51 protein-coding genes and 3 tRNA genes (2 of these 54 running past the window's edge) are annotated in these 57,671 nt (G+C 66.2%); 35 read left to right on the top strand and 19 right to left on the bottom strand.

From position 1 onward, the window contains the following. From AU192_RS24890 to AU192_RS24865, 6 genes are all read right to left on the bottom strand, one after another. A protein-coding gene (locus AU192_RS24890; protein WP_064400212.1) for a hypothetical protein crosses the window boundary here: on the bottom strand, positions 1-556 show its 5' portion. 263 nt of this gene lie to the left of the window's left edge; only the first 556 of its 819 coding nucleotides appear in the window; the start codon lies at positions 554-556; the stop codon falls past the left edge of the window. A 140-nt stretch (positions 557-696) separates the two neighbouring features. After that, a complete protein-coding gene (locus tag AU192_RS24885) occupies positions 697-1,752 on the bottom strand; it encodes a phospholipase effector Tle1 domain-containing protein (protein WP_064400189.1) in 1,056 nt (351 codons plus the stop codon). Between the two features lie 27 nt (positions 1,753-1,779). Continuing rightward, positions 1,780-2,454, bottom strand: a complete 675-nt coding sequence (locus AU192_RS24880; RefSeq protein ID WP_064400188.1) for a hypothetical protein — start codon at positions 2,452-2,454, stop codon at positions 1,780-1,782. 21 nt (positions 2,455-2,475) lie between these two features. After that, on the bottom strand, positions 2,476-2,898 hold the full coding sequence (locus tag AU192_RS26190) for a DUF2510 domain-containing protein (protein WP_064400187.1): 423 nt from the start codon (positions 2,896-2,898) through the stop codon (positions 2,476-2,478). Between the two features lie 96 nt (positions 2,899-2,994). After that, on the bottom strand, positions 2,995-3,708 hold the full coding sequence (locus AU192_RS24870) for an MBL fold metallo-hydrolase (RefSeq protein ID WP_064400186.1): 714 nt from the start codon (positions 3,706-3,708) through the stop codon (positions 2,995-2,997). A 34-nt stretch (positions 3,709-3,742) separates the two neighbouring features. Beyond that, the gene (locus AU192_RS24865; RefSeq protein ID WP_064400185.1) at positions 3,743-4,603 is read right to left on the bottom strand and encodes an NYN domain-containing protein; all 861 of its coding nucleotides are present in this window, start codon (positions 4,601-4,603) and stop codon (positions 3,743-3,745) included. Positions 4,604-4,736: 133 nt separating this feature from the next. Here AU192_RS24865 and AU192_RS24860 point away from each other — a divergent pair. The 15 genes from AU192_RS24860 to AU192_RS24790 all read left to right on the top strand — a co-directional run bounded on the left by AU192_RS24860 (position 4,737) and on the right by AU192_RS24790 (position 15,032). Further along, positions 4,737-4,809, top strand: a tRNA-Thr gene (locus AU192_RS24860). 33 nt (positions 4,810-4,842) lie between these two features. Beyond that, a tRNA-Met gene (locus AU192_RS24855) sits at positions 4,843-4,916 on the top strand. Between the two features lie 38 nt (positions 4,917-4,954). Next, positions 4,955-5,122 (top strand): 50S ribosomal protein L33, encoded by a 168-nt coding sequence (rpmG, locus tag AU192_RS24850; protein ID WP_059101288.1) that lies wholly within the window; start codon positions 4,955-4,957, stop codon positions 5,120-5,122. 51 nt (positions 5,123-5,173) lie between these two features. Further along, positions 5,174-5,650, top strand: coding sequence for a (3R)-hydroxyacyl-ACP dehydratase subunit HadA (gene hadA, locus AU192_RS24845; protein ID WP_064400184.1), 477 nt, complete (start codon positions 5,174-5,176; stop codon positions 5,648-5,650). After that, positions 5,637-6,065 (top strand): (3R)-hydroxyacyl-ACP dehydratase subunit HadB, encoded by a 429-nt coding sequence (gene hadB, locus AU192_RS24840; RefSeq protein WP_064400183.1) that lies wholly within the window; start codon positions 5,637-5,639, stop codon positions 6,063-6,065. The genes hadA and hadB overlap by 14 nt, the downstream gene beginning before the upstream one ends. A gap of 2 nt (positions 6,066-6,067) precedes the next feature. Then, positions 6,068-6,631: a (3R)-hydroxyacyl-ACP dehydratase subunit HadC gene (gene hadC / locus AU192_RS24835; RefSeq protein ID WP_064400182.1), complete on the top strand. Its 564-nt coding sequence runs from the start codon at positions 6,068-6,070 to the stop codon at positions 6,629-6,631. 267 nt (positions 6,632-6,898) lie between these two features. Continuing rightward, a tRNA-Trp gene (locus AU192_RS24830) sits at positions 6,899-6,971 on the top strand. Positions 6,972-7,046: 75 nt separating this feature from the next. Beyond that, positions 7,047-7,460: a preprotein translocase subunit SecE gene (secE, locus tag AU192_RS24825; protein WP_064345533.1), complete on the top strand. Its 414-nt coding sequence runs from the start codon at positions 7,047-7,049 to the stop codon at positions 7,458-7,460. A gap of 41 nt (positions 7,461-7,501) precedes the next feature. Then, positions 7,502-8,326, top strand: a complete 825-nt coding sequence (gene nusG, locus AU192_RS24820; protein WP_064400181.1) for a transcription termination/antitermination protein NusG — start codon at positions 7,502-7,504, stop codon at positions 8,324-8,326. A gap of 86 nt (positions 8,327-8,412) precedes the next feature. Beyond that, the gene (gene rplK, locus AU192_RS24815) at positions 8,413-8,841 is read left to right on the top strand and encodes a 50S ribosomal protein L11 (RefSeq protein ID WP_064345535.1); all 429 of its coding nucleotides are present in this window, start codon (positions 8,413-8,415) and stop codon (positions 8,839-8,841) included. A 101-nt stretch (positions 8,842-8,942) separates the two neighbouring features. After that, complete coding sequence (rplA, locus tag AU192_RS24810) at positions 8,943-9,656, top strand: 50S ribosomal protein L1 (RefSeq protein WP_064400180.1); 714 nt, start codon at positions 8,943-8,945, stop codon at positions 9,654-9,656. Positions 9,657-9,842: 186 nt separating this feature from the next. Then, positions 9,843-11,651: a PE-PPE domain-containing protein gene (locus AU192_RS24805; protein WP_064400179.1), complete on the top strand. Its 1,809-nt coding sequence runs from the start codon at positions 9,843-9,845 to the stop codon at positions 11,649-11,651. 72 nt (positions 11,652-11,723) lie between these two features. After that, a complete protein-coding gene (gene rfbA / locus AU192_RS24800) occupies positions 11,724-12,593 on the top strand; it encodes a glucose-1-phosphate thymidylyltransferase RfbA (RefSeq protein ID WP_064400178.1) in 870 nt (289 codons plus the stop codon). Then, positions 12,593-13,591, top strand: a complete 999-nt coding sequence (gene rfbB / locus AU192_RS24795) for a dTDP-glucose 4,6-dehydratase (RefSeq protein ID WP_064400177.1) — start codon at positions 12,593-12,595, stop codon at positions 13,589-13,591. The genes rfbA and rfbB overlap by 1 nt, the downstream gene beginning before the upstream one ends. Positions 13,592-13,604: 13 nt before the next feature. Further along, positions 13,605-15,032 carry a sugar nucleotide-binding protein gene (locus AU192_RS24790; protein ID WP_064400176.1) on the top strand — a complete coding sequence of 476 codons (1,428 nt, stop codon included), beginning with the start codon at positions 13,605-13,607 and terminating at the stop codon, positions 15,030-15,032. A gap of 3 nt (positions 15,033-15,035) precedes the next feature. Here the strand turns inward: AU192_RS24790 and AU192_RS24785 are convergent, their stop codons facing one another. The 7 genes from AU192_RS24785 to AU192_RS24755 form a co-directional block, all read right to left on the bottom strand. Beyond that, positions 15,036-17,801, bottom strand: a complete 2,766-nt coding sequence (locus tag AU192_RS24785; protein ID WP_064400175.1) for a helix-turn-helix transcriptional regulator — start codon at positions 17,799-17,801, stop codon at positions 15,036-15,038. A 120-nt stretch (positions 17,802-17,921) separates the two neighbouring features. Next, positions 17,922-18,221, bottom strand: a complete 300-nt coding sequence (locus AU192_RS24780; protein ID WP_064400174.1) for a hypothetical protein — start codon at positions 18,219-18,221, stop codon at positions 17,922-17,924. 61 nt (positions 18,222-18,282) lie between these two features. Further along, positions 18,283-19,179, bottom strand: coding sequence for a cyclopropane mycolic acid synthase family methyltransferase (locus tag AU192_RS24775; protein WP_064400173.1), 897 nt, complete (start codon positions 19,177-19,179; stop codon positions 18,283-18,285). Between the two features lie 145 nt (positions 19,180-19,324). Continuing rightward, entirely contained in the window at positions 19,325-20,194 is an 870-nt protein-coding gene (locus AU192_RS24770; RefSeq protein ID WP_064400172.1) for a cyclopropane mycolic acid synthase family methyltransferase, read from the bottom strand. Positions 20,195-20,318: 124 nt separating this feature from the next. Continuing rightward, complete coding sequence (locus AU192_RS24765) at positions 20,319-21,221, bottom strand: alpha/beta fold hydrolase (protein WP_064400171.1); 903 nt, start codon at positions 21,219-21,221, stop codon at positions 20,319-20,321. Further along, complete coding sequence (locus tag AU192_RS24760; RefSeq protein ID WP_064400170.1) at positions 21,222-22,589, bottom strand: ABC1 kinase family protein; 1,368 nt, start codon at positions 22,587-22,589, stop codon at positions 21,222-21,224. A 150-nt stretch (positions 22,590-22,739) separates the two neighbouring features. After that, positions 22,740-23,738 (bottom strand): oxygenase MpaB family protein, encoded by a 999-nt coding sequence (locus AU192_RS24755; protein WP_064400211.1) that lies wholly within the window; start codon positions 23,736-23,738, stop codon positions 22,740-22,742. Positions 23,739-23,841: 103 nt separating this feature from the next. Here AU192_RS24755 and AU192_RS24750 point away from each other — a divergent pair, with 103 nt between their 5' ends. Next, a complete protein-coding gene (locus AU192_RS24750; RefSeq protein ID WP_064400169.1) occupies positions 23,842-24,438 on the top strand; it encodes a TetR/AcrR family transcriptional regulator in 597 nt (198 codons plus the stop codon). Here AU192_RS24750 and AU192_RS24745 read toward each other — a convergent pair. The 3 genes from AU192_RS24745 to AU192_RS24735 are packed head-to-tail and all read right to left on the bottom strand — an operon-like array spanning position 24,419 to position 26,496. Then, positions 24,419-25,336, bottom strand: a complete 918-nt coding sequence (locus AU192_RS24745) for an alpha/beta fold hydrolase (protein ID WP_064400168.1) — start codon at positions 25,334-25,336, stop codon at positions 24,419-24,421. The two genes, AU192_RS24750 and AU192_RS24745, sit on opposite strands and share 20 nt — an antisense overlap. A 16-nt stretch (positions 25,337-25,352) precedes the next feature. Next, on the bottom strand, positions 25,353-25,958 hold the full coding sequence (locus AU192_RS24740; protein ID WP_064400167.1) for a DinB family protein: 606 nt from the start codon (positions 25,956-25,958) through the stop codon (positions 25,353-25,355). A gap of 1 nt (position 25,959) precedes the next feature. Then, on the bottom strand, positions 25,960-26,496 hold the full coding sequence (locus tag AU192_RS24735) for a DinB family protein (protein ID WP_064400166.1): 537 nt from the start codon (positions 26,494-26,496) through the stop codon (positions 25,960-25,962). A gap of 61 nt (positions 26,497-26,557) precedes the next feature. On the opposite strand from AU192_RS24735, the gene AU192_RS24730 reads away from it, so the two are divergent. After that, on the top strand, positions 26,558-27,514 hold the full coding sequence (locus AU192_RS24730; protein WP_064400165.1) for a helix-turn-helix transcriptional regulator: 957 nt from the start codon (positions 26,558-26,560) through the stop codon (positions 27,512-27,514). Here the strand turns inward: AU192_RS24730 and AU192_RS24725 are convergent. Further along, positions 27,504-28,055: a nucleotidyltransferase family protein gene (locus AU192_RS24725; protein ID WP_099048048.1), complete on the bottom strand. Its 552-nt coding sequence runs from the start codon at positions 28,053-28,055 to the stop codon at positions 27,504-27,506. The two genes, AU192_RS24730 and AU192_RS24725, sit on opposite strands and share 11 nt — an antisense overlap. Before the next feature lie 60 nt (positions 28,056-28,115). Between AU192_RS24725 and AU192_RS24720 the strand changes: the two genes are divergently transcribed. The 4 genes from AU192_RS24720 to AU192_RS24705 are packed head-to-tail and all read left to right on the top strand — an operon-like array spanning position 28,116 to position 34,584. Beyond that, a complete protein-coding gene (locus AU192_RS24720; RefSeq protein ID WP_064400210.1) occupies positions 28,116-28,883 on the top strand; it encodes an endonuclease/exonuclease/phosphatase family protein in 768 nt (255 codons plus the stop codon). A 42-nt stretch (positions 28,884-28,925) separates the two neighbouring features. Then, positions 28,926-33,101, top strand: coding sequence for a glycoside hydrolase family 38 N-terminal domain-containing protein (locus AU192_RS24715; RefSeq protein ID WP_064400163.1), 4,176 nt, complete (start codon positions 28,926-28,928; stop codon positions 33,099-33,101). Beyond that, the gene (locus AU192_RS24710) at positions 33,098-33,664 is read left to right on the top strand and encodes a DUF7158 domain-containing protein (protein WP_064400162.1); all 567 of its coding nucleotides are present in this window, start codon (positions 33,098-33,100) and stop codon (positions 33,662-33,664) included. Before AU192_RS24715 ends, AU192_RS24710 begins: the two co-directional genes overlap by 4 nt. Continuing rightward, positions 33,664-34,584 (top strand): ROK family protein, encoded by a 921-nt coding sequence (locus AU192_RS24705; RefSeq protein ID WP_064400161.1) that lies wholly within the window; start codon positions 33,664-33,666, stop codon positions 34,582-34,584. The genes AU192_RS24710 and AU192_RS24705 overlap by 1 nt, the downstream gene beginning before the upstream one ends. On the opposite strand, the gene AU192_RS24700 is transcribed toward AU192_RS24705, so the two are convergent. Continuing rightward, entirely contained in the window at positions 34,585-34,947 is a 363-nt protein-coding gene (locus AU192_RS24700) for a winged helix-turn-helix transcriptional regulator (RefSeq protein ID WP_064400160.1), read from the bottom strand. Positions 34,948-35,015: 68 nt separating this feature from the next. Here AU192_RS24700 and AU192_RS24695 point away from each other — a divergent pair, with 68 nt between their 5' ends. The 9 genes from AU192_RS24695 to AU192_RS24655 all read left to right on the top strand — a co-directional run bounded on the left by AU192_RS24695 (position 35,016) and on the right by AU192_RS24655 (position 51,442). After that, positions 35,016-35,453 carry an anthrone oxygenase family protein gene (locus AU192_RS24695; RefSeq protein WP_064400159.1) on the top strand — a complete coding sequence of 146 codons (438 nt, stop codon included), beginning with the start codon at positions 35,016-35,018 and terminating at the stop codon, positions 35,451-35,453. 322 nt (positions 35,454-35,775) lie between these two features. Next, a complete protein-coding gene (gene rplJ, locus AU192_RS24690) occupies positions 35,776-36,303 on the top strand; it encodes a 50S ribosomal protein L10 (protein ID WP_064400158.1) in 528 nt (175 codons plus the stop codon). A gap of 97 nt (positions 36,304-36,400) precedes the next feature. After that, positions 36,401-36,793, top strand: a complete 393-nt coding sequence (gene rplL, locus AU192_RS24685; RefSeq protein WP_064400157.1) for a 50S ribosomal protein L7/L12 — start codon at positions 36,401-36,403, stop codon at positions 36,791-36,793. 180 nt (positions 36,794-36,973) lie between these two features. Next, a complete protein-coding gene (locus tag AU192_RS24680; protein ID WP_064400156.1) occupies positions 36,974-38,059 on the top strand; it encodes an ABC transporter ATP-binding protein in 1,086 nt (361 codons plus the stop codon). 9 nt (positions 38,060-38,068) lie between these two features. Continuing rightward, a complete protein-coding gene (locus AU192_RS24675) occupies positions 38,069-40,399 on the top strand; it encodes a molybdopterin-containing oxidoreductase family protein (protein WP_064400155.1) in 2,331 nt (776 codons plus the stop codon). Between the two features lie 58 nt (positions 40,400-40,457). Next, positions 40,458-42,434, top strand: coding sequence for an alpha/beta hydrolase family protein (locus AU192_RS24670; RefSeq protein ID WP_064400154.1), 1,977 nt, complete (start codon positions 40,458-40,460; stop codon positions 42,432-42,434). A gap of 399 nt (positions 42,435-42,833) precedes the next feature. Next, positions 42,834-46,319, top strand: a complete 3,486-nt coding sequence (gene rpoB / locus AU192_RS24665) for a DNA-directed RNA polymerase subunit beta (protein WP_064400209.1) — start codon at positions 42,834-42,836, stop codon at positions 46,317-46,319. A gap of 35 nt (positions 46,320-46,354) precedes the next feature. Then, positions 46,355-50,311, top strand: a complete 3,957-nt coding sequence (locus AU192_RS24660; RefSeq protein ID WP_064400153.1) for a DNA-directed RNA polymerase subunit beta' — start codon at positions 46,355-46,357, stop codon at positions 50,309-50,311. 135 nt (positions 50,312-50,446) lie between these two features. Continuing rightward, positions 50,447-51,442 (top strand): calcium/sodium antiporter, encoded by a 996-nt coding sequence (locus AU192_RS24655; RefSeq protein WP_064400152.1) that lies wholly within the window; start codon positions 50,447-50,449, stop codon positions 51,440-51,442. Positions 51,443-51,551: 109 nt separating this feature from the next. Here AU192_RS24655 and AU192_RS24650 read toward each other — a convergent pair whose 3' ends face one another. Further along, the gene (locus AU192_RS24650) at positions 51,552-52,547 is read right to left on the bottom strand and encodes a YihY/virulence factor BrkB family protein (protein WP_064400151.1); all 996 of its coding nucleotides are present in this window, start codon (positions 52,545-52,547) and stop codon (positions 51,552-51,554) included. Positions 52,548-52,617: 70 nt separating this feature from the next. Between AU192_RS24650 and AU192_RS24645 the strand changes: the two genes are divergently transcribed. The 5 genes in view from AU192_RS24645 to AU192_RS24625 are tightly spaced (at most 55 nt apart) and all read left to right on the top strand, a layout consistent with a single transcriptional unit that may run on beyond the window. Then, entirely contained in the window at positions 52,618-53,373 is a 756-nt protein-coding gene (locus tag AU192_RS24645) for a deoxyribonuclease IV (RefSeq protein WP_064400150.1), read from the top strand. A gap of 55 nt (positions 53,374-53,428) precedes the next feature. Then, positions 53,429-54,658, top strand: a complete 1,230-nt coding sequence (locus AU192_RS24640; protein WP_082695129.1) for a phosphatase PAP2 family protein — start codon at positions 53,429-53,431, stop codon at positions 54,656-54,658. Between the two features lie 37 nt (positions 54,659-54,695). Then, positions 54,696-55,922: a cation:proton antiporter gene (locus AU192_RS24635; protein ID WP_064400149.1), complete on the top strand. Its 1,227-nt coding sequence runs from the start codon at positions 54,696-54,698 to the stop codon at positions 55,920-55,922. Positions 55,923-55,976: 54 nt separating this feature from the next. After that, the gene (locus tag AU192_RS24630) at positions 55,977-57,605 is read left to right on the top strand and encodes an acyl-CoA dehydrogenase family protein (RefSeq protein ID WP_064400148.1); all 1,629 of its coding nucleotides are present in this window, start codon (positions 55,977-55,979) and stop codon (positions 57,603-57,605) included. After that, positions 57,602-57,671, top strand: the 5' portion of a protein-coding gene (locus AU192_RS24625) for a crotonase/enoyl-CoA hydratase family protein (RefSeq protein WP_064400147.1). Its footprint extends 869 nt past the window's final position; the window shows 70 of its 939 coding nt (coding positions 1-70); it begins with the start codon at positions 57,602-57,604; the stop codon falls past the right edge of the window. The genes AU192_RS24630 and AU192_RS24625 overlap by 4 nt, the downstream gene beginning before the upstream one ends.

The raw sequence follows: 57,671 nt of genomic DNA, 5'->3' as shown, positions 1-57,671 counted from the left end.
TCTGCTTCTCCTGGCGGGCGAGGTCGTGCGTGGTCAACAGCTCCAGCCGCTCGACCGGATGCAGCGTCGACCAGTCCAGCACCGCCGTGGACCGGTACCGGTGGCGCGAGCCCTTCTTCTTGGCGTGCCCCTGCCGGTCGTAGTAGGTGACCGCGCCGTCGAACCGGGATGCGATGGCCTCGCCGAGTTCGCGACGGTCCAGCGCCGAATCCCAGACGATGCGCCATTCCTGTCCGGGCGCCAGATACGGGATCTCGGCGGGCAGGTTCAGCGGCGCGATGTCGACATAACGGTCGTCGTAGACGTTCTCGTACTTGGCCACCGTCGGCGGATGCGCGAAGTCGAACCGGATGTTGTAGGCCGGTGTCCGGCCGAAGTTCTTGACCACGAGCTCGATCAGATGCCAGTCGTTGGCCGCCGGCTCCATGAACATCGCCACGTTGGGCGCCATGAGCTCTTCGCTCTGCCGCCGTCCCCGCTGATACTGCCGCCAGGCATAAACCAGGGCGGCGATTCCCACCACGACGGCGAGCCAGGCGGCCAGCGCCGTCCACATGCCGGCCGAGAGGCCGAGAACCCCATCCGCATCCACGCACCGCTGTATATCACGCAGCCGCGGATCACACACCCTTTGCCAATTTGGCGTGGGCGTCGATTAGAAAGCCCGCTGCGGACGATCTTGACCGGCGTAATTGGTCAGGATCGGCTCGCTGGGCTCAACTCCGCGGTATTGCTGACCAGCTCGCCGAACGACGCTGCGAACCCGATGTCGGCCATCGCTTTCTCGGCCGTCGCGCCCCTCGGACTGACCAGTCGCTCACCGCGTGCCGCCCAGTCGCGGTCCGACCACGTCACGCGGGCCGGTAAGCGCTTCCAATACTGCGGATGCTCGCGCAGGTACAACTCGACACTGGAGTGCACGGCCGCCTCCTCGGGGAGCTTGCGGAGCGAGATCGTGTGGGCGGTTTCGGCGAGCGCGTCGTACTGACCGGGTGCGGGCAGCGTGTCCGTGCGCTCCTCGGAAATCGCCAGCCCAGCGCTCAGCGCGCCGTCGATCAACCAGTCGAAGCTGATGTCGGCCAGCGATCTGCACGCCCCCGGCCCTCCGGCGACGTCGCAGTGGGCGCCGCGGAACCACACCTCCTCGATGCGCTCCGACGCCGAGGTCGTCAACCGTTCGCCGGGGCGCCCGTCGATCGCGACCGCGTGCCTGCCGGATTCGACGTTGGGCATCGGGGCCGGCATCGACCGGTGCGTCAAGCCCGGGATGCTCACCGCGTCCCAGATGCCCAAAAACCGGACGGCGACGGGGATTTCGCGCTGCTGCTCCAACTCGGTGGCGATTTGTGTGACGCGCGTCCAGTCCTGCTGGTCGCGGCCGGTCCGGGGCAGGGCATACGCGCCGAGCACGAAATCCGTCAGCTCCGGAAGCACCCCGACGGTGGCCAGTAAACGGGTCAGGCTCTGGGCGCAGTAACCGCCGCGACCGACGCCGAACAGATAGATCGGGTCGCCGGGTTCCCAATTGTCGACCAGGAAGCGATACGCCTCGGCGATGGCGCCGCGAGCGTCGTCGGCCGCGGCTCTGAACGGCCGCAGCGTCATCCCGGAGTTCGCCCTGACTCCCGGGTGGTACCAGATGAGCTGGTCGGAGACGTCGTCGAGCAGACGAATGAGTCGATGCGCGTTCGTCGCGGTTCCAGGGTCGGGATAGCCACGAGTGCGGTCGAAGCACAGCACTAGCTTCTTCATCTTGGCCCCCGGCCCGAATAATTGACGCTAGGGTCTACAAGTTTGCCCCCGTGCGGCCATCTTGTCCAGAAATTCGCGCCTTTTAACCGTTATGCCGCAAGCACCTGCGAAAACGTCGGGCGCCAAACCGTCGGCGGAGTTCATGTCACAGTTGCCGAACGGTGGCGCACCCTCCGGTAGACCGCCGCCATATCCGGTGCCGTCGGTGTACTGATGCGCCACCTTTCCGGGATACGGAGGGTTGTATCCGTAGGCGGCGACCACGACCCGAAGCCCCGGCGGCTTGTGCGGCCACAGGGTGTTCAAGTCGCCGACGTTGCCGTATCCGATCACCTTCGCCGTGCTGCCGACGAACGCGCCGATCTCGCGGCAGCTGGCGTTGATCTCCGCCGAGCGGTCGCCGCGGATCTGGCCGCCCCACGACTCGACGTCGAGCATCACCGCCATCCTCGGGTGCGGAGTGCCCACCTGGTCGCGGAACGTGGCCACAGTCTCGCGCCAGTTCGGTCGCCACACGAAGTACACGAGGAAAAATGTCAGACGCCCGTCGTCGGCACTGCGGCGGCACCAGTCGTAGTTGTTGCGCCACTGACGATCTCGATACGTCCCATCGTTGGAGCGGATGCACAACACCGGGTACTGATAGCTGTCGTCGACTCCGGCCTGCCATTCCGAGACGTCGGCATAGAGCGTGTCCGCCATGTCGGCTAGTCTGTCGGAACGCTACGTCAACGGGGTTTGCACACCCGGGCTCAACGGATCGGCGTGTACCTCGATGAAGCCAGGCACCGTTCCCGTCGGCACGTCGTAGGCGAGGCCGACCAGCGCCTCGGCGCCGGAATCGATCTCGACGAATCCGCCGCCCACATAGAACATCGCCTCGTCGTCGATGGAATAGACGGTGTTTCCGGCGTGCAGCTTCTGCAGGGCGCCGCACACGGCGAGGTAGCGGGTGAGCAGTGTGCGGTTGTCGTTGGAGCGCGGTTCGGCGCGCATCCGTGGTTCGATGGCCGACGGCGGCTCTGCGGGCTGCGACGTCGGGTCCGGCGAACGGTGCTCGGTCCACGTCGAACCGTCCCAATACCGTTGGCCGCCAGCGCCGTCGGGGTCGGGATACCAGCCTGCGGGGGTGGGTGGTCTCGTCATCGCAGGCGATCCTCCCGATAGGCGCCGAGCAAACGGGAGATTAGCGCAGCAGCATTCTGACCGGCGCTTTTCGCACGTCAGACCGGTACCGTCGAGTCAGCCGCCCATCAGCATGCGCCACTGGTCGAGGTTGCTGGCCCGGTAGACGTAGTTGGTCTGGCGCACCTCCGACAGGGAGGCGCTGGGCTCGGCGGAGTACCAGTGGCCGGGGAACACCGTCGGGTCGCCGGACAGTTTCGCCAGCGCCTGCAGGCTGCGGAACATGTCGTCGACGTTGCCACCGGGGAAGTCGGTGCGTCCGCACCCTTCCAGGAACAGGGTGTCACCGGCGACGAGCCGCCCGTCGAGCAAGAAGCACTGGCTGCCCGGAGTGTGGCCGGGCGTATGCAGCAGTTCGATGTCGATGTCGCCGACCTTGACGACGTCGCCGTGCTGGTGCGAGGTGAGCTCGCTGCGCGCAATGCCGGTTATCTTCGAAACCCAGTCGGCCTCAAGCTGGTTGACGTGCACCGGCACGCTCGTGCGCTCGAGCAGTTCGGCGAGCCCCTTGAGTTCGAAACCCATCATCGAACCGCCGACATGGTCGGGGTGGTGGTGGGTGACCAACACGCCGGACAGCCGCATGCCGTCGGCCTCCAGCGCGTCAACCAGATCGCCTGCGGCGTAGGCGGGGTCGACGATCACCGTGTCGCCGGTCTCGCGGTCGCCGATCAGGTAGGCGAAGTTGCGCATCTGCTGGGCGATCATGTCACCGGCCGCGAAGTCGCGACCGGACAACAACTGACGGAAGTAGAGCCGATCCGAAGCCATGACCGTCAGCGTATCTGGGCCCGGATTTCGGGACTCAGTCCTGGCTGCGCAGCCGCACCATGCGGATGGTGCTGCTCTCGTCGAGTTCGACCAGGTCGGTGTGCGAGCGCAGGAAGTCGCTGAAGGACTTGAACCCGAGGGACTTCTCCGAGAACGACGGATCCATGCGCCTCATCTGAGCCTTGACCGCCGAATTGTGCAGCCAGTCGGAGTCGTCCTTGCCGTGCGCGATGCGCAGCGCCCGCTCGAGCAGCGCGGTCCCGGCGGCCTGCGGATCGGGCTGTTCTGCGTCCTGCTCGGCGTCGGCCTTGGTGCGTCGCCGCTTCGGGGCTTCCGTCTTGACCGCCGGAACGCCGGGCAGCGCGTCGTAGGAGACGTACTCGTCGCAGGCCGCGGTCAGCGACCGGCTGATCGATCCGGTGATGCCGATGCCGACGACGTAGCGTCCGAGGCGTTTGCACCGCTGTGCGAGCGGGATGTAATCGGAGTCGCCGGCGACTATGACGACGTGGGTCAGGTCGGGCAGCCGGAACATGTCCTCGACGGTGTCGACCGCGAGCCGGATGTCGGCCCCGTTTTTGCTGTACGCGGCGGCCGGGAACAGCTGCACCAGGTCGACTGCGCGCCCGACGAGCTGGTCGCGGTAGTCGGCGTTGACGTCGGTTGACCAGTCGGCGTAGGCCTTGGTCAGCACCAACGTGCCGAACGACGACGCGTAGTCGATGATTGCGCCGACGTCCACGGTTGCCTGCGTCAGCCGACCCGGATTCTTGTGAAAGCCCGCAGCCTTATCACGCTGGAACGAGTTGCGCCCGTGGATCTGGTCGTACCGCGAGATCACGATGTTGTCGAAGTCGAGGTACACCGCTACACGGGTCGCGCCGGGTTCGGTCACTGTTCCGTCCTATCACTGTCCGACTAGAGTCAGACAGTAACGGTTGCGGTGATCAGCGGTTTGGCGCGGCAATCGGCGAGAATGTACCCTCTTTAAGGCTCGCGCCGCGGTGCGCGAACCTCGAAGTAGGCAGGCCCCCTTAGCTCAGTCGGCAGAGCGTTTCCATGGTAAGGAAAAGGTCAACGGTTCGATTCCGTTAGGGGGCTCGGTGAGCGGGCGGACATCCGCCCGGATCCCGGGGCGGTGTAGCTCAGCTGGTTAGAGCGCACGACTCATAATCGTGAGGTCGGGGGATCGAGCCCCCCCACCGCTACAGGCAGCATCGAACGCGTAAACGAAGGACGAAGAACCGTGGCCTCCAGTACCGACGTACGGCCGAAGATCACTTTGGCGTGCGAGGTGTGCAAGCACCGCAACTACATCACCAAGAAGAATCGCCGTAACGACCCGGACCGGCTCGAGATCAAGAAGTTCTGCCCGAACTGCGGCAAGCACCAGCCGCATAAGGAATCGCGCTAAGACGAGTCAGCCCGTAGGCGTTGCCCGGGGTGCTAGGTAGGTTCACTAACTGTGTCTTTGTCCGAGCGGATCGTCGGGATGCAATACCGCTACCCCGACTACTACGTCGTCGGTCGCGAGAAGATTCGCGAGTACGCGGTCGCGGTGAAGAACGACAATCGCGCATTCTTCGACGAGGACGCCGCGGCCGAACTCGGTCACAAGGCGTTGCCCGCACCGCTGACATTCATGAGCGTCCTTGGGTACATGGCGCAGATTTCGTTTTTCGAGCACGCCAACGTGGGGATCAAAGACGCCAAGATCGTGCAGGTCGACCAGGTGGTCAAGTTCGCCAAGCCGATCTTCGCGGGCGACAAGCTCTACTGCGAGGTGCAGGTGGACTCCGTGCGGCAGGCCCACGGCACCGACATCGTCGTATTGAAGAACATCGTCACCAACGAAGCCGGTGACGTCGTGCAGGAGACGTTCACGACCCTGGCGGGTCGGACGGGTGACGGAGAAGAGGGTTTTTCAGATGCCACTGCGTGAGTTCGCCTCGGTGAAGAAGGGCGACGAGCTTCCCGAGAAGGTGATTCCGCTGACGCGGCAGGACCTCGTCAACTACGCGGGGGTGTCGGGTGACCTCAACCCGATCCACTGGGACGACGACATCGCCAAGCAGGTCGGGCTGGACACCGCGATCGCGCACGGCATGCTGACCATGGGCCTGGGCGGCGGATACGTCACCGAGTGGGTCGGCGACCCGGCGGCGGTCACCGAGTACAACGTGCGGTTTACCGCTGTGGTGCCCGTGCCCAACGACGGCATCGGGGCGGAGATCGTCTTCAACGGACGCATCAAATCCGTTGAGCCCGAGACGAAGTCGGTGACCATCGCGCTCTCGGCAACCACCGGCGGCAAGAAGATCTTCGGTCGTGCGGTGGCCGTTGCGAAGTTGGCGTAGCCGTGGCCCTCAAAATCGATATCAAGGGCATGGTCTGGGAGTACCCGGAGCCGTACGTCGTCGGCACGGAACAGATCCGCCAGTACGCGAATGCCGTCAAAGCCCACGATCCGCAGAGCCACAGCGTGGAGGCCGCCAAGGCGTCCGGCCATGACGGGCTCATCGCGCCGCTGACGTTCATGTCGATCTTCGCGGTCATGATCCAGCGGCACTTCTTCCAGCACAACGACGTGGGCTTCGAAACCATGCAGATCGTGCAGGTCGACCAGAAGTTCAAGTTCCATCGTCCGATACAGGCCGGCGACGAACTGACCGGGACGCTGGAGATCCAGTCGGTGGACGAACGCTTCGGTGCCGACATCGTCACCACCCGCAACAAGCTGATCGACCGGCATGGTGAGCTCGTCATGGAGTCGTTCACCACGCTGATGGGCCACGAGGGCGACAACTCGATCTCGGCCGGCTGGGATCCGGAGACGGGGCAGGTCGTCCGCAAGCCCGTCGTCCATGATCCCGTCGAGGATCCCGATGGTGCCGAGAGCGTGAACGGCGAGGCGTCTGCTTGATGACCGGCCCGCCGGTCGAAGCTTGATGACCTGCCCGCCGGTCGAAGCTTGATGACCTGCCCGCCGGTCGAAGCTTGATGACCGGCCCGCCGGTCGAAGCTTGATCGGCTCGCCGGTGGATTAGTAACTCGGACGGGTGGCGCGCTACACTCGGTCCTCGGGGTTTTCCCAGTCCAGCGCGCTGTCCGTCGGTTTGAAGATCGGCCGATCGGGGAGCGCGCGAATTGTGTGAGCCCCGAACGGGTGGCCTGTGGAGTGCCACTCTGAAGGGGCGTAGCTCAACTGGCAGAGCAGCGGTCTCCAAAACCGCAGGTTGCAGGTTCAAGTCCTGTCGCCCCTGCTCAACTGAATACTCGACAAGTGTGGACACTGGAAGGTGACCCACAAACCAGATGACCAGACAAGGGAGCATGCGGTGAGCGACGAGCACGACGATGCCGGCTCCGACACCGAAAACGGCCGCGGCGCCGTCGTGACCCGACCGACCCGCCCGTCGGGCAAGCGGACCCGTCGAGCAGCCGCCGGCGAAGACGCCAGCGAAGCGGTCGATCTGTCCACCGGCACCGCGGCGTCACCCACGAAGAACGGGTCGGGCACCGCGAAGAAGGCCGCCAAGAAGCGTGCCGACGGACCGTCGCGGAATCCCTTCCTGTTCGTCTGGAACTACCTGAAGCAGGTCGTCGCCGAGCTGCGCAAGGTGATCTGGCCGAACCGCAAGCAGATGGCCACCTACACCGGCGTGGTGCTGCTGTTCCTGGCGTTCATGTTGGCGATGATCGGCGGCGTCGACTTCGGCCTTGCCAAGCTGGTCTCGCTGGTGTTCGGCTGACGAGTACGCGCGACGGATGAGAATTTCGAGAGGACTGACAAGTGACTAGCTTCGAGGGCGATACGCCTTCGGCCGAGAGCGTTGACCTGATCGACGAAACGACTGGGGCGACGACCGACGCGACCACCAACCCGGCGACCGAGGACGCCGACGTCGCCGGTGACGCCGTGAGCGACGAGGCGGCCACCACGGACGATGCGGCCGGTGAAGCAGCCCCCGCTGACGCCGAGCCCGAGGAAGAGGATCCGGCGGTCGCGCTGAAGAAGGAGCTGCGGACCAAGCCGGGCGACTGGTACGTCATCCACTCCTACGCCGGTTACGAGAACAAGGTGAAGGCCAACCTCGAGACCCGCGTGCAGAACCTGGACGTCGGCGACTACATCTTTCAGGTCGAAGTGCCGACCGAAGAGGTCACCGAGATCAAGAACGGTCAGCGCAAGCAGGTCAACCGCAAGGTGTTGCCCGGTTACATCCTGGTGCGCATGGAGCTCAACGACGAGTCGTGGGGCGCGGTGCGCAACACACCGGGTGTGACGGGCTTCGTCGGTGCGACGTCGCGGCCGTCGCCGCTGTCGCTGGACGATGTGGTGAAGTTCCTGCTGCCACCCGCCGCGGCGAAGAAGCCCGGAAAGGCCGCGGCTGCGGCCGGTGCAGCCGCCGCCGAGGCCGGGGGCATCGAACGCGCGCCGATCGAGGTGGACTTCGAGGTCGGCGAGTCGGTCACCGTCATGGACGGTCCGTTCGCGACGCTGCCCGCCTCGATCAGCGAGGTCAATGCCGAGCAGCAGAAGCTCAAGGTGCTGGTGTCCATCTTCGGCCGCGAAACACCTGTCGAACTGACCTTCAACCAGGTCGCCAAGATCTAAGCCGGCGATTTGTGCACGCCTAGGAGCGCTTGGCGCAACAACGTGTGCACAAGTCGCGAAGAACCGAGAGAGGAACAACCAACACCATGGCCCCGAAGAAGAAGGTCGTCGGGCTGATCAAGCTGCAGATCCAGGCCGGGCAGGCCAACCCCGCCCCGCCGGTCGGTCCGGCGCTCGGCCAGCACGGCGTCAACATCATGGAGTTCTGCAAGGCGTACAACGCCGCGACGGAAAATCAGCGCGGCAACGTCATCCCCGTGGAGATCACCGTCTACGAGGACCGCAGCTTCACGTTCAACCTCAAGACACCGCCCGCAGCCAAGCTGCTGCTGAAGGCCGCTGGTGTGCAGAAGGGCTCGGGCGAGCCGCACAAGACCAAGGTCGCCAAGGTGTCCTGGGATCAGGTGCGCGAGATCGCCGAGACCAAGAAGGACGACCTGAACGCCAACGACATCGATCAGGCCGCCAAGATCATCGCCGGCACCGCCCGGTCGATGGGCATCACGGTCGAGTAGTTCGACCGGAATTCCGTGGGAGGGCCAGCTTCGGCCCGGCGATGAGCGCTCGCGCGAAGAGCAATCATCACAGACCACAACTCAGCAATTAGGAGAAACGAATGAGCAAGACGAGCAAGGCATACCGCGAAGCCGCCGAGAAGGTGGATCGCAGCCGGCTGTACACGCCGCTGGAGGCGGCGAAGCTGGCCAAGGAGACGGGATCGAAGAAGCAGGACGCGACCGTCGAGGTGGCGATCCGGCTGGGTGTCGACCCGCGTAAGGCCGATCAGATGGTGCGCGGCACCGTCAACCTCCCGAACGGCACCGGTAAGACCGCCCGCGTTGTGGTGTTCGCGGTCGGCGACAAGGCCGAGGCTGCCGAGGCCGCCGGTGCCGACGCCGTCGGTAGCGACGACCTGATCGAGCGGATCCAAGGCGGCTGGCTGGACTTCGACGCAGCGATCGCAACGCCCGACCAGATGGCCAAGGTCGGCCGGATCGCGCGCATCCTCGGTCCGCGCGGCCTGATGCCGAACCCGAAGACGGGCACCGTGACGCCCGACGTCGCCAAGGCCGTGTCCGACATCAAGGGCGGCAAGATCAATTTCCGCGTCGACAAGCAGGCCAACCTGCACTTCGTGATCGGCAAGGCGTCGTTCGACGAGAAGGCGCTTGCGGAGAACTACGGCGCCGCGATCGACGAGATCCTGCGGGCCAAGCCGTCGTCGTCGAAGGGCCGCTACCTCAAGAAGGTCGTCATCTCGACCACGACCGGCCCGGGCATTCCGGTCGACCCGTCGGTGACGCGCAACTTCACCGAAGCCGGGGCGTAGGAGCCGCTGTCGCGGATTTACACCGCGGCGTCCGGCGATCCGGAAGCGGGGTCTAGACGTTGCTGTCAGCGACCTCGGGCATGCGACGCCTACATTGGGCCGGTAGAGATTTGGCCGACAGAATTTACCCCCGGAACTTCGCGGGTTTTGTCGTCGCTGCCGCCGCGCCTATGTGAAAGTTGACCCATGCGTAAGTGCATCCGGGTCGTCTTTCTCTCTTTGCTGGGCCTAGTAAGCGCTGCCGTCCTCAGCGCCGCGACCGCACTGTTGGCGGCGGTCAGTCTGGCCGCTACGACCGCGCTGATCGTGCCTGGGACGGGGACGCCGAACGCGAACGATATCACCGATTACATGCCGAACTACCGCGACTACTACATGAAGCGCACGGATTGCACCGTCGCCAACAACTGCCAGCTGGACGGCATCGACTACTTCGCATCGTTCTGGCCGATTCCATTGCCGGGCTGGTGCGACCCGGGTCGATGCGAGAAGTTCGACGTGTCCGTAGCTGATGGCGTGAAGAACCTGAATGAAGTGCTGACGACGATGGAGAGCCTCGGTTACGACGGGGACATCGTGATTGCCGGGTATTCCCAGGGGTCCCGCGTGGTCACCATCTCGAAGATGCAGTTCGCCAGCGGCAAATGGAAAAAGCTGGTCGATAACGCGGACTCCATAGAGTTCGTTTACATCGGCAACCCGAATCGCCCGAACGGCGGAATCCTCTCGCGATTCGGAATTCTCGGTCACATCCCGATCCTGGATGTGACGACCGGCCAGCCTACGCCGACAAACACGCCGTTCAAGACAAAGGACTGGGCTATCCGATGGGAGGGCATCGCCGACTTCCCGCAATACCTGCTCAATCCGCTGGCCATCATCAACTCGGTCTTGGGCTTCTACTACGACCACGGCACCTATCTCGCGATCAACGAGGACAGTGATCCCGGTGAAACCCCCGCCGGATACACCGTTGCCGAGTGGAAGGAGCTCACGACCTACCCCGAGAAGCACCCGGATCTCGTCCAGATTCAGCAGTACGGAGACACGACGTACTACACCGTCAGGCCGAAGGTGCTCCCGGCAGTGCGCCCGCTGCACTCCATCCCATTGATCGGCAAACCGATCGCAGATTTCTGGGAGCCCATCCTCGAGGTGCTCATCGAAGAGACGGGTTACAACCGCAACATCCCGTTCGGGCAGTATTCCCCGATCGGACTGATCCCGTTCTTCAACCCGATCACGCTGGTGCTCAGGATGATTCCGGCCGTCTTCCAGGGTGTGGTCAACTTCCTCGGAAACTTCATCCCGGAGCTGGCGCCGAAGCCGATAACGATCACCCCCGATCCAGTGCCGGCACCGGTCGCTCCTCCCGGTGCGGCGGATGAGCAGGGCGATCCGCCGGGAGCCGAGATTCTGGCGGATGCCGACGAAAATCAGGGTGACGGTTCGCGGCTGCTGGCCGCGGGTAGCGACGCCGACGAGATGGTGCTCACCGTCAAGAGCGAGGGGGATCTCACGCTGACTGAAGGTGCTGGGACGCCGGTCGTCGAGGGAGCGATCGAGGGCGAGGTCATCACGGAGCTCGCCGAAGGAGAGATCGTCGAGGGCGAGGAGCCGCAGGACCCCGTACTCGAAACCACTCCGATCGTCGCCGAGGAAGTCGTGGATGAGAAGACGACCGACCCCGCCGACGGCAATGGCGTCGTTGCCGTGAAGGGCCCCGACGTCAAGAAGGATCCCGAGGTCACAACGAATCCCGCACAGAACCGGATCGATGCCAACGGTCGGAGCGTCTCGCTGGACGCCTCGCCGAACAAGCCGGCCGCGGGGCCTGCGGGCGGCGGTAACGGCAGCGTGCAGAAGATCAGCCCGGCGAGCCCCGAACCCTCTGAGGGCCTCACGACGAAGCCCGACCCGAGCGGGACCACGAAAGACCCCCAGGGCGCGATCGACACGCAAGACTCGAAGGACTCCGAACCGGCCGCAGCCTGACCGCACAGGCTCAACCGTCCGGACCAGCGTCTCTCTGCGCGCGCGAATTCGCTGTGTGTCACGATTGGGCGCGTGAGGGGCATTATCTTGGCGGGCGGGAGCGGCACGCGTCTGCACCCGATCACCCTGGGTGTGTCGAAGCAACTGGTGCCCGTCTACGACAAGCCGATGGTGTACTACCCGCTCTCGACGCTGATGCTGGCGGGCATACGCGACATCCTGGTGATCACCACGCCCCACGATGCGGACGGTTTCGAACGCCTGCTCGGTGACGGATCACGCTTCGGGGTATCGATCACCTACGCCAAGCAGCCGTCTCCGGACGGCCTGGCACAAGCTTTCACGATCGGTGAGACGTTCATCGGCACCGACAACGTCTCCCTCGTGCTCGGCGATAACCTGTTGTACGGTCCTGGGCTGGGCAGCCAGCTCCAGCGCTTCACCACGATCGACGGCGGCGCCATCTTCGCCTATTGGGTGGCGGAGCCGTCCGCCTACGGCGTGATCGAGTTCGACGACAGCGGCTTGGCAATCTCCTTGGAGGAGAAACCCGAACGGCCCAAGAGCAACTACGTCGTACCGGGTCTGTACTTCTACGACAACGACGTGGTCGAGATCTCCAAAGGCCTGAAGCCGAGTGCCCGCGGTGAGTACGAGATCACCGATGTCAACCGCTGCTATCTCGAGCAGGAGCGGCTGCAGGTGCACGTGCTGCCCCGCGGAACCGCCTGGCTGGACACCGGCACCTTCGACCAGATGACCGATGCCGCCGAGTACGTGCGCACCATGGAACGGCGCACGGGGCTGAAGATCGGCGCGCCCGAGGAGATCGCCTGGCTGCAGGGCTGGATCAGCGACGACGAATTACGGGAACGTGCCACGCCTTTGGTGAAGTCGGGCTACGGCAACTACCTGCTGAACCTCCTGGAGAGGGGACGCTGATGTCGCGACTCCTCGTCACCGGTGGAGCGGGCTTCATTGGCTCGAACTTCGTGCGGTACGTCATCGACCACACCGATCATCACGTCACCGTGCTCGACAAGCTGACCTACGCGGGCAACCGCGCCTCGCTTGCCGGACTGCCTGACGACCGAATGATGTTCGTGCACGGCGACATCGCGGACGCCCCACTCGTCGATGAGCTGTTCGCGGCGGTGGACGCGGTCGTGCACTACGCCGCCGAATCGCACAACGACAACTCGCTGGACAACCCCGAGCCGTTCCTGCACACCAACCTCGCGGGAACCTTCACGTTGCTCGAGGCCGCGCGCAGGCACGGCACGCGCTTCCATCACATCTCGACCGACGAGGTGTACGGGGATCTGGAGCTCGACGACCCGCGCCGGTTCACCGAGCAGACGCCGTACAACCCGTCGTCTCCGTACTCGTCGACCAAGGCCGGCAGCGATCTGCTGGTACGGGCCTGGGTTCGATCGTTCGGTGTGGCCGCGACGATCTCGAACTGCTCCAACAACTATGGGCCCTATCAACACGTCGAGAAGTTCATCCCGCGACAGATCACGAATGTTCTGCGAGGAATCCGCCCCAAGCTCTACGGCGAGGGCCGCAATGTGCGGGACTGGATTCACGCCGACGACCACTCGTCGGCGGTGCTGACCGTGCTCGACAAGGGACGTATCGGTGAGACGTATCTGATCGGCGCGGACGGTGAGAAGGACAACAAGACCGTCATCGAGTTGATCCTGACCCTGATGGGTCAGCCCGCCGACGCCTACGACCACGTCACCGATCGAGCCGGTCACGACTTGCGGTACGCGATCGACTCCACCAAGCTGCGCGAGGAACTCGGGTGGCAGCCGCAGTACCAAGACTTTGAAGAAGGTCTGACCGCAACGATCCAGTGGTACCGCGACCACGAAGACTGGTGGGCGCCCGCCAAAGACGCCACCGAGAGCTTTTACGCCCGGATGGGTCAGTGAAGAAGGCCCAGTTGTGACTGATTTCGGTAAGCCCCTGCGCGCTTTGACGACTCCCATCCCGGGGCTAGTCGTGTGGGAACTGCCCGTGCATGGAGACAACCGGGGATGGTTTAAAGAGAACTGGCAGCGCGAGAAGATGCTCGCGCTCGGTTTGCCCGATTTCAAGCCGGTGCAGAACAACGTGTCGCTCAACGAGAGTGCGGGCACCACACGCGGAATCCACGCCGAGCCGTGGGACAAGTTCATCTCCGTCGCGACCGGTCGGATCTTCGGCGCGTGGGTCGACCTTCGTGACGGCCCGACGTTCGGCGCTACCTTCACGGCCGAAATCGACCCATCGCGAGCGGTTTTCGTCCCTCGCGGGGTTGGTAACGCATTCCAGAATCTGGAGCACAACACCGCGTATATCTACCTGGTGAACGATCACTACTCGCCCGATGCCCAGTACACCTCGGTCAACCTCGCCGACGAGACCGTCGCCATCGACTGGCCGATTCCGCTGGACCGCGCGGAGCTGTCGGCGAAGGATCGCGAGAACCCGCGTCTGGCGGAGGTGAAACCAATTCCGCCGCGCAAGACCCTGGTTCTCGGCGCCGGTGGTCAACTGGGCCTGGCGCTGCGCGAGGCGTACGCCGGTACTCCCGGTGTCGAATTCGCCGAACGCGCCGACGTCGACCTCACCGCCACCGGCATAGAGTCCGCGCGCCGCTGGCGCGAATACGAGACGATCATCAACGCCGCCGCCTACACGGGTGTGGACGCGGCCGAGACGCCGGAAGGTCGTGCGGCGGCATGGGCCACCAACGTCGCCGGCGTGGCCGCCTTGGCTCGTACCGCTGCTGACAACAACATCACTTTGGTGCACATCTCCAGTGACTATGTCTTCGACGGCCAAATCGCGAGGGCTTATCGCGAAGACGACCCGGTGTCACCGCTTGGCGTGTACGGCCAGACCAAGGCGGCGGGCGACCTGGCCGTGGCGACGGTCGACCGGCACTACATCATTCGGACCTCATGGGTGATCGGCGACGGGAACAACTTCGTGCGCACGATGCTCTCCCTCGCCAACCGCGGGGTGAATCCCTCCGTCGTGAATGATCAACACGGCCGCCTGACGTTCACATCGGAAATCGCAAGGGCAATCCGACATCTGACCGACACGCACGCCCCGTACGGCGTCTACAACGTCACCGGTTCGGGGACGGTGAGCACGTGGGCCGACATCGCGCGGCGGACGTTCGAACTCGCCGGTCACGACCCGGGCCGGATCACCGATGTCACGACCGAGCAGTACTTCGCCGACGCAACGAAGCTCGTCGCGCCTCGACCGGCTAACAGCGTCCTCGATCTCGCCAAGATCCAGTCGGTCGGTTTCGAACCCGCCGACGCGGACGCTTCTCTAGTGAACTACATTCGCCGCGAGTCCATCGAGACACCCTGAGCGTCAGAGGTTCTCGCCAAAGACGCGCCCGAGTTCGGCCCGTGATCTGATTCCGAGTTTCCGGTAGATGCGAGAGAGATTGGTCTCGACCGTCTTGGGGCTGATGAACAGCGCGGTGGCCACGTCCTTGGTCGTCATCCCCGACGCGGCGAGTTCGGCGACGCGGTGCTCCGACGGCGTCAAACCCAGATGTCCGTTGCTCGACGCGCCGGCCCGCGCGAGCTCGGCGCGCGCCCGCTGCGCCCACAGCGGAGTGCCCAAGCCCTCGAACACGTGCAAGGCCTCGGTCATCGTCGTGCGCGACGCCTCCTTCTGCCGCTGACGTCGCTGTAACTGGCCGAGCAGCAACAGGGTTCGAGCACGCTCGAAGGGCATCGGCAGGCGCTCATGGTGCGCGAGCGCGTGTCTCGCCATGTCGGCAGCCTCGTCGACCTCGCCTTGCGCGGCCAGCCAGAGGCTGCGGCACCGTGCGGCCATGGCCAACATCCACGGCCTGTTCAACAGTCGCCCATTGGCCTCCAGTGCCTCGATCATCGGCTCGGTTTCGGCGGCGCGGCCGAGCGCGACCATCGCCTCGACCGCGTCGGGGACGAATCCTGCGGTGATGATCTCCGTGCCTGGCAGGAACGGGAACCGGTCGACCAGCGGCTGCAAGATCTGTAGCGCCTGTTCGTAGTTGCCCAACGACACCTCGAGGAACGCCAGGTTGACCGAAGCCCAGTCCGCCAGCCGAGGGGAACCGCAACGCTCGGCGAGGTCGATCGCCTTCCGGGCGACAGCGCGGGTTTCACCCTCCCTGCCGGCATACGCGGCGACTGCGGACTGGATGGTCTTGGCGACCACGCGCATGTGCTCGCCGCCGAGTTGCTGTGCCCGCTCCACGGTCTCCTCGGCGATGCGGGTCGCGTCGTCGTAGCGTCCCCGCCAAATCTCGATCAGCGCGCTGAACACCGCGACGAAGATCAGATCGGTTTCGGCTCCTCGCTCGACGCAACGCTGACGCACGAAGGCCATCTGGTCCATCGCCTCGTCCAACCGCCCCACGAACGCCAGCATCAAGGCGTGGTTGGCTCTGGCGCGGAACGCGATCGGCGCCTCGCTGCTCAGATCCTGCAGTGCCAACGCTCGGTCGATGCCCGACCAGTCGACGCCGCGACCGCACATGCAGGCGATGTTGGTGCGCACCGCGAGAACCTGACTCGTGAGGTCGGCGATCCCAACGTCTTCGGCGTAAGCGGCCGCTCGTTCCGCACTTTGCAGCGCTGCCCCGAACTCACCGGCGTTGAGGCGCGCATATGCCAGCAGCAGCAGCGTGCGGACCCGGACCTCGCGGTCGCCCTCGTCATGGTCGAGCGCCTGTTCCAAGAGGGCAACCGCGTCGGTGAAGCTGTTGTGTTGAATCCGCATGCTGGCCAACAAATTCAACGCCATCGCTCGGTGCACGCCACGCGGAATGCGCTCGATCAATCCATCCAGCAGCCAACGGGTGCGCTCCAGATCGCCGGCGTGCAGGTAGTGGTCGGCCGCGCGAATCCGCCGCGTCGGCGTGTCGCCGCCGAGACCGATTGCCAGCTCAAGTAATTCGCCGGCCGCGGCGGGTGCACCGCGTGCCACCGCCGTGTCGGCGGCGATGTCGAGCGCCTCGAGCGTGGCAGGGTCGGCGCTGGCGGCGGCCAGTGCCATATGCCTGGCTCTGGACTCGTCGAGGACCACCGCCTCGGCCAGCGACCGGTGCATGGCGCGTCGCGCACTCGGTTTGGCGTCGGTGTACACGCTGCGCGCCAGCAGCGGATGCGAGAATGCCACGGCGTCACCGCTGATGCTCAGGATGCCCTTGTCTCTGGCTTCGGCCAGCAGTTCGGCGGTGCGATCGTGCGTGCTGTGCGTGACACGGGCCAACAGGTCGACGGTGGGAGCGGCCTCGCACGCGGCGGCCAGCAGCAGGACCTGGGTCTCGGGTTCCAGTCGACCGATGCGCCTGCGCATCAACTCCGCGAGCGTCGCGGGCAACACCGACTGGGAACCGCCCGCGTCGATCGCGCGCGCCAGCTCGAGGGCGTAGAACGGGTTGCCGCCGGAGATCTCGGCGATCCGGACCATCGTCGGGCGAGGAAAGGTTCGGCCGAGCCGCGCCGAGATCAGGGCGTGTAGGCCGCCGAGACTCAAGGGGCCCACGTGCACTCTGCGGACGCCGGGCGAGTCGCCTACCTGCAGCCAGCTGGCCGCGCCGGCGCCCTCGTGTTCGGTGCGTTCGGTGGCCAGCACGCCCACGCGACCGCTGAACCGCCTGGCGGCGAGGGCCACCACGGCTTGACTGGACGGATCCAGCCACTGCAGGTCGTCGACGGCAATGAGTACCGGCCCGTCGCCGCAGAGGTGCTCGACGGCACCGGCGAATGCCGCCGCGACCGCGCCCTGATCTGTCGGCGGGCCGTCGCCGTCGGCGCGCAGCAGCACGCGATCCACAGCCAGGCGCTGCACGTCCGGCAGGCCGGCGAAGACCTCAGAGGGAATGTCGCCGAAGAGGTCGGCGACGGCCGCATACGCGAGAGTCGTCTCGGCCTGGCCGGCGCGCGCCGTCAGCACCCGGAAGCCGCGTTGACGGGCCGCAGAGATACCCGTCAGCCACAGGGTGGTCTTGCCGGCTCCGGCCTCTCCATCGATGACAAGTGCACATGGTTCGGTGTCGGCGGATTCCAGGAAATCGCCGACCGCCCGAAATTCGGCCGGACGTTCGATCACGCCGGACACCAGAACCACACCCCTCATCGACAGCAAATCGAGGATATCCCGCTGACGTATGAGGCGCAGTAGCCGTGGGCCGCGGATATGCAGCTAAGAGGTGCGCTTAATAGGCAGAGCGAAGGAGTGCGGAGGTGTCCGGCAACGTCATGCGCGGTGGTGGCGCCGGATCCGGGTGCCCACCGGAGCGGACAGCCGCTGGTGTGGTGCACCGGCCGCCAGGCAGGTCCGGGAGACGATCTCTCGCGAGCCGGCGCCGAAGACGCCGTAGAGCACCTCGTCGCTGGGTACGGCCAGCGTGATCAGCAGCTCGACGGGAGTGCCCTCGCCAGTGGCGACGGCCGCCGCGGCGTCAAGACGTGCGACGAGGTCCTCGACGGATTGCTCAGTGAGCTCCGGCAGATACCATTCAGCCAGGTAGCACGCGGATTCCCCACTCCCGCTCATCTGTCGAACGGTAGCGATTCCTCACGCCCGGCGAATCAGGTATTTCCCTACGTTTCGTCCCTTACGCGGCTGCGCCGGGCTTCAGGTACGTGACCAGGCTGACGTCGATGCCCTCGTCGATGAAATACCACTGGCAGCCCTTGAGATAGCGCATGTACCGGTCGTAGTTCTCCTCGCCGGCGGCCGCGATCGCGGTGTCCTTGTTGCGCTCGAGGCGGTCGGCCCAGATGCCCAGCGTCTTGATGTAGTGGTTACGCAACGACAGCGGCTCGGGCACCTGGAAGCCCGCCTTTTCGCCGTGCTCCACCATCATCTGCGTCGTCGGCAGGCGGCCGCCGGGGAAGATCTCGGTGATCATGAACTTGATGAAGCGGGCCATCTCGAAGGTCAGCTTCTTACCGCGTGCGGCCAGGTCGTACGGGTGATAGCCGACGCTGCTCTGGATGGTCATCCGGCCGTCGTCGGGCAGGATGTCGAAACACGTCTTGAAGAAGTCGTCGTAGCGCTCGAAGCCGAAGTGCTCGAACGCCTCGATGGAGACGATGCGGTCGACGGGGGAGTGGAACTGCTCCCAGCCCTCGAGGCGGACGTCGTAGGTGCGCTCGGTGTCCAGCTTGCTCAGCAGCTGGTTGCAGTAGGCCTGCTGGTTCTTCGACAGGGTCAGCCCGATCACGTTGACGTCGTACTTCTCCATCGCACGCTGCAACGTCAGGCCCCACCCGCAGCCCACCTCCAGCAGTGTCATACCCGGCTTGAGGTCGAGCTTGTCGAGGTGCTGGTCGACGTTGGCGATCTGCGCCTCCGACAGCGTGACGTTCGGGCCGGTGAAGTATGCGCAGCTGTACTTACGCGTCGGGTCCTGGAACACGCCGAAGAAGTCGTCCGACAGGTCGTAATGCGCCTGGATGTCCTCGAAATGAGGCCGCATATCCTTCGTGCCGGTTGAGTTGTCAGACATATTTCCCCTGCTTGGCCTTTCCCAATGACGTGACGCGGACCTGCGGTTCGTCACGTGATGATCTGGTCGACACCATATCGTCGGCCGTTGCCGAACCCTAATTCGGCTTGCCGCCACTCCGGCGGCATTTTGTGGGAGGCGGGGGCTATTTCTGGAGCGTGAACTGGTTGACGTCGATGTATCCGACGCGGAAGCCGTGTGCACAGCCGGTCAGGTAGTGCATGTAGCGGTCGTAGACCTCTTGGGATTGGATGGCGATCGCCTCGTCTTTGTGCGTCTCCAGCGCCGCTGACCAGCAGTCGAGCGTGCGCGCGTAGTGCGGCTGCAAACTCTGTCGCCGGGTCAACTCGAAGCCTGCCTTCTCGGCGTGCTCGCCAACCAGCTCGATGGTCGGCAGGTATCCACCAGGGAAGATCTCGGTGAGGATGAACTTCACGAACCGGGCCACCGAGAACGTCAGCGGCATACCTCGCTCCGCCATCTGCGGAAGTGTGAGCGCGGTGATGGTGTGCAGCAGCATCGCCCCGTCGTCGGGCAGCACGCGGTGGGCCATGGTGAAGAAGTCGTCCCAGCGGTCCCTGCCGAAGTGCTCGAACGCGCCGATCGACACGATTCGGTCCACGGGCTCGTCGAACTGTTCCCAGCCCTGGAGCAACACCCGCTTGGACCTCGGGCTGTCCGATGCGGCGAAGACCTTCTCGACGTGGGCGTGCTGATTCTCGCTCAAGGTGAGGCCGACGACGTTGACGTCGTACTTCTCGACGGCCCTCATCATCGTCGAACCCCAACCGCAGCCGACGTCGAGCAGCGTCATCCCCGGTTCGAGGCGCAATTTGCCCAACGCGAGATCGACCTTGGCACGCTGAGCCTCCTCGAGCGTCATGTCGTCGCGCTCGAAGTAGGCGCAGCTGTAGGTCTGGGACGGATCCAGCCAGAGCCGGAAGAACTCGTCGGAGAGGTCGTAGTGCGCCTGCACGTCGGCGAAGTGCGGCGTCAAATTGCGTGTTGCAGCCACTGGTGTGCCTTTCTGGGCGGAATCAGAGCTCGCGTCGCCTGTGACAGTTCAAGCCCGGAAGCACTCGGGACGAATGTACGCGCAGCCCTGCCTGCTGGCCACCCGAGGAACGCTTGCGCCGACGTCAAATATTCGCGGCGAAAACGGTTTTCAGCTCGCCGATGATGTCGTCCCACAGCGGCTCGGGCAGTTCGTGACCCATACCGTCGAACAGCACCAGCCGGGCGTTCTCGATGGCCTTGGCGATAGCGCGTCCTCCTGACGGGCGCATCAGCTTGTCGGCCTTGCCGTGCAGCACCACCGTGGGGGCCGTGATCTCGCGGTCGTAGTGCAACAGGCTGCCGCTGCCCAGGATCGCCGAGAACTGCCTGCCGATCCCGGCGGGGTGGTAGCAGCGGTCGTAGTCCGCGATCGCGTCGGCGCGCAGCCGCTCCTCGGAGGCGGGGAAGCCCGGGCTGCCGATGATCTTGTTGACCCGGATGGCGTTTTCGATGATCGCCTCGCGGGTGTTGCCCTTGGGCCGCTGCAAGATCGCGATCAGCTGCCGCGGACCCGGTGGCGGCAGCAGCGTTTGGTTGTTGCTCGAGAAGATGATCGCCAACGACTGCGTGCGCGGTTTGTGCCTGGCGGCGAACACCTGGGCGATCATCCCGCCCATCGACGCGCCGACAACGTGGGCGCGCTCGATCTCGAGGTGGTTCAGCAGGGCGGCCGCGTCGTCGGCCATGTCTTCGAGTGTGTATGCGGCCGGGCTTTTCCTCCCGAGCAGCGAGCGCAGCATCCGCGGCACCAGCGGGGCGTCGGTGCGCAGCCCCCGGAGTTTCGTGGAGAGGCCGACATCTCGATTGTCGAACCGGATGACCCGCAGGCCCTGGTTGATGAGCCGCTCACAGAAATCTTTGCGCCACATCAGAAGTTGCGCGCCAAGTCCCATGATGAGCAGGACCGCCGGGTCGTTCGGATCGCCCATGTCCTCGTAGTAGATTTCGAGATCGCCGGACTTGGCGAATCCGGTTCGGACCTGCATTCAGCCGCGGACCTCGCTGTCGAGTTCCGTGTCGTGCTCCCTGCTGACCTCGACCATGAAGTTGGCGAAGTAGCCGGTCAGCTGGGGATCCGACATCATCTGCCACTTCGGTGCGAGCAGCTTCATGTAGCGCTCGACGTAGAGGAACTGCTTGCCGATCAGAACCAGTTCGCGCGGCAGCTTGACGTCATATGCCTCGGCGAGCGTCGACAGTTGCTTGCCGATCTCGGCGTAGCTCATGTCGCCCAGCGTCGACATGGTCAACGGCGTCGCGAACTTCTCCAGGTCCTTGGCGGCCTCGGCCTCCGGCTTCATGGTGCCGACCGCGCCCATCAACACGACGATCTTGCCCGCTGCGGCGTGGTCCTTCTTCACCAACAGCGCGTACACGAGTTCGCGCAGCAGCCAGCGGGTGCGCGGGTCGACCCGGCCCATGATCCCGAAGTCGAAGAACACGATCTTGCCGTCGTCGTCGACGTAGAGGTTGCCCGCATGCAGGTCGCCGTGGAACAGCCCGTGTCGCAGGCCGCCTTCGAAGACGCTGAACAGCAGCGCCTTGACCAGTTCGGTGCCGTCGAAGCCCTTCTGCCGGATGGTCTTGACGTCGTCGATACGGGTGCCCTGGATGCGCTCCATCGTCAGCACGCGCTCGCTGGTGAGATCCCAATAGACCTGGGGCACACGGATATTGCGCCCCAGCGGGGAGGCGTGCATGTGCGCGACCCAGGCGTCCATGGACTGCGCCTCGAGCCGGAAGTCGAGTTCCTCAGCCAAGTTGTCGGCGAAGTCGGCGACGACGTCTTGAGCGCTCAGGCGCTGACCCAGCTTGGCGAACTCGACCAGCCGCGCGCCGCGCTTGAGGATCTGCAGATCCGCGGCGACCCGCCTGCGGATGCCGGGGCGCTGGATCTTGACGACGACCTCTTCACCGCTGTGCAGCGTCGCGTAGTGGACCTGGGCGATCGACGCGGACGCGAACGGCTTTTCGTCGAAGCTCTTGAACAGGTTCGCGGGTTCGTCGCCGAGATCCTCGACGAACAGCTTGTGCACCTCTTCGGGGTCCGCGGGCGGAACCCGGTCGAGCAGGCTGCGGAACTCCTTGGACAGCGGCTCGCCGAACGCGCCGGGACTCGACGCGATGATCTGGCCGAACTTGACGTAGGTGGGCCCCAGGTCAGCGAACGCCTGCGGGACCTGCTTGATGATCTTCTGCTGCAGCGAACCGCGGCCGGCGATCTTCGAAACGACCCGCGCGCCGGTACGGGTGATCTGCCAACCCGTGGCGCCGACGCGGGCCGCCTCGATCGGCAGGGGGACCCTGTCGAGCTTGGCTACGTCGCGGTGCTGCGTCTTTCGCGTGGCACTCATAACGGCCAGTGTCTCAAAATCCGCGGTGGCCCGTAAAAACGTGTGCACCGGCTCACAGTTGGCCTTCTAAGGGTCCCGGTTGCGCCGAAATTGCATTCCAGCAGGCCGCTACTCGTACTTTTCCTGCTGGAATGCCATTTCGCGGCCAATTCACGCCTCGGCGAAACTGCGCTCGACCTCGTCGCGCGTGCGAACCTCGTCGTCGCCCAGCCGGTATGTCGGCAGCGTGTGCGGCACGTCGGTACCCGACGCCACCCTCGCCTGCGCCTGGCGGAACTCCGGTATCGGGCCCTGCGCGACATGCAAGCCGTTGATCACCGACCAGACCGTCGCTCGGCGCGCGGTGCGCTCGAGGATGTTCGGGTCCTTGTGCTGGATCAACTGCTTGCCCCAATGCGGCATCGTGTCGCGGATCGCCCAGTTGATCGCGCTCTGCGCCAGCGGCAGACCCGGCCCCGTGGCAAGCGCCGTGCCGTGGGTGACGGCCAATCGCGGCAGGTAGGACTCGAGGCAGTCGGCGACCTCGGCCTTCGTCTCGGGCAGGTCGGTACCACCCAACGCGTGGCCGACCCGCACGAACTCGCGGTAGTAACGATCGATCTTCTTGCCGCGCAACGGGTTCGGATGGTAAAGCTCGTGCGCGGTCGCCAGGCCCCACACCACGGTGGCGTAGTTCCAGCGCAACCAGTCCGGGTCGTCGGCGTCGTAGCGGGCGCCGTCGGGGCGGGTGCCCTTGATGGTGTGGTGCATCGAACGGACGGCCTTCGCCAGACGCTCGGCGGTCTCGGTCGAGCCGTAGGCGGTGCCTATGAAGAATGCGATCGAGTGGCCGAGACGCACCGCCGCGCCCTTGGGGTCGATCTCGGGAACGGCCACCCCCGTTTTCGGATCGCGCTTCACCAGCCGTGAGTGGTGCATGCCCATCCAGTAGATCGAGGGATCCAGCCGCTCCATGAACGCCGCGCACTGCAGGCCGAAGATCAGCGCCTGCATGTGCGAGTGCACGTGCCAGACCGCACTGCCGGGGCCGAACCAGCCCGGATCGCCCACCGGCGCGGCGAACTCCATACCGCGGAAGTAATTACGCCGGATGTCCTTGTCGAAGCGCTGGTTGAGCGCCTCTCCGATGAACTGGTGCGGCAGCAGAATCACGTGGGCTCCTAGCTTCCAAACTCTGGTCACAGCTGTAGCCAGAATACATTTTGGTCACGTATGTGACCAGAGTTGGCGTGATGCCGCCTACGCTGGGGTCGTGTCCAGTCCGACCCGATGGGCGGGCGTGCCGCTGACGGACCGCCGCGCCGAGCGCCGAGCGCAGCTGATCGACGCCGCCTTCCGGCTGTTCGGCGATGGCGGCGAAGCTGCCGTGTCGGTGCGGTCGGTGTGCCGCGAATGTGGGCTGAACACACGGTATTTCTACGAGAGCTTCGCCGATACCGACGACCTGCTCGGGGCGGTCTACGACCAGGTGAGCGCCCAACTGGCCGAAGCGATCGAAGGGGCCATGTCGCAGGCAGGCGAATCGCTGCGGGCCAGGACCCGGGCCGGGATCGCCGCGGTGCTCGGCTTCAGCTCCCAGGACCCGCGCCGCGGCCGGGTGCTGTTCACCGACGCGCGGTCGAATCCGGTGCTGGCGGCCCGGCGTGCGGCGACACAGGACTTGTTGCGCGAAGGCGTGCTCACCGAGGGTTGGCGGTTACAGCCCGACACCGACTCGGTCGCCGCCCAGGTCGGCGCGGCGATGTACACCGGTGCGATGGCCGAGCTGGCGCAACAGTGGCTGGCGGGCAGGTTGGGGACCGATCTGGACGCGGTCGTCGAGCACGCCGTCAGTCAGGTGCTGCGGTAGGGCCGGCGAAGTTTTCTGTCAGCGCTCCGACGACCGGACCCCACACCGGTTCGGGTAGGTCGTGGCCCATTCCATCGACGACGACGTAGCGCGCGCCGTCGACGGCCCGTGCGACGGTGCGGCCGTTGCGCGGTCGCACCAGCGGATCCTTCGTGCCGTGGATGACGACGGTCGGTGCGGTGATGAGACGGGTGTAGCGCAGCAGGCTGCCGGTGCCGAGGATTGCGTCGAACTGACGCAGCATGCCCTGCGGGTAGTCGCTGCGCTCGCGCAGCTCCCGCACCCGGCGGTGCAGCTGTTCGGCGGGCGGTAAGAAGTTGGGCCCGTTGATGATTGCGACGTTGCGGACCTCGTGGGCCAGTCGCTGCTCGAGTGGTGCGTCGCGGGCGGGCGCGCCGAACGCCAGCCGGATCACCCGCAGAGCGGGTAGCGATGAGAACGGCGTCCCCGCGCTCGTCATCACCAGACCCAGCGATGCCACCCGCTCGGGATGGCGGCCCGCCAGCACCTGCGCGATCATCCCGCCCATGGACGCGCCGACGACGTGCGCGCGGTCGATGCCGAGGTGGTCGATCAGCCCACGCGCGTCGTCGGCCAGGTCGACGAGCGTGTACGGCACCGGACTGGCGCGGCCCAGCAGATATCGCAGCACGCGCGGATACACCGATCCGTCCGCGCGTTGTCCGTCCAACTTCGTCGACAACCCGGTGTCACGGTGGTCGAAGCGAATCACCCGGTAGCCCCGGTCGATCAACCGCGCGCAGAAACCGTCCGGCCACATCGGCAACTGCGCCCCGACGCCCATGATCAGCAGCACCGGCGGATCCGCGGAGTCGCCGAGATCCTCGTAGAAGATGCCGACGTCTCCGCATACCGCGGTGCCGCTACGAACCTGCATGCTCAGCTTTCTACACCTACCCGGCCACCGGTTCCTTGCCCCAGGGCGTGAGCCACGGCGTCGGTTCCCAGTCTTCGAGGCCGGCGAGCAGTTCGTAAAGCGTTGCACCGTCGATGGTTTCGCGGATGATGTCGGCCTGCCCGGCGTGCCGGGCCAGCTCCTCAATCATGTGCAAGATCACCCAGCGCACCGACCATGCCGACACGTCCTTGGGGAACCAGGGCACATGCGGCGGGATCGGCACCGCTGCGTTCAGGTCGGCGGTCTCGATCAACCGGATGGTCTCGGCGTTCTGCTCGTCGAACCGGGCGAGGATGCCGGCGAGGGTCTCGTCGTCGCGCATGACGAACTCGCTCTGGTAGTCGGCCTGCTGGTCCTCCATCGGTCGGCGATCGCTCTCGGTCAGTTCGGGTGCGGCCGCAACGCGCGCCATCCATCCGCGTTGGCAGTTGGTGACGTGTTTGATCAGGCCGCCGATCGACAACGCGCTGACCGACGGTGTCGACCGCGCTTGTTCGTCGGTCAAGCCGAACGCCACGGCGTGGAAGGCGTACTGCTGGGCGGCCACGTACTCGCGAAGACCCTCACGTTCGTCTCCGACTGGTGGGGGCAAAGCGGGCATATCAGTTTCCTCTCGAGTTGGTGTGGGCGTACAGGTCTCGGATGCAGGCGATTTCGGCGCCGTGGTGGATGAACTCGCGATTGATGTGCAGGACGAGCGCGATGAGCGGATGGTCGGCGTAGGGGCCTTCTGCGGGTCCGCACGGCCGGTTCAGGTCCTCGTCGGACAACCCGCGAACCCCGCCGATCCACGTTTGGTACTGCTCGTCGAGTTGTCGCAGCGCCGTCGCGGCGTCGGTGGCGTACCGCCAGGACTGGTAGTCGGCGTAGGGGGCGCCGAAATGGTTGTGGTTGCGCATCGCGAACACGCCGACGATGACGTGCGCGAGGCGCCAGGCGATCGTCGTGAACGGCGCCGGGTTCGGTTCGGGATAGTCGAAGTCGATCGACCCGTCTGCGTGGACAGTCCAGCAGTCGGCAACCGGTTGCCAGAAGTATTCGTCGTCGGTGAGCCCCTGAAACCGGGGGCGCAGGAAGTTGGTCCAGTGGAAGTCGGTCTGCTCGGCCAACTCGTCGGTGATCCTCGCTGTCGTGCTCATGTCGATAGCGTGTCAGAACTATAGGACAGTTCCGGTCCTAAGACTGCGGCAGACTCATGGCATGTCGGAGACGACGAGCCGGATACTGCAGCTGCTGGGCCTGCTGCAGTCCCGGCGGGTGTGGACGGGCGAGGGCCTCGCTGAGCGGTTGGGGGTCACCACTCGCAGCGTGCGTCGCGACATCGAACGGCTACGCGACCTCGGGTACCCCGTCCACGCCAGCAAGGGCCACGGCGGCGGTTATCAACTCGGCGCCGGTGCGGCGTTGCCGCCGTTGCTGCTCGACCCCGACGAGGCCGTCGCGATGGCCGTATGCCTGCGTCTGGCCGCGGGCGGAACGGTGGCGGGGGTCGGCGAATCGGCGCTGCGGGCACTGAGCAAGCTCGATCAGGTGATGCCGTCCAAGCTGCGGTCACAGGTGGCCGCGGTGCACGAATCGACCGTCACGCTGATGGCCCCGACCTCCGATACACCGGTCGAACCCGACGTTCTGATGACCCTCGCGCGGGCCTGCCGCGACCACGAGCACGTGGCCGCCGGCTACGTCGACATCCGCGGCACCGCGACCCAGCGCCGGCTCGAGCCCTATCAGCTGGTCACCACCGGTCGGCGCTGGTACCTGCTGGCCTACGACCGCGACAAGCAGGACTGGCGCAGCCTACGGTTGGACCGGATGAAAGATGTGCGCGCCCAGGGCAGCACCTTCGTGCCCCGTGACGCGCCCGACGCGGCAACCTACGTGCGGCGGTCGATCAGCAGCTCACCGTACCGCTACGTCGCACGCGTCCACTTCGATGCTCCGAAAGATGTTGTTGCTCAGCATTTCTCACCGTCATCGGCGACGATCGAACCCGACGGTCCGCACGCATGCGTCGTCACGGCCGGTGCCGACGACCCCGAACGCATGGTGCTGTACTTCGCGACGGTCGGCTGCGATTTCCGGGTACTTTCACCGCCGGAGGTGATACAGGCGGTGGAGGCGGTCTCGAAGCGGCTGCGACGAAGCGTCAGCCGGTGAGCTCAAGGCGGTCGGCCAGCATCAGGAATGCTGACGCGAACGGGTTGTCGGCGGTCTCGGCGCGGAGTTGTTCCCAGTCCAGTTGTTCGCGGACTGCACGCACCGCGGGAAGCAGTGCGGAGAAGTCGCAATGGTGTTCGTTGAGGGAGTTCAGCTTCTCGCGCATGACCTCGGTGGGCGCCAGCACGCGCATCCGGATCGCGAGCACGTCGTACTCCTCGGCCGCCAGGACGGTTTCCTTGTCGACCGGAACGCCGTTGAGCCGGTGCAGCACGTCGATGACGAAGTCGTCCTCGACGCACGCCTTGAACAACCAGTCCTCAGGTGTGCGCTCGACCCGGAAACCCGCCTCCTCCAGTGTCGCCGCGGCCTTCTCGGTGTCGGGCTCGGCGACCACGAAATCCACGTCGTGCACCGGTTCTGGACCTCCGAACACCCACAGCGCGTAGCTGCCGCCGAGGGCGAAATCGGGGCCCTGGGCGCGCAACGCCGACGCCGCGCGTTTGAGCGCGTCGCGCAGATCATCGTTTCTCTGGGGCACTACTCTCCTGGGGCCGACTGATGGGCTAGCAGCCATTGTGGGTAGCTAGTACCCATGCAGATGCGGATGGCCACCTTCAACATCTTGCACGGGCGCAGTGTGCACGACGGGCTCGTTCACCGAGACCGCCTCGTGGAGGCCGTCAGGGAACTCGACGCCGACATCCTGGCCCTGCAGGAAGTCGACCTCGACCAGCCGCGCTCGGGGATGGCCGACCTGACCGCGGTCGCCGCCGAAGCGATGGGTGCGGTGAGCCACCGGTTCGTGGCGGCGATCTCCGGCACACCCGGTGCCACGTGGATGGCGGCCACCGGCGACGAGCAACCAGGGACCGCCGCCTACGGCATCGCGCTGCTGTCGCGGTTTCCCGCCGAGTCGTGGCAGGTGCTGCGGCTGCCGCGGATTCCGGTGCCGTTTCCGATGTATCTGCCGGGTCCGAACCGGGTGAAGGTGGTCAACGAAGAGCCGCGCGCGGCGGTCGTCGGCCAGTTGAACACTCCGCTGGGGCCGCTGACCGTCGCCAACACCCATCTGTCGTTCGTGCCGGGGTGGAATCGGATGCAGCTGCGCCGACTTCTGCGTGACATGCGCGGCTTCCCGTCGCCGCGAGTGCTGATGGGCGATCTGAACATGGTGCCGCAAACGATCCATCGCTGGACCCGCCTGCGACCGCTCGCCTCGGCGGTCACCTTCCCGGCCGATGAGCCCGACCGCCAGCTCGACCACATCGTCACCGACGACAGTGGCCTGCGGGTGCAGCGGTGCTGCGCGCCTTCGCTTCCGATCTCGGATCACCGCGCACTCGTCGTCGACATCACCCGCGCCTGATTTCTTCCGCAATGCGGGGGTGACCGCACGTAGGGTTTGGGTGTGCGGGTCACCTCGGCGGAGTCGACGGATCTGTTCGTCGGGCCCGCGGACGCGCCGTCGCAGATCGTGCGGGTGACTTACACCGATGGGGCGGGCGAGGTGCGCGTCGACGGCGACGGGCTGGCGGGCCACGCGCGAGCGGCGGTCGGCGACGGCACCGTGGAGGTGGCGGTCACGGTCACCGCCCCGGCCCCCGGTGAGCAGCGGCCGGCGCGGATCGTCACGGGCGACGGCATCACGCCGTTCGTCTTCACCGTCGCCGAACCCGGCTGGACGATGTACATGATCAGCCACTTCCACTACGACCCGGTGTGGTGGAACACGCAGGCCGCATACACCAGTGTGTGGAGCGAGGACCCGCCGGGGCGGTGCCGCCAGACCAACGGCTTCGATCTGGTCAGCGCTCATCTCGAAATGGCCCGCAGGGAACCGGAATACAAGTTCGTCCTGGCCGAGGTCGACTACCTCAAACCGTTCTGGGACACCCACCCCGAGGATCGTGACGATCTGCGCCGTTTTATCGCCGAGGGCCGTGTCGAGATCATGGGCGGAACGTACAACGAGCCGAACACCAACCTCACCAGTCCCGAGACGACCATCCGGAACTTCGTGCACGGCATCGGGTTTCAACGCGATGTGCTCGGAGCCGACCCGGCGACGGCGTGGCAGCTCGACGCGTTCGGCCATGACCCGCAGTTCCCGGGGATGGCCGCAGACGCGGGGCTGACGTCGAGTTCGTGGGCCCGCGGTCCGCACCATCAGTGGGGCCCGATGGCCGGCGGCGGCGACCCACAGCGCATGCAGTTCAGCAGTGAATTCGACTGGCTCTCCCCTTCCGGTCGCGGGTTGCTGACGCATTACATGCCTGCGCACTACGCCGCCGGTTGGTGGATGGATTCGGCGCCGACGCTGACGGACGCCGAAGCCGAGACCTACCAACTGTTCACGTCGCTGAAGAAGGTGGCGCTGACTCGCAACGTGCTCCTGCCCGTCGGCACCGACTACACGCCACCGAACAAGTGGGTCACCGAGATTCACCGAGACTGGAACGCCCGCTACACCTGGCCGCGGTTCATCTGCGCGATACCCAGCGAGTTCTTCGCCGCGGTCCGCGCCGAACTGGCCGAGCACGGTGCCCAGGCGTCGCCGCAGACCCGGGACATGAACCCGATCTACACGGGCAAAGACGTCTCCTACATCGACACGAAGCAGGCCAACCGGGCTGCCGAAGACGTCGTGCTCGACGCCGAGAAGTTCGCCGTGTTCGCCGGGCTTCTCGGTGGTGCCACGTATCCCCAGGCGGCTTTGGCCAAGGCGTGGGTGCAATTGGCGTACGGCGCGCACCACGATGCGATCACCGGTTCGGAATCCGACCAGGTGTACCTCGACCTGCTGACGAGCTGGCGAGACGCATGGGAGCTGGGAAGGGCTGCCCGTGACCATGCGCTGGCTGTGCTGTCGGGGGCCGTGGACGAACCGGTCGTCGTATGGAATCCCCTCGCGCACAAGCGCACCGACGTCGTCACCGCCCGAATTCCGAAGGCGGTCGAAGCTGTGCGTATTGTCGATTCTGCGGGTGAGGAGATACCCGCTCAGGTTGAGCACGGAGGGCGGACGGTCAGCTGGCTCGCCCGTGACATGCCGTCGCTGGGGTGGCAGTCCTACCGGCTCCTGGACGGCGATGGCTCGGCAGCGGCGTGGGAACTGGTGAGCGGAAACGAGATCGGTAACGACCATTACCGGTTGCGGGTCGATCCGTCACGCGGCGGTGCGGTCGAGTCGCTGGTCGAGTGTGGTTCGGGCCGGTCCTTGCTTGCTCACGGTGAGGTCGGCAACGACTTGGCGGTGTACGACGAGTACCCGGCGCATCCCGAGGCGGGCGAGGGGCCGTGGCACCTCCTGCCCACGGGCCCGGTGGTGCGCTCGTCGTCGTCGCCTGCCACGGTGCAGGCCTATCGCGGAGCGCTCGGGGAGCGCCTGGTGATCGAGGGCACCGTCGCCGATGTGCTGCGCTACACGCAGGTTCTCACGCTGTGGCACGGTGTGGCGCGCGTCGACTGCCGGACCACGATCAACGAATTCACCGGCGCCGACCGGCTGCTGCGGCTGCGCTGGCCCTGCCCGGTACCCGGCGCGATGCCGGTCAGCGAGGTCGGTGACGCGGTGATCGGGCGCGGGTTCGCGCTGCTGCACGAACATGACCGCGAGACTGCGGTCGATGCCGCAACGCATCCGTGGACGCTGGACAATCCGGCGTACGGCTGGTTCGGGCTGTCGTCGACGGTGCGGGTCAGGGTCGGCGAAGGGTGCCGGGCGGTCTCGGTTGCCGAGGTGATCACTCCGACTGAAACCGATTCCGCGGTGGCGGGACCGCTGGTGGTTGCGCTTGCGCGCGGCGGTGTCACCGCGACGTGCAGCGGCTCAGACCGGCCGCGTTACGGTGATCTCGCCGTCGACTCGAACCTTCCGGATGTGCGGATCGCACTCGGCGGCCCTTGCGAAAACACCTTCACCGCAACAGTTCTCGAGGCTGTCGATTCGGTGTACGGCGAGGAGGTGAAGCGACAGCTCGATGCGACCGGCGCGGCCAGGGTCTGGGTGCCTGCGGCCGTCCGGCTCGCGGAGGCGTGGGTGCCGAGCGCGGACCTGCGCGATGTGCGAGCACTGCCGGTGCTGGTTCTCGCGGGCTCGGCTCTGGACGATGTGGTGGCGGGTGTGGTCGACGACCTAGCCGACTTCGAGATCGTCGTCGAGCAGGCGGCGCATGCCGATATGGAAGCGTTCGAGGACCGTACGGTGGCGGTGCTGAATCGCGGTGTGCCCGGTTTCGCCGTCGAATCGGATGGGGCGCTGAATCTTTCCCTGATGCGGTCGTGTACCGGTTGGCCCTCGGGCACGTGGATCGATCCGCCGCGCCGCACGGCGCCGGACGGGTCCAACTTCCAGTTACAGCACTGGACGCATACGTTCGACTACGCGTTGGTCTCGGGGGACGGCGACTGGCGCCGGGCAGGCGTCTCCGCTCGCAGCGCCGAGTTCTCGAACCCGCTCTTGGCGGTGACGGAGAAGTGGGGAGCGGTGGGTGGGCTGCCGCCGTCGGGTTCGTTGTTGGAGATTCAGCCGGCGGGCTCGGTGCGGCTCGGTGCGCTGAAGGCCGCAGGCAACCCGCTGGCAAGCGGTAGCGCGCGGCCGGTCCACCCATCTGACGGTGTCGCGATGCGTCTGGTTGAAACCACCGGCAGCACAACCGAAGTCGCGGTCACCTCGGGGCTGCGCCGGGTGTCCGCCGCGGTCCGGGTGGATCTGCTCGAGCAACCCCGCGTGCAGGAGGTGACGCCGGACAGCCTGTCGTTGCACGGTTTCGAGGTCGCCACCGTGCTGGCCCGGTTCAATCTGCCGCAGGTTCTGCATGCCGACCATGCCGTCCTCGCACCGGAGGCGGAGCAGGCCCAGCCGCTCTATGCCAGGTACTGGCTGCACAACCGCGGTCCGGCACCGCTTGGCGGGCTGCCGGCCGTCGCCCACCTGCACCCGCAGCACATCGTGGTGTCGGATTCTCCAGTGCAGCTTCGCCTCACCGTGGCCAGCGATTGCTGCGACGAAGTTCTGCACGGTCGGGTGCGGCTGCTGTGTCCGGACGGCTGGACCACAGAACCCGGTGTGCTGCCGTTCATGCTGCCTCCGGGCGAATACGTCGACACCACCGTGAACGTGACCGCGCCGAAAGGGGCGTCACCGGGTCTGTATCCGATACGTGCCGAACTCGCGTTGACGGGTGCGCATGTCTCGATTCCGCCGTCGTGGCGTCAGGTGGTCGAGGACGTATGTGTCGTCGCGGTCGACGCGCCTCCGGACCACACCCTGTTGCGCCTCGTCGCCGGACCGGAGTCGGTCGACGTGGCGGCCGGCGAGGCGGCCCGTATAGGGGTCAGGGTCGGCACCGACGCGTGCGCCGACGTCGCGGTCGAAGCGCACCTGATCAGCCCGTGGGGCACGTGGGAATGGTTGGGCCCGGCGGTATCCGGTGTCGAGCTGGCCGCTCGGGGCAACACCGAGATCAGCTTCGACGTCGCACCGCCGGAATGGGTTGAACCGGGCGAATGGTGGGCGCTGATTCGATTGGCTGCCGCTGGACAACTCGTCTATTCACCCGCGGTGAAGGTGACGGTGCGGTGAGCGAGTCGGCATGGGCGGGCGTCGCGGCGACGGTGGACGGTGTGCCGGTGTCACTCGACGAGGTCGACGCACGCGAAGCCTCCCTGCGCGCTTCGCGGATCGCCTCCTCGCTGCCGCGTCCCGGCACCAGCGAGGGTCGGCAGCTGCGGCGTTGGCTGACCCAGATCTTGGTTGCCGAGCGCGTCGTGGCCACCGAGGCCGCGGCGCGCCGGTTGAACGTCGTTGACGCGCCGTCCGAGGCCGAGGTACTGCCGGACATGACCGTGCGGATGGAGATCGGCAGCGTCGCGGCTTCGGTGCTGGCCGACCCGCTGGCCCGCGCAGTCTTCGCCGAGGTGTCGGCGGGTATCGACGTCGCCGATGACGAGGTGGCGTCGTACCGGGAGCGAAACCCGTTGCGCTTCAGCAATACAGCGGACGTCACCGCGCATCTGCGCGCCGCCGCGCGTCGCCGGGCCTTCCGGCTGTGGCTGGATGCCCGGTGTGCGGCGGCCGTCGAACTCGCCCCCGGCTACGAGCATCCCGGCGATCCCCGTCAACCCGACAACACCCACCGGCACTGATGGCCGATCTCGCTCTCGCCCTCGACATCGGCGGTACGAAGATCGCCGTCGGTCTCGTCGACGGTGCGGGCACGCTGGTGCACAGGGCCGAATTACCGACGCCGGACGGTGATGCGGAAACGATCTGGGCCGCGGCGGATTCGCTGATCACCGAGGCGCTGGCGACCGCCGGTGGACGGATCCGCGGCGTCGGGATCGCCTCTGCCGGACCGATCGACTTGTCGGCCGGCACCGTCAGTCCGATCAACATCGGCTCGTGGCAACGGTTTCCGATCGTCTCACGGGTGGCTTCAGCGGTCTGCGCGCCGGTGCGACTCGCCGGCGATGGTTTGTGCATGGCGATGGGGGAACACTGGCGCGGTGCCGGCCGCGGCGCCGACTTCCTGCTCGGCATGGTGGTTTCGACCGGTGTCGGCGGCGGACTGGTGCTCGACGGCGCTCCCTACGACGGCCGGACCGGTAACGCGGGCCACGTCGGCCACATCGTCGTCGATCCGGACGGCGCGCCGTGCACGTGTGGCGGGCGCGGCTGCGTCGAGACCATCGCCGGTGGCCCGCGCATGGCGCAGTGGGCACGGGAGCAGGGGTGGGATGCGCCCGCCGATGCCGACGCCAAGGAACTGGCCGAGGCCGCCAGCGCAGGAGACCCCCTGGCGCTGAGTGCGTTTCGCCGTGGCGCAGTCGCGGTGGGCGCGATGATCGCATCGGTCGGCGCGGTCTTCGACCTGGACCGGGTCGCGATCGGCGGTGGCGTGGCCAAGGCCGGGGCGGTGCTGTTCGACCCCGTCCGGGAAGCACTCGCCTCCTACGCCGGGTTGGACTTCATCCGCGGCATCGAGGTGGTGCCCGCCGAACTCGGCAGCGACGCAGGCCTGGTCGGGGCGGCGGCCCTGCTGTGGAAGCAGACGCCAGACGGCTGACTAAGCCGGCTGCGTGCGCTTTCGTGTCTGCCGGGATGACTGGCGGTCCATGTGGTTTCGTCCCCAATCGCACAGGCTCTGCAGCACCGGGGCAAGCGTCATGCCGTATTCCGAGATCGAGTAGTGCACGCACGGCGGCACGGTGCGGGCATCGTGGCGGTCGATGATGCCGTCGGCGACCAACTCGTGCAGATGGCGGATGAGCATGCGCTCGGTGATGTCGGGGATGCTGCGGCGCAATTCCGCGGTGCGCATCGGACCGTCCTGGAGTCGCCACAGGATGGTGCCCTTCCACCGCCCGTCGATGACCGTCAGTGCGGTGTCGATCGGGCATTCGTTGACGCCCTTCTTGGAAACCGCCACGACTCCTCCTGAGCTGACAAATTTGGCAGTACCTTGTTTTGTGGCAGCGTAACGGGCACGGTCGAGGTATGGAAGCAATCATTGGAGTGCTTGCCCTGCTGATCGTCGGACCGTTGGTCGGCGTCGAGCTCGCGGTCGCGGTGTTCCTGAACCCCGTCTTGGGGCGGCTGCCCGACGGTGCTTTCGCGCAGGCGCGCGGCGACAGCGGGCGGGTGCTGGGCAAGGTGATGCCATTCTGGTACGCCGCGGCGCTGGTGGTGCTGATCGTGGCGGCCGTGCTGTTGCGGGTGGACTGGCTGTTCATCACCGCGGCGCTGACCATGGCCTTGGCGGTGGCGGCGACCGTGGCGCTGATGGTGCCGATCAACAACCGCATCGGGCGCTGGTCTGGCGGCGCCGACGTCGACCGCGGGCTGGCACGCCAGTGGGACCGGCTGCACTGGCGGCGGGTGGGTCTGCTTGCCGTGGTGTTCGGGCTGGTGGTCACCGCGGTCGCCGGGGTTTAGGCGGTTTGTGCACGCTCGCGACCGGATGAGCGAGCGCAAGCGGCTGGGAAATCGCGGCGTGTCGTGGGCAAACGCGGACGCTCGCGGAGATCTCTCGCGGAGATGGGGAAGGTGCGTTTTGGCTGATGAGGGGGCGGTCGGCTATTCTTGACGGCGTTCCACCGAAGACCGTCGGTCACCGAGCAATCGGTTGAAGGTCCGGGTTAACCCGGCGACCCACGCAGGAGGACGAGGCTAGTGCTTCTTGCTGCGCCCCGACCTGTCTGCGTCGGGGCGTTCGTCGTTTCCGGGCTCCGACGGTTCCACACACGAGGAGGCATGCATGGCCAAGGATGACAAGGCCGCGGCGGTTGCCGACATCGTCGAGCGGTTCAACTCGTCGACGGCCACCCTCGTCACCGAGTATCGCGGGCTCTCGGTGGCGCATCTCAAGGATCTGCGCCGGGCTCTCGGCGACTCCGCGAGTTACCGCATCGCCAAGAACACGCTGGTCAAGCGTGCCGCGGCGGAGGCGGGCATCGAAGGGCTCGACGAGCTGTTCGTCGGTCCCACGGCGATCGCGTTCGTCAAGGGCGAGGCCGTCGACGCCGCCAAGGCGATCAAGAAGTTCGCCAAGGACAACAAGGCCCTCGTCATCAAGGGCGGCTACATGGACGGCCGCCCGCTGAGCGTGTCCGAGGTCGAGCGCATCGCCGACCTGGAGTCGCGCGAGGTGCTGCTGGCCAAGCTGGCCGGCGCGATGAAGGCGAACCTGTCCAAGGCCGCCGGTCTGTTCAACGCTCCGGCGTCGCAGGTCGCCCGGCTGGCCGCCGCTCTGGAAGAGAAGAAGGCCGGCGAAGAGGCCGCTTAACCACCCACCACCCAGTGATTTGTGGAGCCGCACCGGCGCTGACCGCCGCCAACACTCCACAAATCGCAACTAGAAGTAAGTAAGGAAAGGACCGAAAATGGCCAAGCTGTCCACCGACGAGCTGCTCGACGCGTTCAAGGAACTGACGCTGCTGGAGCTCTCCGAGTTCGTCAAGAAGTTCGAGGAGACCTTTGAGGTCACCGCCGCTGCTCCGGTCGCCGTCGCGGCTGCCGGCCCCGCCGCCGTTGGTGCCCCCGCCGAGGCCGCCGAGGAGCAGTCCGAGTTCGACGTCATCCTCGAGGGTGCCGGCGACAAGAAGATCGGCGTCATCAAGGTCGTCCGCGAGATCGTCTCCGGCCTGGGCCTCAAGGAGGCCAAGGACCTCGTCGACGGCGCTCCCAAGCCGCTGCTCGAGAAGGTCGACAAGGCCGCCGCCGACGATGCCAAGGCCAAGCTCGAGGCCGCGGGCGCGACGGTCACCGTCAAGTAACACCCGGCATTACCACAACTGTGGGGTCGATCCAGCAAATGGGTCGGCCCCACAGTCGTTTTCCAGATGGGTCACAATCTGACCCCAGACGCGTGTGGTGGCCTGCGGAGGTAGGCTACAGTGACTCAAGCCACAAGCGGGAAGCATGTGGCGTGACGATTATTGGCGGAAGGATCTCGCGTGGGCATTGGTATCCAGATTGAGGGACTGACCAAGTCCTTCGGCCCCCAGCGAATCTGGGAGGACGTCACTTTCGACTTGCCGCCGGGTGAGGTCAGCGTTCTGCTCGGCCCCTCGGGTACCGGTAAATCCGTGTTCTTGAAATCCCTCATCGGGCTGCTGCGTCCCGAGCGCGGCAAGATCATCGTCGACGGCACCGACGTGATCCAGTGCACCGCCAAGGAGCTCTACGAGATCCGCACGCTGTTCGGCGTGATGTTCCAGGACGGCGCGCTGTTCGGCTCGATGAGCCTCTACGACAACACCGCTTTCCCCTTGCGTGAGCACACCAAGAAGAAGGAAAGCGAGATCCGCCAGATCGTCATGGAGAAGCTCGAGCTGGTCGGTCTGGCCGGCGACGAGAACAAGTTCCCCGGCGAGATCTCCGGCGGTATGCGCAAGCGTGCCGGCCTGGCCCGGTCGCTGGTGCTCGACCCGCAGATCATCCTCTGCGACGAGCCCGACTCCGGTCTGGACCCGGTTCGTACCGCGTACCTGAGCCAACTGCTGATCGACATCAACGCCCAGATCGACTGCACGATCCTGATCGTGACCCACAACATCAACATCGCCCGCACCGTGCCCGACAACATGGGCATGCTGTTCCGCAAGCACCTGGTGATGTTCGGTCCGCGTGAAGTGCTGTTGACCAGCGACGAGCCCGTCGTCCGGCAGTTCCTCAACGGTCGCCGTATCGGCCCGATCGGTATGTCAGAGGAGAAGGACGAGTCGACGATGGCCGAAGAGCAGGCCATGATCGACGCCGGCCACCACGACGGTGGCGTCGAGGAGATCGAGGGCGTGCCGCCGCAGATCCAGGCGACGCCCGGTATGCCGGAACGCCAGGCCGTCTTCCGCCGGCAGGCCCGGGTGCGTGAGATCATGCACACCCTGCCGCCCAAGGCGCAGGAGGCCATCCGCGACGACCTCGAGGGCACGCACCAGTACCAGGCGCATTCGATGCCCGATCCCGACGGTGCGACCACCCGGCATCGTGCGGTGGAGGACGACGCCCCGACCGGCGCCATCCCGCGCGCGCAGCAGTAAGCCGCGGCCGTGGACGCCGAGCCGACCGCTCGCGTTCCGAAGGCCCGCACTCACAACGCGACGTTCTGCCGGATCTGCGAGCCGCTGTGCGGCATGATCGCGACCGTCGAAGACGGCCGGCTCGTCGAACTGCGCCCCGATAAGGACCATCCGCTATCGGCGGGGTTCGCGTGCCAGAAGGGCATCGCGTTCGCCGAGGTGGTCAACGACCCCGACCGCGTCACCACGCCGCTGCGGCGACGTGCTCGCGCTGACGGTCTTCGCGCAAGCGGTCCCCCGCAAGCGGGTGGTGCCCCCACATCCGAAGGCGGCTTCGAGCCTGTCAGCTGGGACGAGGCGATGACCGACATCGCCGCCCGGCTCAGCGAGATCCACCGCAGGCACGGGGCGGGCGCGATCGGCTGGTATTTCGGCAACCCGGGTGCGTTCAGCTACTCATACACGCTGAGCCTGAGCATGCTGATGGGTGGATTCGGTCTCGGTCTGCGCGGCGGTCCCGGCCGGGGCCTGCACGTGTTCACCGCAGGCTCGCAGGACGTCAACAACCGCTTCGTCGCCAGCCAGTTGCTCTACGGGTCGCCGCTCGCGCTGCCGGTACCCGATGTGTTGCGCACCGACTTCCTCGTGGTCATCGGCGCCAACCCTGTCATCTCACACGGCAGCGTGCTCACCGCGCCGCGGATCCGGGATCGCATGCACGACATCGTCAAGCGCGGTGGCCGCGTGCTGGTCATCGATCCCCGCAGGACCGAGACGGCTGCGCAGTTCGAGTGGCTGGGCATCGTCCCCGACGGCGACGCCTACCTACTGCTGTCCTTATTGCATGTGATGTTCGGTGAGAACCTGGCCGACCGCCGACGCCTCGCGGAACAAGCGAACGGCGCGGATTGGCTCGAGCGTCTGGCCGAACCGTTCACCCCCGAGGTCACCGAGGCGCACACCGGGATCGACCCCGACACCGTCCGCACGCTGGCCCGCGACCTGGCAGGAACCGAACGGGCCGCGGTGTACGGCCGTGTCGGCACCAGCATCGGCGAGAACGGGACGCTGACGACGTATCTGCTTGATGCCGTGAACCTGGTGGCCGGCAATCTTGACGTGGCGGGCGGCAGCATGTTCGGCTGGTTGGGCATGCCGGGGGAGCGGTGGCTCAACAAGGCCGGCGGTGCACTGCTGCGCGCCGTCTACACGCGCAAACGGTCGCGCATCGGCGGATTCCCCTCCGTCCTCGGATCCGAACCCGCGGGCGTGATGGCCAAGGAGATCACCACGCCGGGACGCGGGCAGGTCAAGGCGCTGTTCGTCGGCGCGGGCAACCCGGTGCTTTCCGTGCCCAACGGCGACGAACTCGAGACCGCGTTGGAGTCCCTGGAGCTGATGGTCGGAATCGACCTCTACCTCAACGAGACGCTGGCGCACTGCCACTATGTGCTACCCGCGACGTCGATGTACGAACGCGACGATTTCCCGCTGCCGTTCCAGACGTTGCAACCCACGCCGTTCCGGCAGGCCACCGAGGCCGTCATCGCGCCGATGGGGCAGGCCCGCGCTGAGTGGGAGATCATCGACGACCTCACGGCCAGGATGTGGCGATCGACGCCGGGCCTGACCGCGCTCGCGGCGATACGAAAAGCGTTGTCGGTATTCGGGTTACGGCTCACGCCGCGGACCCTCGTCGACGCGGTGATCCGGCTGGCGGAGGGCGGCGACCGGTTCGGCCTGCGCCGCGGGTTGAGCTTCTCCAAGCTCACGGCGAACCACCCGCGCGGCACGGTGCTGGCGGAGCATCTGCGGGCCGGCGTGCTGCGGGACGTCGTCGTCTACCGCGGCCGCCGGGTGCGTCTGCGCCACGACGAGATTGCCGCCGAGGTCGACAAGCTGTCGCGGCGCCGCGTCGCCGACGGCTATCCGATGCGGCTGATCGGCATGCGTGAGGCGCGGTCGGAGAACTCGTGGATGCACAACTCGCCGCTCCTGATGCGCGGTGAGCGTACGCACCGAGCGCTCATGCACGTCGACGACGCGGCCGCCGCCGGCATCGTCGACGGCGACACCGTCCGGATCACCTCGCCGCACGGCCAGATCGAGATTCCCGTCATCGCCACCAGGGACATCGTGGCCTCGGTGATCGCGGTCCCGCATGGTTGGGGACACAAGGGCACGGCCGGATGGCGGGTCGCCAACGACGCCGGCGGCGCTAACGTCAACCTGTTGATGTCCAGCGATCCGGCCGATATCGAGAGCCTGGCCGGGATGGCCCGGTTGACCGGTGTCCCGGTGCGTGTCGAGCGGGTCGCGGCGATGGCCCTGCAACCCGAGCAGGCCCAAACTTTCGCATAAGGCCGGTTGGCGGCCAGCAAACCCGTTATCTTTCTCCCGTCGTCGAGCGGGAGAGGTCATGGTCGACCGGTTTCTGGTGTGGTTGAGAGCGGGTGTGGTCACCGCAGGACTGTCGGCGGCAATCCTCGCCGCTGCGGGTGCGGCGATGGCCGACGACGGTTCGTCGTCGGATGGCGGTGGGTCCACGTCTTCCGAGTCGTCGAATTCCGCTGACAGTGCGAAGGATTCGGCCGTCGGCGAACCGAGGGGTAGCGCCGCGTCTTCCCGGGCCTCGAACGCGACCACCGCGCGCACGACCGGCGACGCGCCGCGCACCCGCGTCGGCGCCAAGGTGCCCGACGACACAAGGGATGCGAAGAGTTCCGACGCCACCGACAAGGCGGACCGTAGCGACGACAAGAAAAAGCCCGCGGTGACGCCGAAAGACGCCGACACCGCAACAGATGAGGCAAAGGACGCCGAGACCGCAGCACCCCCCGCCGCCGGCGAGACCTCGGCCACCGACGCCGTGGTGGAGCAGCCGGTGGTGGAGCAGCCGGTGGTCGAGCAACCGGTGGTCGAGCAACCCACAACCGACGTCGAGCTGATCGAGGAGGCCGTCGCGAAGTCCGGCTCAGACCGTGACCACACGGACCAGCAGGCCACGGCCGTGGCCTCTCCGAACGCCGCCACGGTCAACCGGGAAGCCACCACCGCGCGAACCGAAGCAGACGCGGCCGGCAAGAAGGATGCCCTCGTCGCCGGAACCGACCACACCGTCGACCCGGCCGCTGCCGAAGAACGGACGGCGGTCGTTCTCGAACAGCCGGCCGCCACCGTCGTCGAGGACACCAAGGAACTCGGCGTCCAGGCGGTGGCCTTCGCGTCGGCGCCACCGGCGGTGACCACCGCGACCGCGCCCCAGATCCCGCTCATCCTGCGGGTGATCGGCACGATCGTGTTCGACCTCTACGCCGTCGCGACCCGGCTTCTGGGCGGCCCGCCGATCCTGCCACCCAACAGCACGGTCACCGTGCGTTCCTCGACGCTGCGGATCGACTGCGCGTGCGCGGAAGGCGAAGGGGAGGAGGTGCCCGCCGACTGGTACATCCCGGAGACGGCCGAAGGCGCGCCACCGCCGGATCGGCTGGTCTATCTGCAACACGGCTTCCTCGCCAGCGCCCCGTGGTACAGCCACACCGCAGCCGCGCTGGCTGAACGCACCAACAGCATCGTGGTCGCGCCGTCGATCAGCTCGAACTTCTTCGCTCTCGACGGATGCTGGCTCGGAGGCGCGCCGATGCACGAGGCGATGGCCGGGCTGTTCGACGACGAGAACACCGCGTTGCGCGAGAGCGCGCGCGCCGCCGGCTATTCCGGACCGATTCCGGATCGCGTCGTGCTGATGGGCCACTCGCTCGGCGGCGGCGCCGTTTCGGGCATGGCCGGCTACATGGTCGACAAGCAAACCGTCGACCGGCTCGCCGGGGTGGTGTTGCTCGACGGTGTCGCGCTCGGCGACCCGGCGGTGATGACGGAGTCGCTGAGGAAAGTTCCGCACGACATCCCGATCTACCAGCTCGCCGCGCCGGTCTACATGTGGAACAACTTCGGCGCCGGCCTCGACGCGACCCTCGCGGCGCGGCCCGGCCAGTTCGTCGGCGTGACGCTGGTCAACGGCTCACACGTCGACGCCATGCGGGGCGGCAATCCCCTCATTCAGTTCGCGCAGGAACTGGTCGCCGGGTTCTCGCGGCCCGAGAACTCCGCGGCCGCGCAGATGCTGATGGTCGGGTGGGTCAACGACATGTTCGACCCGGATGGGGCCAAGGAGGGCGTCTACCTGCAGCCCGGCGAGCAGTACAGCTTCGACACCCCCGCAGGCCGAGCCACCGTCGTCGCACTGCCCAACACGCTGACCAAGCCATTCCTGCTCAACTTCCTGGAGCCGTTCATGCCGTTGGCCGACGGGTTGTTCTCTCTGAATCCGGTTTGCGCCCGCGAATCGGTCGGCTCGACCGGCGTCGGGCACTGCAGCAACACGATCGCCGCTTGACGCAAAACTCCACAACAACCCGTGTTATCTCTTGACGGGAAGCCGCCGAGGGGCCAATCTGTTCTGCAGCAATGTATGGACGTATGAGAACGATCGAGTCGCCAGCCAGCGCCCCGATGCGCGCCATACATGCGGTTGGGTTGTGGATGTTTTGCGGATGTTGAGGAATACGCCGTCCTGCGGTACTGTTGGACGTTGCGCTGGCTGCATCCTGCCCACCTAAACCCGCACCTGACACCGATGTCCTCGCCTGAGCCCAGCTCAGTGATCTAGTCGCGTGCCGTGCGTTCGGGAAGTTTGTGGTCGTGAGTGGCCAGCCGAACCGACGCAGATATCGCGACGAAAAGGACCGGTGGTCTACCGGGACGATAGTCGCATGAGGTGCTGGAAGGATGCATCTTGGCAGGGTCCCGCCCAAGCAAGACAGCAGAAGCTACTAAAAACTCCGTCCCCGGAGCACCAAACCGAATTTCTTTTGCAAAGCTCCGTGAGCCCCTCGAGGTTCCCGGGCTTCTTGACGTTCAAACCGAGTCTTTCGAATGGCTGATCGGCTCCGAGGCCTGGCGTGAGAAGGCCAAGGAGCGCGGCGAGGAAAACCCCGTGGGTGGCCTCGAAGAGGTGCTCTCCGAACTGAGCCCGATCGAGGACTTCTCCGGCTCGATGTCGCTGTCCTTCTCCGATCCGCGCTTCGACGAGGTCAAGGCCCCCGTCGACGAGTGCAAAGACAAGGACATGACGTACGCGGCGCCGCTGTTCGTCACCGCGGAGTTCATCAACAACAACACCGGTGAGATCAAGAGCCAGACGGTCTTCATGGGCGATTTCCCGATGATGACCGAGAAGGGCACGTTCATCATCAACGGCACCGAGCGTGTCGTGGTGAGCCAGTTGGTCCGGTCGCCGGGTGTCTACTTCGACGAGAGCATCGACAAGTCCACCGAGAAGACGCTGCACAGCGTCAAGGTGATCCCCGGCCGCGGTGCGTGGCTGGAGTTCGACGTCGACAAGCGCGACACCGTCGGGGTGCGCATCGATCGCAAGCGCCGCCAGCCGGTCACCGTGCTGCTCAAGGCGCTCGGTTGGACCAGCGAGCAGATCACGGAGCGGTTCGGCTTCTCCGAGATCATGATGTCGACGCTGGAGAAGGACAACACCGCCGGAACCGACGAGGCGCTGCTCGACATCTACCGCAAGCTGCGCCCGGGCGAGCCGCCGACCAAGGAGTCCGCGCAGACCCTGCTGGAGAACCTGTTTTTCAAGGAGAAGCGCTACGACCTGGCCCGCGTCGGCCGCTACAAGGTCAACAAGAAGCTGGGCATCACCGAGAATCCGGAACAGACCACGGCGACCACGCTGACCGAAGGGGACGTCGTCGCCACCATCGAGTACCTGGTGCGCCTGCATCAGGGCGACAAGACGATGACCGTTCCGGGTGGTGTCGAGGTTCCCGTCGAGGTCGATGACATCGACCACTTCGGCAACCGTCGTCTGCGCACCGTCGGCGAGCTGATCCAGAACCAGATCCGGGTCGGCCTGTCGCGGATGGAGCGCGTCGTGCGTGAGCGCATGACCACTCAGGACGTCGAGGCGATCACGCCGCAGACCCTGATCAACATCCGTCCCGTCGTGGCGGCGATCAAGGAGTTCTTCGGCACCAGCCAGCTGTCGCAGTTCATGGACCAGAACAACCCGCTGTCGGGTCTGACCCACAAGCGCCGCCTGTCGGCGCTGGGGCCCGGCGGGCTGTCCCGTGAGCGTGCCGGCCTCGAGGTCCGCGACGTGCACCCCTCGCACTACGGCCGCATGTGCCCGATCGAGACCCCGGAGGGTCCGAACATCGGCCTGATCGGCTCGCTGTCGGTGTACGCGCGGGTCAACCCGTTCGGTTTCATCGAGACGCCGTACCGCAAGGTCAAGGACGGTGTTGTTACGGATGACATCGAGTACCTGACCGCCGACGAGGAGGACCGCCACGTCGTGGCGCAGGCCAACTCGCCGATCGATGACAACGGCCGCTTCGTCGAGGAGCGCGTCCTGGTCCGCCGCAAGGGCGGCGAGGTCGAGCAGATCTCGTCGAGCGAGGTGGACTACATGGACGTCTCGCCGCGCCAGATGGTGTCGGTCGCGACGGCCATGATCCCGTTCCTCGAGCACGACGACGCCAACCGCGCCCTGATGGGTGCCAACATGCAGCGCCAGGCGGTTCCGCTGGTGCGCAGCGAGGCCCCGCTGGTCGGCACCGGTATGGAGTTGCGCGCCGCGATCGACGCCGGCGACGTCGTCGTCGCCGACAAGGCGGGCGTGATCGAGGAGGTCTCGGCCGACTACGTCACCGTGATGGCCGACGACGGCACCCGGCACACCTACCGGATGCGCAAGTTCGCGCGGTCGAACCACGGCACCTGCGCCAACCAGCGTCCGATCGTGGACGCCGGCCAGCGGGTCGAAGCGGGTCAGGTCATCGCCGACGGGCCGTGCACCGAGAACGGTGAGATGGCGCTGGGCAAGAACCTGCTCGTGGCGATCATGCCGTGGGAGGGCCACAACTACGAGGACGCGATCATCCTGTCCAACCGCCTGGTGGAAGAGGACGTGCTCACCTCGATTCACATCGAGGAGCACGAGATCGACGCCCGCGACACCAAGCTGGGCGCCGAGGAGATCACCCGGGACATCCCGAACGTCTCCGATGAGGTGCTGGCCGACCTCGACGAGCGCGGCATCGTCCGCATCGGTGCCGAGGTCCGCGACGGCGACATCCTGGTCGGCAAGGTCACCCCGAAGGGTGAGACCGAGCTGACCCCGGAGGAGCGGCTGCTCCGCGCGATCTTCGGTGAGAAGGCGCGCGAGGTCCGCGACACGTCGCTCAAGGTGCCCCATGGTGAGTCGGGCAAGGTCATCGGCATCCGCGTGTTCTCCCGCGAGGATGACGACGAGCTGCCCGCCGGCGTCAACGAGTTGGTCCGCGTCTACGTCGCGCAGAAGCGCAAGATCTCCGACGGCGACAAGCTGGCCGGCCGCCACGGCAACAAGGGCGTCATCGGCAAGATCCTGCCCGTCGAGGACATGCCGTTCCTGCCTGACGGCACTCCCGTGGACATCATCTTGAACACCCATGGTGTGCCGCGCCGTATGAACATCGGTCAGATCCTGGAGACTCACCTCGGGTGGGTGGCCAAGAGCGGCTGGAAGATCAACGGTTCACCGGACTGGGCGAACGCGCTGCCCAAGGAGCTGCTGGAGTCCGAGCCGGGAAGCATCGTCTCGACACCGGTGTTCGACGGTGCACGCGAAAACGAGCTGCAGGGTCTGCTGGGGTCCACGCTGCCCAACCGCGACGGCGAAACGCTCGTCGACGAGGACGGCAAGGCGATGTTGTTCGACGGTCGCAGTGGCGAGCCGTTCCCGTATCCGGTGACGGTGGGCTACATGTACATCCTCAAGCTGCACCACTTGGTGGACGACAAGATTCACGCTCGCTCCACCGGGCCGTACTCGATGATCACCCAGCAGCCGCTGGGCGGTAAGGCGCAGTTCGGCGGCCAGCGGTTCGGCGAGATGGAATGTTGGGCCATGCAGGCCTACGGCGCGGCCTACACGCTCCAGGAGCTGTTGACCATCAAGTCCGACGACACCGTCGGGCGGGTCAAGGTGTACGAGGCGATCGTCAAGGGCGAGAACATTCCCGAGCCGGGCATCCCCGAGTCGTTCAAGGTGTTGCTCAAGGAATTGCAGTCGCTGTGCCTCAACGTCGAGGTGCTGTCGAGTGACGGTGCCGCGATCGAGATGCGTGACGGCGACGACGAGGACCTGGAGCGCGCTGCGGCGAACCTGGGTATCAACCTGTCGCGCAACGAATCTGCCTCTGTAGAAGATTTGGCCTAATAGTTTTCTAGTCCCGAAAGGGGAAAGGGAGTTACGTGCTAGACGTCAACTTCTTCGATGAGCTCCGGATCGGCCTGGCCACCGCTGACGACATCCGTCAGTGGTCCTACGGCGAGGTCAAGAAGCCGGAGACCATCAACTACCGCACGCTGAAGCCGGAGAAGGACGGCCTGTTCTGCGAGAAAATCTTCGGACCGACTCGCGACTGGGAGTGCTACTGCGGCAAGTACAAGCGCGTCCGCTTCAAGGGCATCATCTGTGAGCGCTGCGGCGTCGAGGTCACTCGCGCCAAGGTGCGTCGTGAGCGGATGGGCCACATCGAGTTGGCCGCGCCCGTCACGCACATCTGGTACTTCAAGGGTGTGCCTTCGCGGCTGGGCTATCTGCTCGACCTGGCGCCGAAGGATCTCGAGAAGATCATCTACTTCGCCGCCTACGTGATCACCGCCGTCGACGACGAGATGCGCCACAACGAGCTGTCCACGCTCGAAGCCGAAATGGCCGTGGAGCGCAAGGCCGTTGAGGATCAGCGCGATCTCGATCTGGCCGAGCGGTCCCAGAAGCTCGAGGCCGACCTGGCCGAGCTGGAGAAGGAAGGCGCCAAGAGCGACGTGCGCCGCAAGGTGCGCGACGGTGGCGAGCGCGAGATGCGTCAGATCCGCGACCGGGCCCAGCGCGAGCTGGACCGGCTCGAGGAGATCTGGAACACCTTCACCAAGCTGGCGCCCAAGCAGCTCGTCGTCGACGAGGTGCTCTACCGGGAACTGCAGGACCGCTACGGCGAGTACTTCACCGGTGCGATGGGTGCCGAGGCGATCAAGAAGCTCATCGAGAACTTCGACATCGAGGCTGAGGCCGAAGAGCTGCGCGAGGTCATCCGAAGTGGCAAGGGGCAGAAGAAGCTCCGTGCGCTGAAGCGGCTCAAGGTGGTCGCGGCGTTCCAGCAGTCGAGCAACTCGCCGATGGGCATGGTGCTCGACGCGGTTCCGGTGATTCCGCCGGAGCTGCGCCCGATGGTGCAGCTCGATGGTGGCCGGTTCGCGACGTCGGACCTCAACGACCTGTACCGACGCGTGATCAACCGCAACAACCGGTTGAAGCGACTGATCGATCTCGGTGCGCCGGAGATCATCGTCAACAACGAGAAGCGCATGCTGCAGGAGTCGGTGGACGCGCTGTTCGACAACGGCCGCCGCGGCCGTCCGGTCACCGGACCGGGCAACCGTCCGCTCAAGTCGCTGTCGGATCTGTTGAAGGGCAAGCAGGGTCGGTTCCGCCAGAACCTGCTCGGTAAGCGCGTCGACTACTCCGGCCGTTCGGTGATCGTGGTCGGCCCGCAGCTCAAGCTGCACCAGTGCGGTCTGCCCAAGCTGATGGCTCTGGAACTGTTCAAGCCGTTCGTGATGAAGCGTCTGGTGGATCTCAACCACGCGCAGAACATCAAGAGCGCCAAGCGCATGGTCGAGCGTCAGCGTCCGCAGGTGTGGGACGTCCTCGAAGAGGTCATCGCCGAGCACCCGGTGCTGCTGAACCGTGCGCCGACGCTGCACCGCCTCGGCATTCAGGCCTTCGAGCCGCAGCTGGTGGAGGGCAAGGCCATTCAGCTGCACCCGCTGGTCTGTGAGGCGTTCAACGCCGACTTCGACGGTGACCAGATGGCCGTGCACCTTCCGCTGTCGGCGGAGGCGCAGGCCGAGGCACGCATCCTGATGCTGTCGTCGAACAACATCCTGTCCCCGGCGTCGGGTCGGCCGTTGGCCATGCCGCGTCTGGACATGGTGACCGGCCTGTACTACCTGACGACGATGATCGACGGCGACGCCGGCGAGTACACGCCTGCCGCCAAGGATCAGCCGGAGACCGGTGTGTACAGCTCGCCCGCCGAGGCCATCATGGCAATGGACCGCGGTGCGCTGTCGGTGCGGGCCAAGATCCGCGTGCGGTTGACGCAGCTGCGTCCGTCCGCCGATCTGGAAGCCGAGCTGTTCGGTGACGGCTGGAAGCCGGGCGACGCCTGGACCGCGGAGACCACGCTGGGCCGGGTGATGTTCAACGAGCTTCTGCCGCAGGGCTATCCGTTCGTCAACGAGCAGATGCACAAGAAGGTCCAGGCGCGGATCGTCAACGATCTCGCCGAGCGCTACCCGATGATCGTGGTCGCGCAGACCGTGGACAAGCTCAAGGACGCCGGCTTCTACTGGGCCACCCGTTCGGGTGTCACCGTGTCGATGGCCGACGTGCTGGTGCCACCGCAGAAGCAGGAGATCCTGGACCGCTACGAGAAGGAAGCCGACCAGATCGAGAAGAAGTACCAGCGCGGTGCTCTCAACCACGACGAGCGCAACGACGCACTGGTCAAGATCTGGCAGGACGCCACCGAAGAGGTCGGCGAGGCGCTGCGGGCGCATTACCCGAAGGACAACCCGATCATCACGATCGTCGACTCGGGTGCCACGGGTAACTTCACGCAGACCAGGACCCTGGCCGGCATGAAGGGTCTGGTGACCAACCCGAAGGGTGAGTTCATCCCGCGTCCGATCAAATCCTCGTTCCGCGAGGGCCTGACGGTGCTGGAGTACTTCATCAACACCCACGGCGCCCGAAAGGGTCTGGCGGACACCGCTCTTCGTACCGCCGACTCGGGCTACCTGACGCGTCGTCTGGTCGACGTGAGCCAGGACGTCATCGTTCGCGAGACCGACTGCGAGACCGAGCGCGGCATCAACGTCACGCTGGCCGAGCTGCAGGGCTCCGGAAAAGACGCAGCCTTGGTGCGCGATCAGCACATCGAGACGTCGGCCTATGCGCGGACGCTGGCCACCGACGCCGTCGACAAGGACGGCAACGTGGTCGTCGAGCGCGGTCACGACCTGGGCGACCCGGCGATCGAGGCGCTGCTGGCCGCGGGCATCACCGAGGTGAAGGTCCGCTCCGTGCTGACCTGTGCCACGGGCACCGGCGTGTGCGCGATGTGTTACGGCCGCTCGATGGCGACGGGCAAGCTCGTCGACATCGGCGAGGCCGTCGGCATCGTCGCCGCGCAGTCCATCGGCGAGCCCGGTACGCAGCTGACCATGCGCACGTTCCACCAGGGCGGCGTCGGTGAGGACATCACCGGTGGTCTGCCTCGCGTGCAGGAGCTGTTCGAGGCCCGTATCCCGCGGAACAAGGCGCCGATCGCCGACGTCACCGGCCGGGTGCAACTCGAGGAGGGCGAGCGCTTCTACAAGATCACCATCGTTCCCGACGATGGCGGCGAAGAAGTGGTGTACGACAAGCTCTCTCGTCGTCAGCGCCTGAAGGTGTTCAAGCACGACGACGGCACCGAGCGTCTGCTCGCCGACGGCGACCACGTCGAGGTGGGGCAGCAGCTGATGGAAGGTGCTGCGGACCCGCACGAGGTGCTGCGTGTCCAGGGCCCCCGCGAGGTGCAGATCCACCTCGTCAAGGAGGTCCAGGAGGTCTACCGCGCTCAGGGCGTGTCGATCCACGACAAGCACATCGAGGTCATCGTCCGGCAGATGCTGCGTCGCGTCACGATCATCGATTCGGGCAGCACGGAGTTCCTGCCCGGCTCGCTGACCGAGCGTGGCGAGTTCGAGACCGAGAACCGTCGGGTGGTCGCCGAGGGCGGCGAGCCCGCGGCCGGTCGTCCGGTGCTGATGGGTATCACCAAGGCGTCGCTGGCCACCGATTCGTGGCTGTCGGCGGCGTCTTTCCAGGAGACCACCCGCGTGCTCACCGATGCGGCGATCAACTGCCGCAGCGACAAGCTGCAGGGTCTGAAGGAGAACGTGATCATCGGCAAGCTGATCCCGGCCGGTACCGGTATCAACCGCTACCGCAACATCCAGGTGCAGCCGACCGAAGAAGCCCGCGCTGCGGCGTACACGATCCCGTCTTACGAGGATCAGTACTACAGCCCGGACTTCGGCCAGGCCACCGGTGCCGCGGTGCCGTTGGACGACTACGGCTACAGCGACTATCGGTAAGAGTTCACGAAAAAGCCTCCGGGTCACGGCCCGGGGGCTTTTTCGTGCCCAGATCTGCGCGCCGAACGTGGGTTACCCGCACGTCCTGCGCGTGTTTTGCGTGCCACGAGCCCACACTCGGCGGTCGGTGACCTGATGCTGACGAACATCGTGTGGTTCCTCGCTGGGCTGAGCGCATTGATCGTCGGCGCCGAGGTGATGGTCCGAGGCGGAGCCGAAGCCGCTGTGCGACTGGGGATCAGCCCGATCGTCATCGGGCTGACGGTGGTCTCGATCGGCACCAGCATGCCGGAATTGGCGGTCGGTGTGGTCGCGGCGGGGGAGGGCAGCGGTGCGCTGGCGGTCGGCAACATCGTCGGCACCAACGTGGTCAACGTGTTGCTCATCCTCGGTCTCAGCGCCGCGCTGGTGCCGCTGACGTTGCAGTCGCGCACCATCCGGTTCGAACTGCCGATCATGGCTATCGCGGCGCTGCTGCTGTTGGTGCTGGCCGCCGATGGCGTGCTGACCCGGCTCGACGGCGCCATCCTGGTCGTGTGTGCGGTCGTCTACACCGCCGCGGTGATCTGGTCGGCTCGACGCGAATCCCACGCCGTCGCCGTCGAATTCGCGGCCGAGCTGGTTGCCGAGTACGCGACCGAAGAGGTCGGCTCGGTGACGACCAAACGGCGGTGGACCTCGACCAGTGTCGCGATGACGCTGGGCGGTATCGCGGTCGTCGTGCTGGGAGCGGATTGGCTTGTCGACGGGGCGGTCGGTATGGCGCGTCAGTTCGGCGTCTCCGACGCGCTGATCGGCCTGACGGTGGTCGCGATCGGCACGTCTGCACCGGAGTTGGTGACCACCATGATCTCTACCATGCGCGGTGACAGGGACATCGCGGTCGGCAATCTGATCGGCAGCAGTATTTACAACATTCTGCTCATCCTCGGCGTGACCTGCCTCGTGCCGGCGCAGGGGCTGAACCTGCCGTCCAGCCTCGTGACGATCGACCTGCCGATCATGGTGATCGTCGCGCTGGCCTGCATCCCGATTTTCATCACTGGGCGGCGCGTCTCGCGCGCCGAGGGCGTGGCGATGGTCACCGCTTACGTGGGCTACCTGTGTTTCCTGCTGACCACCCAGACGTGACCGCGGTTCAGCACACTCGGCCGGCTCGCCGGCGCCGCGAACGTGGGTTACCCGCACGCCTGGCACGGATTCGCGTGACATAACCCCACAGTCGGCGGGCCGGGGAGGCCTAGCTTGCTCGTCGTCGCCGGCGTAGCCGCCACGGATACTTCTCGTGCGGCCACATCTTTTCGATCTCGGCGTTGAACTCGGCGCCCAGCAACACCGCGAAAGCCGTGATGTAGAGCCACAAGACGACGGCGATCGGCACGGCGAGCTGGCTGTATACGGCGTCGTCACGCGCGCTGACCGCCAGGTAGGCGCGCAGCCCCGCTGATGCCACCAGCCACAGGACCATCGCCAGCACCGCCCCGGGGATGTCACGGCGCCAAGGCAATCGCCACGGAACACCGAGGTGATACAGCGTGACCAGTCCGACGAGGATCAACAGCGCCACGCCTGGCCAGAACAGCAGATCCAGTGCGCGCAAAGTACTTTCGGTCAACGGGTCCGGCGTCACCCACGCCACGAGGTCAGGCCCGAGGACAAGCGGCGGCAGAATCGCCACTGCGCCGAGGAGCCCGCCTGCGGTCAGCCCCAACGCCAGCAGCCGTCGTCGCCAAGCAGGCCTGGGCTCCACACCGTAGGCGATCGTGATCGTTTCCAGGTACCGATTGACTGCCCGTGAACCCGTCCACAGGCTCAGCACAATTCCGATGGAGATCACGCTTCCTCGGGATTGCATGAGCCCCGCCTCGACCACGCGCCGGTATGACTCGAAGGTTCGCTCGGCAAGGAAGGAGCTGGGTACCTCGAGCAGCAGCCGATGTAGTCGCGCGGTGCCTTCAGGGCCGAGCGCTTCGGCGATGAACCCGAGCGAGCCGAGGACAGCAATCAACAGCGACGGCAGCGAGATCAGGGAGAACAGCGCGACCTCGGCGGCCAGCCCGGGTACGCGGTCACGCAGCGTGTCGTTGACGGTGCGGGCGATCAGCCGGCCTGCCTGCCGAACCGGCCGGGGTGCACGCGACAGCATCGAAATCGTGCGTCGTTGCAGGGTCGAACGGGCGGAAGCGACCGTATCCGACCACGACGAGAACGGAGACGGGTCGCTTCCAGGTCCCACGCTCCGAGCCTAGGCGGCCGGGAGAGATGGTCTCGCCAGCCATGTCGGTGGCTCTGCCTAGACTGGCGTCGTGCTCATCGGTTCGCACGTCCACGGTGACGACCCCCTGGCCGCGGCGGAAGCTGACGGCGCCGACGTGGTGCAGTTCTTCCTCGGCAACCCGCAGAGCTGGAAGAAACCCAAACCGCGAGACGACGCGGAGACGCTCAAGGCGTCCAGCATCCCGCTCTACGTCCACGCGCCGTACCTGATCAACGTCGCGTCGGCCAACAATCGGGTGCGTATCCCGTCGCGCAAGATCTTGCAGGACACCTGTGACGCGGCGTCGGAGATCAACGCGACGGCGGTCATCGTGCACGGCGGTCACGCCGACGACAAAGACTGGGAAGCCGGTTTCGAACGCTGGGTCAAGGCGCTGGATTACCTCGAAACCGATGTGCCCGTCTACCTGGAGAACACCGCGGGCGGCGACCACGCAATGGCCCGCCACTTCGACGTCATCGCCCGGTTGTGGGACCACATCGGCGACAAGGGAATCGGCTTCTGCCTGGACACCTGCCACGCGTGGGCCGCAGGGGAGAAGCTGATCGACGCCGTCGACCGGATTAAGGCCATCACCGGACGCATCGATTTGGTGCACTGCAACGACTCGCGCGATGCGGCGGGGTCGGGCGCCGACCGGCACGCCAACTTCGGCACCGGCCAGATCGATCCGCAGTTACTGGTCGCGGTGGTGCATGCCGCCGGCGCACCCGTCATCTGCGAAACCGCAGACGAGGGCCGCAAAGACGACATCGCCTTCCTGCGCGAGCACATCACGACCTGATAACCGAACCGCAGTCGAACGCGCGGCAACTGCGGGGTGAACTAGATTCAACTAAGTGTCTGCGGTCGACGAGTCGTCAGTTGCGTCGCAGCGCGCTCCCGAGGCGGCCCAGACGCGGGACCGCCGGCTCACCTACGTGCGCAGGATCGCCGTCGCGATATGGGCTGCGGTCATCGTCTACCGCACGGTCACCGAGGGTTTCGCCTTCAACCGTGAGCTGGTGCTGCTCTACATCGCCACCGGCCTGCTGGCTGCGAGCATCGGTCAGGTCCGCCGGATGCTCTATGTCATCCGCGACTGGCTTCCGTTCGCGCTGATCCTGCTCGCCTACGACCTGAGCAGGGGTGCTGCGGACATGATTGGGCGACCGACGCTGTGGGACTGGCCCGTCGAGGCCGATCGTTTGCTTTTCTTCGGCACCGTGCCGACCGTGTGGCTTCAGGAGCAGCTCAAACAGGGACAACCACCGTGGTGGGAAGTCGTTCTGAGCTGCGTCTACATGTCCTTCTTCATCCTGCCGTACGTGGTGGCCGGGGTGCTGTGGCTGCGTGATCGCGCGGAGTGGAAGGCGTTCGTGCGTCTGTTCGTCGGCTTGAACTTCGCGGGCTTGGCCATCTACGCCCTGGTGCCGGCCGCGCCGCCGTGGGCCGCGGCCCGCTGCACCCCTGCCGACGTCGAGGGCGGACCGGCGTACGCGCGCTGCATGTTCCGCTCGGCGCGAGGAGTGCCTGACGGCGGTGTGCTCGGGGCGATGCAATCCAGTCAGGACGGGGCGAACCCGTGGATCGAGCGGATTGTCGGACGCGGGTGGGGCAACCTGAACATGCATACCGCCAGCGCGCTGCTCGATGCCGGCCAGGCCAGCGTCAACCTGGTGGCGGCGATACCGTCCCTGCATGCCGGAATGACGGCAGCGGTCGCGGCCTTCCTATGGCATCGCGTGCACGGAGCGTGGCGTCCAGTGCTCGCGGCCTATGTGCTCCTGATGGCCTTCACGCTGGTGTACACCGCCGAGCACTACGTCATCGACATCCTGCTCGGCTGGGCGCTGGCCGCCGCGGTCATCGTCGTCCTCCACCGTTACGAGAAGTGGCGACGAGCGAGGGCCTCGCGCGCTGCAGAGCGCTCCGTCGAGATGGTCCCGTTCTACGAGCGACCGGACGCCCCCGAGCCCTCGGCCGAGCCCGACCCCCCGGTTGCACCGGCGCCCATCACGAAACCGGAGCCCATTGCGAAACCGGAGCCGCGCCGCCGAGACGTCGTCGCCGAACTCGACAGCCGCTGACTGATCTGTCGCAGCCCGGGGAGGGGAGGTCCAAGGCGTGAAAACCGACCTGCTGCTTACCACCGTGGGCGTTCTCGGTGTCATCGTCGCCGCGTTGTCGGCCAAGATGCGCCGACTGCCGATCTCCGAACCGCTGCTGGGGCTCGTGGCGGGAGCGCTGATCGGCTCGCAGCTGCTCGACGTGTTTCACATGGCGCCGCTGACCAGTGAGCATTCGCTGCTTCACGAGGTGAGCCGGGTGCTGCTTGCGGTGTCGGTGATGGCGGTGGCCCTGCGGTATCCGTTCGCCGACGTGAGGCGCTGCTGGCGTCCGGTGACGGTGCTGGTACTGGTGGCGATGCCGGTGATGGCGGTGGCGACGGCCGCGCTGGGCTGGCTGATCCTGTCGATTCCGATCGCGACGGCGGCGTTGCTGGGTGCTGCGGTATGTCCCACCGACCCGGTGCTGGCCTCGACCGTGGTGACCGGTGAGGACGCCGAACGAGACATCCCGGCCCGCAACCGCCAGCTGTTGTCGTTGGAGTCCGGCGCCAACGACGGCTTGGCGTTACCGCTCGTGTTGGCGGCCATTGCGCTGGCGGGAGGGATGGACGCCGGCGCGGCGGTTCGCGAGTCACTGTGGCAGGTCTTCGGCGCGGTCGCGGTCGGCGTGGCGATGGGCTGGGCCGGCGGGAAGGCGCTCAAGTGGGGCGACGAGTACGGCGCCACCGACACGGCACCGGCCTTGTTCTTCACCGTTGTGTTGGCGCTCGGGATTCTCGGGGTGTCCGGACTCCTGCATACGGACGGCGTTCTCGCGGTCTTCGTCGGTGGTCTCGTCTTCAATGTGGTTGGCACGGGCGGAGAGCGGGCGGCGGAGGTGTCGATCGACGAAGCGATCAACCGGTTCGCCGTGCTGCCGATGTTCGTTCTCGTCGGGGCGACGCTGCCGTGGCAGTCCTGGCTCGACCTGGGCTGGCGCGCGGTCGCACTGGCGCTGGCGGTCCTGCTGCTGCGACGCATTCCCATCCTGCTGGTGCTGGGCCGTCCGCTGCGCCTAAAGATTCGGGACGCGCTCTACCTGGGCTGGTTCGGCCCGGTCGGGGTGTCGGCGCTGTTCTATCTGACGTTGGAAGCCGACCGTATGGGCGTCGACGAGACAGTGTTGGCGGCCGGGTCGCTCGTGCTCGTGGTCAGTACGGTCGCCTTCGGGCTGAGCGGGGCGGGCGGGCGCAAACTCTACGCCAGGTCGGCAGAGTCTCGTCAGGACCAGCCCGCGGAGTGACCACTGCTGTTACGACTATTGTGCAGCTGTTTGTAAAAGTGTAATAGTGGTCTCATGCCAGATACGCATGTCGTCACCAACCAGGTCCCCCCGCTGGAGGACTACAACCCGGCGACCTCGCCCGTGCTCACCGAGGCGCTGATCCGCGAGGGCGGCGAATGGGGCCTTGACGAGGTCACCGAGTTGGGCGCGCTGTCGGGCTCGCGGCAGGCGCAGCGCTGGGGCGAGCTGGCCGACCGCAACCAGCCGATTCTGCGCACGCACGACCGATACGGCCATCGCGTCGACGAGGTCGAGTACGACCCCGCCTACCACTCGCTGATGACCGTGGCCATCAGGCACGGCTTGCATGCCGCACCGTGGGCCGACGATCGGCCGGGAGCACACGTCGTGCGCGCCGCCAAGACCTCGGTGTGGACACCCGAACCCGGTCACATCTGCCCGATCTCGATGACCTACGCCGTGGTGCCTGCACTGCGCCACAACCCCGAACTGGCGGCGGTGTATGAGCCGCTGCTGGTCAGTAACGAGTACGACCCCGAGCTCAAGGTGCCCACCACCAAGGCCGGTATCACCGCCGGCATGTCGATGACCGAAAAGCAGGGCGGATCCGATGTGCGGGCCGGCACCACCGAGGCGACCCCCAACGGCGACGGCAGTTACTCACTGCGCGGGCACAAGTGGTTCACCTCGGCGCCGATGTGCGACATCTTCCTGGTGCTCGCCCAAGCGCCCGGCGGGCTCTCGTGTTTCCTGTTGCCGCGAGTTCTGCCCGACGGCAGCCGCAACCGGATGTTCCTGCAGCGACTCAAAAACAAGCTCGGCAACCACGCCAACGCGTCGTCGGAGGTGGAATACGACGGCGCCGTCGCCTGGCTCGTCGGCGAAGAGGGCCGCGGCGTGCCGACCATCATCGAGATGGTCAACCTGACACGTTTGGACTGCGCGCTCGGCAGCGCGACCAGCATGCGCAACGGGCTCGCCCGCGCGATCCATCACACTCAACACCGAAAGGCGTTCGGCGAGTACCTGATCGATCAGCCGCTGATGCGCAATGTGCTGGCCGACCTCGCGGTTGAGGCCGAGGCGGCCACGATCCTGGCGATGCGCATGGCCGGCGCGACTGATGCCGCGGTGCGCGGCGACACCCGCGAGACCCTGCTGCGGCGCATCGGCCTGGCGGCCGGCAAGTACTGGGTGTGCAAACGCGCCACCCCGCACGCGGCCGAGGCGATGGAGTGCCTGGGCGGCAACGGCTATGTGGAGGAGTCGGGCATGCCGCGGCTGTACCGGGAAGCGCCGCTGATGGGCATCTGGGAGGGGTCAGGCAACGTCAGCGCGCTGGATACGTTGCGCGCCATGGCGACTCGCCCGGAGTGCATCGACGTGCTGTTCGACGAACTCGGTCGGACCGCGGGTGCGGACGCGCGACTCGATGCCCACGTCGAGGTCTTGCGGCCGGCCCTGGGTGAACTCGAGACCATTCAGTACCGCGCCCGCAAGGTCGCCGAGGACATCAGCCTCGCGCTGCAGGGTTCGCTGTTGGTGCGCCACGGGCACCCCGCCGTCGCGGAAGCGTTCTTGGCCACCCGGATGGGTGGCGCCTGGGGCGGTGCGTTCGGAACCCTGCCCACCGGACTCGATCTCGCGCCGATCATCGAACGTGCTTTGGTCAAGGGATGACCCACGCGATCAGGCCGGTCGACTTCGACGATCTGAAGACCATGACCTACGAGGTCGCGGACCGGG

This window comes from Mycobacterium lehmannii, from assembly GCF_001499925.1.
Taxonomy (GTDB): Bacteria; Actinomycetota; Actinomycetes; order Mycobacteriales; family Mycobacteriaceae; genus Mycobacterium; species Mycobacterium lehmannii.
Note: the sequence above shows the minus strand (reverse complement) of the source record. Positions and strands in the feature narration are given on the sequence as shown.

Coding starts and splice junctions, on each gene's coding strand:
- rplA (WP_064400180.1), top strand. CDS start 8,943: ATGAGCAAGACGAGCAAGGCATACCGCGAAGCCGCCGAGAAGGTGGAT.
- hadB (WP_064400183.1), top strand. CDS start 5,637: ATGCCACTGCGTGAGTTCGCCTCGGTGAAGAAGGGCGACGAGCTTCCC.
- AU192_RS24870 (WP_064400186.1), bottom strand. CDS start 3,708: ATGGCTTCGGATCGGCTCTACTTCCGTCAGTTGTTGTCCGGTCGCGAC.
- AU192_RS24765 (WP_064400171.1), bottom strand. CDS start 21,221: ATGCAGGTCCGAACCGGATTCGCCAAGTCCGGCGATCTCGAAATCTAC.
- rplL (WP_064400157.1), top strand. CDS start 36,401: ATGGCCAAGCTGTCCACCGACGAGCTGCTCGACGCGTTCAAGGAACTG.
- AU192_RS24655 (WP_064400152.1), top strand. CDS start 50,447: ATGCTGACGAACATCGTGTGGTTCCTCGCTGGGCTGAGCGCATTGATC.
- AU192_RS24805 (WP_064400179.1), top strand. CDS start 9,843: ATGCGTAAGTGCATCCGGGTCGTCTTTCTCTCTTTGCTGGGCCTAGTA.
- AU192_RS24780 (WP_064400174.1), bottom strand. CDS start 18,221: ATGAGCGGGAGTGGGGAATCCGCGTGCTACCTGGCTGAATGGTATCTG.
- rplJ (WP_064400158.1), top strand. CDS start 35,776: ATGGCCAAGGATGACAAGGCCGCGGCGGTTGCCGACATCGTCGAGCGG.
- AU192_RS24775 (WP_064400173.1), bottom strand. CDS start 19,179: ATGTCTGACAACTCAACCGGCACGAAGGATATGCGGCCTCATTTCGAG.
- AU192_RS24760 (WP_064400170.1), bottom strand. CDS start 22,589: ATGAGTGCCACGCGAAAGACGCAGCACCGCGACGTAGCCAAGCTCGAC.
- AU192_RS24705 (WP_064400161.1), top strand. CDS start 33,664: ATGGCCGATCTCGCTCTCGCCCTCGACATCGGCGGTACGAAGATCGCC.
- rplK (WP_064345535.1), top strand. CDS start 8,413: ATGGCCCCGAAGAAGAAGGTCGTCGGGCTGATCAAGCTGCAGATCCAG.
- AU192_RS24880 (WP_064400188.1), bottom strand. CDS start 2,454: ATGGCGGACACGCTCTATGCCGACGTCTCGGAATGGCAGGCCGGAGTC.
- AU192_RS24670 (WP_064400154.1), top strand. CDS start 40,458: ATGGTCGACCGGTTTCTGGTGTGGTTGAGAGCGGGTGTGGTCACCGCA.
- AU192_RS24720 (WP_064400210.1), top strand. CDS start 28,116: ATGCGGATGGCCACCTTCAACATCTTGCACGGGCGCAGTGTGCACGAC.
- AU192_RS24785 (WP_064400175.1), bottom strand. CDS start 17,801: ATGAGGGGTGTGGTTCTGGTGTCCGGCGTGATCGAACGTCCGGCCGAA.
- AU192_RS24730 (WP_064400165.1), top strand. CDS start 26,558: ATGTCGGAGACGACGAGCCGGATACTGCAGCTGCTGGGCCTGCTGCAG.
- AU192_RS24735 (WP_064400166.1), bottom strand. CDS start 26,496: ATGAGCACGACAGCGAGGATCACCGACGAGTTGGCCGAGCAGACCGAC.
- AU192_RS24630 (WP_064400148.1), top strand. CDS start 55,977: ATGCCAGATACGCATGTCGTCACCAACCAGGTCCCCCCGCTGGAGGAC.
- AU192_RS24745 (WP_064400168.1), bottom strand. CDS start 25,336: ATGCAGGTTCGTAGCGGCACCGCGGTATGCGGAGACGTCGGCATCTTC.
- AU192_RS24740 (WP_064400167.1), bottom strand. CDS start 25,958: ATGCCCGCTTTGCCCCCACCAGTCGGAGACGAACGTGAGGGTCTTCGC.
- AU192_RS24695 (WP_064400159.1), top strand. CDS start 35,016: ATGGAAGCAATCATTGGAGTGCTTGCCCTGCTGATCGTCGGACCGTTG.
- rfbB (WP_064400177.1), top strand. CDS start 12,593: ATGTCGCGACTCCTCGTCACCGGTGGAGCGGGCTTCATTGGCTCGAAC.
- AU192_RS24885 (WP_064400189.1), bottom strand. CDS start 1,752: ATGAAGAAGCTAGTGCTGTGCTTCGACCGCACTCGTGGCTATCCCGAC.
- AU192_RS26190 (WP_064400187.1), bottom strand. CDS start 2,898: ATGACGAGACCACCCACCCCCGCAGGCTGGTATCCCGACCCCGACGGC.